This is a genomic window from Desulfurococcus sp. (assembly GCF_038881575.1).
Classification (GTDB): Archaea; Thermoproteota; Thermoprotei_A; order Sulfolobales; family Desulfurococcaceae; genus Desulfurococcus.
Map to the genome: position 1 here is coordinate 72,867 of NZ_JAVZPN010000005.1, position 55,749 is coordinate 128,615.

Consider the following 55,749-nt stretch of genomic DNA (forward strand, 5'->3'; position numbering starts at 1 on the left):
TAACACTCGACTTAGCTGTGAAAGAAGTTGCCAATGCTCTCTGGAGAAAGATCTTGAGTAATGAGGTTGGCTACGACACCGCGCAAGCGATAATCAGAGACCTCGCCGAGGAGAAAGCCATACCTCTTATAAGCCAGGACAAACTCCTTACCCAGGCCTTGACTCTAGCAGTAAACGAGAAGATCACCGTCTACGATGCGCTCTTCGTCATCGCCGCGAAAGAGCTGAAAACAGAGCTTGTGACAAGTGATAAGAAACAAGTGGAGGCAGCTGTGAGAAACGGCGTTAAAGCCATCCTTATATAGACTGCATTATTCCTAGTCTCAGTAAAACTGTACTTCAAAGCAGGAGTCATAGGCCTTATGGATTTTCGCATATCCCCGGATATGATACAAACTAACACGTGTGAAAGAGGATTATGGAGAGAATCTGCTGGGATACCTATCTCTTCTTTTTTCTTGCATACATCTCTATTTCCATGGCTTTAGACTCTACTGACTCGATGACCCTCGAAGGTCTAGAGAAGTACGCGTGAAAAGCTGATTCGATCCCCCAACCAGTCAGTGGCCATACAAACCATATTTGCTCTGGGCTGGTCCAAAGGTTAATGAATACTAAGAATAAATTAATGATGACGTAAGCGGCTAGATGATCAATAAAGTCTCTTCTAGCCTTCTTGACCTCAAGTTCTTTCCAAGCATCAAGGAACTCATTTAATGAGATTTCAGTGTTCACAATAATACACCTTGATCTAGTTATAATGCATAGAACACTATATAAACTCGAAGAGATCATTGAAATAACCACAGGGGCAATCGCCTCATGGAATATATTGTGGGATAAGCTGTGAAAGGATGAAAGACTGGTTGATGTAATTGTTCTCAAGCTATCAAAGCAGGTTGAATACGCTGATAATATCCCAGTAAGTGGGATAACCATAATAAAGGAGAACGAGAGCTACAAGATAGACTTGTCTAGAAGATATAATAACCTGTGGAAGAAACTAGTGTTATTTCAACCCCGTGCTTCTTCTATTTGTTTGAAATCATCCTCCAGCCTTAAAAGCAGGTTCAGCTGTAAGCTAATTGGGCTAGTATTTGAAGGATACTAGCTTACGTATTCGTATACCATATCCACTAGCTTGTTGAATTCCTCGGATCTCCTGTTTCTCGGCCTCGGGATATCTATGGTTACTATCCTGGCTATCCTGGCTGGTCTAGGTGTTAATATAACTATTCTATCGCTCATAGATACTGCTTCATCAACATTATGGGTCACCATGATTACAGCTCTTACAGTTGTCACTCCTGATAGCCACATATCCAGTACCTCTGACCTCAGGTTCTCGGCTGTTAAAGGATCCAGGTTTGAGAATGGTTCATCCATTAAGAGCATGTTTGGCTCTATAGCCAGCGCTCTCGCGAGATTCACCCTCTGCTTCATTCCACCGCTAAGTTCATGTGGGTAGAAGTCTTCGAAACCCGATAAGCCGACCAACCCCAGGTATCTCCTAGCCTTCTCACGGGCTTTTTCCCTAGGTACACCTTCCGCTCTCAATGGTAGTGCCACGTTATCCAGTACCGTTAGCCATGGTAAAAGCGTTGGAAACTGGAAGACGAAGCCTATTTTAAGGTTGCCGATATGGCTTTCTATGGTTCCTGAATCCGGTTTTTCAACACCGGCAATAATTCTTAGAAGAGTCGTTTTCCCGCATCCAGAAGGCCCCAATATTGATATGAATTCCTCATATATGTCCAGGCTTATATCATCTAATACCTTGGCGGCTCTCCCCTTTCCGCCGTAGCTCTTAGAGATATTTTTTATTGTTAATACAGGGCTCCCCATTCATGCCACCGTGAATCTTCTCGACACTTTCTTGAAAACCACTCCTCTCCAGAAAACTATATTTATAATCGCAATCACGATGGAAAACATAATAAGGGCTAGTGTTAGATGGGTGTAATCGTTCTCCGCTGCATAGATGTCTAGCAGCGATCCTATACCGCCTAGGTTTATAATACTCGTGCCTAGAGCCATATACTCGGCTACTATCGAGGAATTCCAGCAACCACCCCACGCGCTTAGAGCTCCGGAGGCTACTGAGGGTAGCATGGCTGGTATGAACAGTGTTCTCAGGAACAAGGAGCCTTTAATTCTGTACACCCTGGACAACTCTGTGAGCTCTTTACCAATGCTTGAAAGCCCGAAGATGAGTATATTGAAGTAACTGTACCATATTGTTCCCTGGAGAAAGACTATGAATGCTACAATATACTGTCCCATACTGCCCTTGAAAGCTATGTAGGATAAAATAGGCCACCATAATATAGCCGGTATAGATGCCAGTATTTCTCCGAGTAGTACAATCACTTGGTGCCCCAGTGATTTTTCCCCGTATACTATAGCGAGGTAGGATGCATATGCTAGGATAACAGTTATAACTACACTGATTAAAACCACAGTAGCAACCCTTGCCAGGGTTATAGTAGTGTTCGATATTAGCACCAGTACATCAGTGGTGGAAACCCTTATTAAATATCCCCCGTAGCTTATGACGGCTCTTGAGATGTTTACCATGGCTAATGCTACTAGAACAGCGAGGATCCCATAGGCGCTTCCACGGACTATTCTACCGGGTATAGCTAGTGATCTAACTAGGGTGACTAGTTTAGACTCGAACCATATACATGCCTCGGCGAGGCCGTCCCACGTTATTCTTGCAAGCGGCTTAAAGACCTCATCATATAATATTCCCACATCGACGAGCCTTATACCAGTGCTTTCAGACACCATCGGGTTCCAGATGAATATATATGTAGCTACTATAGATATTACGAGGATCAGTAACCCGATGACGAATCTTGCATAATCACCCATCGTGAATGATTTAATTATCTCGGAGCCTATTCCAATAACGCCTTTCCCCTCGCCGCCAACCATTACCTCGGCTGAAGTTATAAAGAACCATCCACCCGCCCATGATATCAGGCTATTTGCTCCAATGGATTTAATGCCTGCCTGCGAGTATATGGTAAAAAACCTCGTGGCTAAGCCGAGCCTATAGGTTTTCACGAGGTCGTCTATGGAGGGGTCGAGTGATTTGACAGAGGAGTATACGCCGAAAATAATGTTCCAGACCATGCCAGTTGTAAGCAGGAATACCACTGCAACCTCGACTCCAAGCATGCCTGGGAGTAATCTAGCAATATATAGGAGGGCCACTGGTAGAAAGCCGAGTATTGGCACGGATTGCAGAATATCTAGGATAGGCAGTAGCACGGCCTCTAAATACCTGTTCCTGGCCATGGAGACGCCCAGTACTAGAGCGGTGATAACGGAAACAATGTATGCTAAAAACATTCTCCCCATACTATATATTAACGCTATTATAAGATCCATCATAGGGGTCACGAAACCATATCCTGGTATTATCTCATAACGTGAAACCTTAAAAGCTTGAAATAATGTAAAGAATAACTCTAGATAGCCCTAATACCCTTGGTGATTCGTAAGGGTGTTGGATAATAATACAATGTTGATCCCGCCGGAAGTACTCCCCGATCATGTATTGGGGTTAGTAGAGACGGTATATACGCTGGGAGGAAAAATAGATCCCATGTATATTGGGGACGTGATAGGTGAGAACATAGAGGTATTACCGCACACAATAGACCTAGCTGAGGTGCTTGGATTAATAACATATAGAGACGGTATCGTAACATTAACGGAGACAGGTGAAAACATTGTTAAATCGAACACGAAGACCGTAGTAAAGAAGCTTAGGGAGCTAGCATCTAGACTACAACCATTGAAGGACATAGTAGAAATACTCAAGAGTAAGGGATATCTGGAAGTAGACGAATATAGGAATATAATAATGCAAAAATATCCGAACAACTATCACAAGGCCTATCAACACATACTTATATGGGGAGCCTTTCTAAGACTATTCAAAATGGATGAGAAGGACTCGAAAATAATACCAATAGACTTAAGAAGCCTGTGAGTCGTAGTGAGACATTAATAGGTCATTGCTCAGGCTGTCGCGAATTTAACTACTAGGTTTAAATGCTTTTGAATACTTCTATTTTTTTCTATCGGCGATGAGCCGTAATGCAGCGAAACATTTATCCATAGATGGAAGCACCCCGACTGCCCCGCGGATGACAGGTGTAAACCCGGAATAGATGCGGGGAACTAATGAACTACTCGGAAGGAAACCACGCTCCCTTCAGGGCGGAGAGGAGGTCAGCAGTGATACTGGGTATGGATGTTAAATTATTAAGGCGGTGCTTATGCATTCCCGTATTTTCTCCTTTGGGACTAGTTCTGGGCATCTCTCTATTGTGAAGGAGCATTCTCCGCTCAAGTACTCGTTCAGGGTGCATGGCTTAATCCTGCTTCTATTGTCTTGCAGGATGCACCGTGGGCCAGCGTACTTGAATAACAATGGTTCAACCCTGCTTACTTCGCTCAGCATCTTCCATGCTATAATGCGTATCTCCCACTGCGCCCTGGCACACGTCCTCAGCGGGATGAAGACCTCTAGGAGCTCCCTGGCGTTCATCGATACGAGTAGCCTAGTCTTCACGGCCTGCGGCAGCAGGTACCTTACGTCTTCGTAGGGTACGCCATTAGCGAGTGCTTCGTAGTACGACTTGACGCCCTCTAGGAGGAACCTGAGGAACTCTGCATCTTTGAGCTTCACCACGCTTGGTGGAACAATGAATGCCTCTGAGGCAATATCCAGCAGTTCTTCAAAGCTTGGATTAGTACTTAGGAATCTGCTTATAGCTTCAACGTATTCTCTGAAGCCGGCTTCCCGCGGGTTTCTGCCGGTGTGCTCGAATATCTTCACCACCATGTTTCTCAGGTATTTATCACTGTATCTCTGGGACAGCTGTGAGAATGAGGCATGTCTGTGCCTAACTAGTTGATGACTGCATACCCGGCTACATACCACTTCGAATATGAATATAGAGTGTTCTAGTGGGGAGCCATGACCCCGTTTAACTAGTTCTCTGATCCACTCCTCGGTTTTCGCATCATCCATACTCTCTGCAATCAAGGCGAAGTCTCTTGGTGATAGTGTGAGCTTCGAGGCGGATGCTATAATCCTACTTGCACCGGGTAGATGTGCAACGAGGATAGCTTGCGGCAGGTATTTCTCCATTACCTCGGCACCTCTTTGATAAAGGTCTTAAACCCGTGCCTTCTAAAAACACCTGCGACTCCTTCAAGCTCTACCTCGCTGGGCATACAGTACTTATCACACCACTCTATGCTACGGGGATTAGTGAGAGGCTTCGATAGGAGGGGGTTCACGATGACCACGGTATTCTCCACGTGTTTACTGAGGGTGGGCATGATGTATTCCAGCGTCTTCTCCAGCGTCTTGATCGTTAAGTCTTTGGCAACCGGTATCCTAAGCTCGAGGGGAATGTTTTCCTCAACTATGAGTCTCAGAGACTCCATGAACTGTTTAAACAATACATTCGACACGTTGCCGAGGCCGGATAGCTCGTCGAAAGGGGTCTTAAGGTCTGTTGCGACGTGGTCGACGACGCCTTGAGCCACCAGTTTCTTAAGAGGCATATAAAGAGTTAGATTACTGTTCAAGCTTGTCGCAATACCCATCCTCTTGGCCTCACCGAACAGCCATGATAAGCCCTCATACTGGAGTAGCGGCTCTCCCCCCGTGACGTGCAAGTAGTCTATGAAGCCCCTGCTCGCCGAGAGGTCGTTGAGGAGCCTGTCCACATCCAGCGGCCTACAAAACTGGGCGTCTCTGTCTGCAAGCCTCCAGTTGTGGCAGAAAGGGCATTTGAGGTTGCATCCGCAGAGCCAGACTGTGAAGGTTACGGAGCCGTGGACGTCGACTAGGCTGGTGTTCTTCCATCCGCCACCAATAAGTTTAACGGGCATGAGGAGACACCTGGAGAATAGCCAAAAAGAAACAGGAATTCGTGTTTTAGAATGCGTAGTGGTGGCGTGTCCAGAACTCTTTTCTCCTCTGGGGGTTCCAGTTCTTCAGCGGCCTGTAGTAGCCTATTATCCTGCTCCACACTTCAATATTTTCGCTACCACACTTCGGGCACTTGCTGTATAGCCCGGTGAAAGTCCTGTTGCAGGATGGGCAGTATGTTAATGCAGGGGTGAAGCTCCAGTAGACGATATCAGTATCCATGATTCTCTTAGCCAGCTTCGCCAGCGCCTCCGGCTCGGGCTCCTCGGCTAGGAATATGTGCATCATCACTCCTCCCGTGAAGTACTTCTGTACCCTAGCCTCGACCTCGATTCTATCGGGGAGCTCCATTTCAGAGGCATAGTATGGCGCTATACTGGTCGAGTAGACAGGATTATCGGGGTCCGGCAGGTACTCTGCCAGCTCAGGGTATAGCTTCACGTCTAGAGCCGCCATCTTAGGCGAGGCGGACTCAGCCGGCACCTCCTCCACGTTCCATGGGGTGCCCGACTCCTGCATCCATCTTCTAGCAGTATTAGTCGCGTGCTCGACCATCCTCCTCATTAACTCTGCTGCACGGAGCCAGTCGCCCCTATTTCCGTCTAGCCAGAGCTTCGGCTCCTGCATCAGTATAGCGGCTGCCTCAGGGAGCCCTATTAAACCTATGGTGTTAAAGTGTGACGAGGGGAATTCAGGCATGTACTCTGTGATCATATAGTAGAAATTCGGGTGCTCCCTCAATATCTTCACATACCTGGCTCTAAACCAGTCTACGGCTTCCCTAACCAACTTTAAGGCGTCATCGTATAGCTCCCAGAACCTGGACTCCTCGCCGGCGGCCTCGAGCGCGAGCCTCGGAAGATTGATGTCTACAACGTTCACGCTCCCGGTCACATCCGGCATCGCCCAGAGCCCGCCGAACCTCTGCCTCTCAACCTTGCTCCAGTACTCTTCCCTAGCTTCCTCAACATCTTTTTTAATCGAGCTCAGCGAGAACTTTGAGCCGCCGTTGAACGCGTAGAGGAGCTCGTTCTTCTGAATCGAAAGCCTGCAGCACATGGCATAGCTGGCGTCCGGGTCTACTACCCTGGTGTTGAGCCAGTAGAAGCTTCCGCGTTTTGCAGCCGTCTTGAATACCGCTTCATATATCTCTGGATCCTCCCAGAGTAGTTTAGATGTAGTCATTAGAGTGGGAATTGGGAACGTGAATGGTTGCCCTACGCTGTCCCCATTCATATAGTTCTCGAAGAGAGCTAAGAGAAAGATTTTAGCCTCCTTTTCATATGCCCCAAGGGGCTCGGTCTTCTTACCATCGTAGACGGCGTAGTCTCCTTCAAGGGCTTTCCTCGCTGCATCCATTATTATCGTGAAGTTCGTGAAGGGAGTTTGCAAACCTATCCTGGTTGGATAGTTTAAATTATAGAGTAGCCTCTGGATATTCTGCTTTACCCCCCGGTAGTCTAATCCATCGCTCCTTATGAATGGGCCCGCATACCATTCGACGCTTGAGAATGCCTGTGCCCCCGTGAAGTAGTGTTGGAGCGTGATCAGGTAGTTGGCCACGTGGTCTACGAATGTGTCGAAGTGTCTCGCTGGACGGGAGATGACTGTAGGGGTCTTCAAGCCTTTCTCAAGTAGCCTCGCCATACTATGCCCGGTGCAGTAGGGTATGTATATGCTCTGGGGTAGTTTGTGAACATATATTAATCCATCTCTATGGGCTTTAAGGATACGGCTTGGAAGCAAGCTTAGTATGTCGCGCTTCATGTATTCCTCGAGCAGGTAGCTGAAGAAGCTGCCTGGACCCATGTATTTATTAGCGTTCTCGTTTACGTCGAGACTGCTCCATTTAACAAACTCTATAAAGGGGTCTCTTATACCAGTATTAACCTCGCTTGTCTGCATGATGCATCTCCGATAAGGCTTCAAGTAGATATTAGGGAATACAAGGTATTTAAGCAGGGTTGAGTTGGTTGATGTAACCCACTGGTAGATAACGAAGTTATTGTCTCGACTATGATTAGTAGAACTATGTCTAAAATATGCCGAGTAATCTCTCAGCGCTAGCTATTATCCTTGATACCACGATCCATGTTGCAAGGGGCTCTCTATATATCGAGTAACACTTGGTTGCCTGTTTCACGGTGTCCTCCTCGAAGTCTCCGTGGGGGAATCCACCTATACCCATGGCGAATCCATTATCCAATGCCTCCCCTACTACATTGTCGAGGCTGCTCTGGGCGCAGGATTCACTTAAGAGTATTAGCCCCTTTGCCCCAATAGCCTTGATTAACGAGTCAAGCGGCATTGTCTTGATATAGAGCAATGGCTTCTCTGAGCCTGGTGGAACCCGTCCCTCCTTAAATAACTGCTCCATCAACCCGGTGAACCTATTATAGTTCCTCGGGATCCTTGTTGATGAATCAATGAAGATAGCGTGTCCCTGTATCGTGTGTATGTATATCTCCATTCTACCGGTTTTATTTAATGGGCTCTCCAACGCCTCTAACAGGCTTAAATGTATGATATCCGGTCTACCCCGCTTATGCTTCAATGGGAGCCTCCTCATGGCGTGGTAATGTATGCTTACATCTAGTATTATCTCATGGGGACTCTTCCCTCTCTTACCAGCGTTTTTAAGCACGGCTGGGTGTGATGTAATGCTTGGGGGTATGGTTTCTAATGCTGCTTCCACGAGTATTATCTTAAGCCTCCTCAGTCCAATCACCTTATTCTCTTCAATTTAATACCCGGGTGGAGTATAATTATATGACTCCACCACCCGGGGTCGGGTCCTTGAATAGGGAAAAATATATAAGGGAGATCGCCAGGGAACGGGTGATACTGCTCTACAAGTACTCGGTGAGTAGGGTCAGAGAAGGAGATTTCGGGTTGGCGAGGAGATATATTGAGATAATGCTTAAGATAGCTGGGAAAGCCAGGATTAAGCCGCCCAGGTACATTAGGAGAGGTTATTGCAGGCGGTGTCATATACCATTAATACCTGGTTTAACACTTAGTGTAAGAGTAAGGGGTAGTGGTAAGTCGTCCAGGCTGGTCTATAGGTGTCTACAATGTGGATGGGTGAGGAGATACATGATAAAGGCCTCAGGGAGAAGATCAAGCTGAGGATAGCCGGTAAAGTCGATGTGCAGTTAGGTAAGAATGGGGTAACCCAGGGATTCATTGAGGAGGTCAGGCTAAGGCTCCGGAAACACGGCGTGGTGAAGATAAGGGTGTTGAAATCCTATAGGAGGAGCGAGGGCTTCGATATCCATAGACTGGCTGAGGAGATAGCTGGGTTAACAGGCGGGAAGATATACGAGGTCAGGGGCTTCACTATCACGCTTATAAGGGGCGGGGAGGATGGTTAAAAGTATTTTAAAGCATGTAGACTTAGTGATTACAATAGGGTGATTGAGTAAATGGTTACAGCATTAGAGGTTCCAGCTGACAAGCTAATCGAGAAACTCGTAGAGTATTTGAAAGCGAACGTACCAGAGGTAAAGCCGCCTACATGGAGCATGTTTGTTAAAACCAGCTCGCATAAGGAGAAGCCGCCTACAAATCCGGAATGGTGGTATTACAGGGCGGCGAGCATACTGAGGAAGCTCTATAAAGCCGGTGAACCAGTGGGATTAACGGAGCTTAGAAGAGAGTATGGTGGAAGGAAGAACAGGGGTGTCCGCCCTGAGAGAACTGTGAGAGCTCCTGGCAACGCGATCAGGAAGATACTGCAGCAATTAGAGCAGGCACAGCTAGTGAGGAGGACAAGGAAGGGTAGGATTCTCACGCCTCAGGGGAAGTCACTGCTTGATAGGCTGAGCTTCGAGATACTCTCGGAGCTGAGTCGTGCTAATCCAGAGCTCTCAAAGTATCTTCCCCCGACAAGTCATTAGCTAGGAATATAATTGCCCTGGGGATGACTAGATGCCATCAGACACTGGGAGCGAATACGGTAGCGAGGGATATGATGAGGAGCTTGAGGCTATAAGGAGGAGGAAGCTTGCTGAGCTGCAGCGCCGTATGGAGGAGGAGAAGCAGAGGCGTCAAATGATAGATGCAGCGCTCAGAAAGATCCTTACGCCGGAGGCTAGGGAGAGACTTAATAATTTAAGACTTGTTAAACCAGAGCTCGCGGAATTGCTTGAACAACAGTTAATAGCGCTGGCTCAAAGCGGGCGTGTGAAGATACCTATAACAGATGAGTTTTTAAAGAGGCTTTTATCAGAAATATATGAGCAGACACATAGAGAACCGAGAATAGAATTCAAGAGGAAATAGGTGTTTAAATATGGCTAGATTCAAACACGTTGCCAGGAAGCTTAGGCTTGCAGCTGCTTTGAAGTCTAATAGGGCTATACCGATCTGGGTGTCGGCTAAGACCCGTCTAAGGGTTAGGAGGGGATTCAGCCTCAGGAACTGGAGAAGGAGTAAGCTTAAGAATATTTAGGGGTGGTTGAGCTATGAGTGAATCCGGGGGTACGGTTAAATCCGTGCATGTAATACCATTGAAGAGGGTATACTTTGGACGCCGCATGAACAGGGCTGATAGAGCTATTAGATTAGTGAGAAAATATGTTGCCAGGCACTTCAAGGATGCTGAAAAAATAATATTGGATCCAGAGTTAAATAAGTATATATGGTCGTATGGACGTGAGAAACCTCCTAGAAGAGTAGTTGTTGAAATAAGGTTCAATAAGGATGAGAAGGAGGCCAGGGTTTTTCTCAAGAGAGTTAAGTAGCTTGAATACTTAAAGAACTATTTAATCCTCTAGCTATAAATATATTTCTCAGTGTTTCAGGAAGGGTCGGTGGTTTTAATTGGAGATCACTAGGATGAGTTTCTTCGGCAACTCGAATATAGGGGTCTACGCGTATACAAATAGTAAGATACTGGTTCTCCCTCCTGGGATAGGCAGTAGTGATCAAAGGGAAATGATCGAGGTATTAAAGGTTAAGGGATTAATTGAGTCCAGGATAGCTGGCACAGTGCTGAACGGTGTCTTCATAGCTGGAAACGATAACGCGATCATTCTGCCGAGGATAATATTCGATGATGAATTGGAGTCTCTTAGAAAACAGGTTAGGGAGCAGGGTATAGATATCGTGTCCTACGTCTCGGGCTCGAGGTTCACTGCGCTCGGAAACCTACTAGTATGTAATAACAAGGGGTGTATTGCAAGCACGTTGTTTGAGAGAGATGTTGTAAGGGATTTGAGCAGTGTCCTCGGTGTGGAAATAGTTCAGTTGCCCTTATTAAATCTGGAAATACCGGGTAGCCTCCTCGTAGTAAATGACCAGGGCGGGGTGGTACACCCTGATGCCGGTGATGGGGATTTAAAAACCATAGAGGAAATCTTAAAGGTAAGGGTTGAAAGGGCAACCGTGAACGCTGGAATACCGTTTGTGAAGAGTGGTTTATTAGCCAATAACCACGGTATAATTGTAGGAGGCAATACAACGGGTCCCGAGATACTTAGGATTAGAAAGGGGTTTGGAGGTGGGGAGTAGTGGAGGTTAAAACATATAGGGTTACAGGCTACATGTTGATAAGCCATGATAGATACCCTACTTGGCAGAGGTTCACGAAGGATGTAAGAGGTATAAGCGAGAAAGAGGTGTTAGAGAAAGTATATTCTATACTGGGGAGTAACCATAAGGTGAAGAGGTATCATATAAGAATAGAGAGAATCGAGGAAATAGATCCAAGTGCCTCGAGGGATACATTCATAAGACAGGTAGCAAATGCTGAGAGGATTGTAAAGCCATGAGCTCTGGGAACGATGCTAAGGAAGTAAAGGAGGCTGGAAGGATTCAATTAGAGGAAATATTAGTGAGGTTTAACGAGTTAAGAGAGTATGCCAATATACTTGCCTCAACAATAAACACTTATCTAACACAACAGAGAGAGCTCCAGCTCGCCTTAGAGACCCTTAAGAACCTGCCTGAGGATGGCGGGGAAGGCTATATAATCCTCGATAGATTATCCTCAGCGATGATACCTGCAGTAATAAACAAGGAGTGGAGCAAGGGGATACTGGTACACTTAGGGCTGGGCTATTATTTGAAAGCAGATAAGGCTAAGGCGTTGGAGATTATTTCAAAGAGAAGCAGTAATATTGAGAGAGTACTAGGGGAATTACAGAAGAGGTATAGTGTTGTACTAGAGGAATTAAATAGGCTACAACAGTTATTATCCCGTGGGTACGGTGGATCTCAGAGCAAGGGTGGAGGATAAGGTAATTGTTCAAGAAGCTGAGGGAAGTATTCTCCAGGTTTATTGAGACAGCATCATCCCTCCTCTCATCAAGGGAGAAGCTGCTGGAGTCAATTGAAGAGCTTAAACTCAGCCTTGTAGCCAATGATGTGGCCTACGACGTCGCTGAGAACATAGCCTCGGAGTTAACGAGGCGTGTTGAGGAGGGGTTGATTAAGAGGAGAGAGGATCTCGTAAAGGCGTTAAGGGAGATACTGCTGAGCTACTTCACTGGGTTGAATAGCATTGACTTACTTAGCTTGGCTAGTGGTAGGAAGCCGTTGAAAATAGTCTTCCTAGGGGTTAACGGCGTGGGGAAGACAACCACTATAGCTAAAGTAGCTGTATACATGAGGGAGAACGGGTTTAAACCCCTAATGGTTGCGGCAGATACTTTCAGGGCTGGGGCTCAGGAACAGTTGAAGATACACTCGGAGAGAACGGGTATCCCTGTCTTCACTGGTAAATACGGCTCGGACCCGGCTGCCCTGGTCTATGACGCAATACAGTATGGATTGAACAGGGGCTTCGATGTCTTCCTGATTGATACAGCTGGGAGGATGCATGTTGACGTTGACTTGGTGAACGAGCTTAAGAAGATTGTAAGAGTTGCCAAGCCCGATGTGAAAATACTTGTCGTAGATGCTTTAACAGGTAACGATGCATTAGAGCAGGCCAGGTTCTTTAATGAGGCTGTAGGCGTTGACTGCGTAGTGGTTACGAAGGTCGACGCCTATGAAGAAGGAGGAGTGCCATTAAGCCTAGTCTACATCTTAAAGAAACCAGTGTTATTCATAGGGGTTGGACAGGACTATAAGGATTTAAAACCTTTTAACCCAATCGAATACGTTGAGAGGATTTTAACTGGTTTACAGTGAAACAGGGGTGTAATGACTTGGATTTACGTGAGCTAGTAGAGGCTTGGAGGAGGATTTTACTAATAGCTACGAAGCCCGAGTGGGATGAGTACTGGACCATATTAAAGATAAGTTTACTTGGGCTAGCCATAGTAGGCGGTATCTCATTCGCTATAAGAATGATATTTTACACGTTTCTCTACCCCTATACTGGGTGATTATCTTGAGTGAATCACAGGAGTCTGGTGGGGGTGCGGCGAAGATATATGCGGTGAAAACAACGCTGGGCAGAGAGCTGGATACCGCTTTAATTATAAGTATGAGGATCGATGAGATGCGGGCTAGGGGAGAGGAAACCAGTATTGGAAGTATCATAATACCTCCAAATGTAAGGGGCTACGTGTTCATCGAGGTTGAGAGGCTAGGCGAGCTCTACAAGGTCATCTCCGATATCAGGTATGTTAAAGCCGGTAGGCCGATTAAGGTGTCCTACGAGGAACTCGAGAAGCTTTTGAAGCCTAAACCAGTTATAGAGGAACTTAACGTGGGTGATGAAGTAGAGATCACGAGGGGCCCCTTCAGGGGTATGCGTGCCAGGATAGCGGGCATAGATAGAAATAAAAACATGCTTACAGTGAATATTTTAGAGGCCGCTTTCACAATACCTATTACAATACCGGGTGATTATGTTAAGAAGATAAGTAAGGGTGTGTAGGAATGGTGAAGAAAACCATAAGGGTAATGGTTGAGGGAGGGAAGGCTACACCAGGCCCACCCCTAGGGCCTACCCTATCCCCGTACAAGGTTAACATACCCCAGGTTGTGAAAGCGATTAATGATGCAACGAAGGATTTCGAGGGGTTATCGGTTCCGGTTGAGATAACAATAGACACTGACACCAAGGAGTTCGAGATAAGGGTTGGCATACCAACTACAACGGCTCTATTAATGAAGGAGGCTGGTGCAAAGCAGCCTACAGGTGACCCGGCTCACCAGAAGATAGGTAATATATCGTTTGAGCAGGCTGTTAAAGTTGCCATATTGAAGAGGGATTCGCTAACAGCTAAAACACTAAAGGCAGCTGTTAAAACAGTCTTAGGCACGGCTAGATCCATAGGTATAACTGTTGATGGAAAGGATCCGAAGGAGGTTCAGAAACTAGTTGATGAAGGTGTTTACGATGAAATCTTATCTAGGTATGAAGAAGAGTGGAGTAAGGGTGGTCAATGATGCCTGCGTATACTCGTGAATCACTAGTTAACGCCATAGAGAAGGCGCTAGTCCTTGGGAAAGGTAGGAGGTTTAAGCAGAGTGTTGAAATGATAGTAGTGCTAAGAGATATCGATGTGAAGGGTCAGGCTGGGAAAATAAGGGAGTTTATAACGCTGCCTAAGGGCAGGGGTAAAGAGTTAAGCGTATGTGTGGTGGGGGATGAAGAGCTGGCGGTTAAAGCAAGGGAGGCCGGTGCTAAAATAGTGTTAACGAGTCAGGATCTCCAGGGTTTAAGCAAGAAACAGGCGAAGAAAATAGCTGATCAATGCGACTGGGTCTTGGTTAGAACGGATTTGATGGCTTTAACAGGGCGTACTCTGGGCCCGGCCCTGGGCCCCAGGGGTAAGGCACCTATTCCGATACCTGCTTCAGCTAATATACCAGCCCTCATAAAGAGATACATGAATACCGTTGTTGCAAGGGTTAAGGATCAACCGCAGATAATGGTTCCGATAGGCGCTGAGGACATGGGTCCTGGGGATCTCGCTGAAAACGCATTGGCTATTTTATCGGTGATAGAGCAGAGGCTTCCATCAGGTGCTGGCAACATTGCTAAGCTTGTTTTTAAGACTACAATGGGTATGCCGGTAGAAGTGTACAGGTGATCAATATGTCCCTTACAGCTAGGAAGATACCTGAGTGGAAGATTAAGGTAGTGGAGGAACTCGTTGGCCTGATCAAGGGCAGTAAAGCTTTCGCTATAGCAGATATAACTGGTATTCCAGCCAACCATATTCAAATGCTGAGGAAGAAGCTGTATGGTAAAGCGGAGCTAAGGGTAGTCAAGCCGAGGTTGCTGGAGATCGCTTTAAAAAAGGCTGGCTTGAACCCGGAGCCGTTTAAAGAGCATCTCACTGGTCAAATACTAGTTGTATTCACTAATATGAACGCGTTCGAGCTTGCAATGCTGATGGACTCCCATGTAACTAAAACATACTTTAAGCCCGGTGAGAAAACAGATAGGGAGATAGTCATACCTGAGGGTAACACTGGTATACCTCCAGGCCCTATGTTAAGTGTATTTGGAAGGCTCAAGATACCAACCAAGGTCCAGGGGAATGTTGTCCATGTAGCTAAGGATACAGTGGTGGCTAAACCAGGCGATGTTGTCTCTGGTGATCTAGCTAGCCTACTCCAGAAACTTGGGTTGGCATTAAAAGAGATACGGCTTAGGCCTAAGATAGCTTATGAGGGTATTGTTATACCAGGCGATAAACTCATACTAAATCTAGACGAGTATAGAAGCAACATTATGGCGGCTCACCTCGACGCCTTAAAGATAGCTGTTGAAGTAGCACTGCCGGAGCCAGAGGTACTACCACTAGTTATATCAAGGGCTCACAGGCACGCCTTATCACTAGCTGTGGAGACAGGCTTTATAACACCTGAGACAGTTGAAATGGTATTCTTATCGGCTGTTGCTAAAGCCAACGCGTTGGCTGTTGAGGTAGCAAGGTATGCTCCAGAGCTGGGTATAGAGGTTAAACAGGCTCCAGCACCAGTTAAACAGGAAGGCGAGAAGAAGGAGAAGGGTGAGGAGGAGAAGAAGGAGGAGTCTAAGGAGCTTAGTGAGGAAGCCCTCTCAGAAGGTTTCTCAGCACTATTCGGCTGAGCCTTAATCACTTCATCACTGATTTTTAACCATGATTAGGCTTATGATTCTCTCATTTCTATAATGATATAGCATTATCCCCAGGTATTTGGACTCTTCGGGATCCTATGATGTTGAATCTAATGCTTGGCGAACCCATACCAGGGTGGTGTCATCTCAGGTATAGGGATGCACTTGGGGCGAAGATTTTTTGTTTCTAAATTCTTGCCTGGGAGGCATGGTGAAGCTTTAAAAGCTACTTTCTAGATTTAAATCCTGCAGTAATGCTTTGAACAAGTGGAGGTGCAGGGTATGGAGTATATATATGCGTCTTTATTGCTGTATAAGGCTGGAAAGGAGATAAGCGAGGAAAATGTGAAGAAGGTGCTTGAGGCAGCAGGTGTTGAAGTAGATGAAGTAAGGGTGAAGTCCCTGGTTGCAGCCATTAAAAACATTGATATAGCCAAGGTCCTTGAACAGGCTGCTGTAGCACCTGTGGCAGCCGCCCCGGTTCAAGCGGCTCCAGCGGCTGCACCCGCTGGTGAAGAGAAGAAGGGTGAGGAGGAGAAGAAGGAGGAGTCTAAGGAGCTTAGTGAGGAAGCCCTCTCAGAAGGTTTCTCAGCACTATTCGGCTGAAATAATAGTATTGTAGACGATGATAAAGATTTTTAGAGTTTTACGAAAACTTAATTTGCTTTCTTATCATTAGGTATCCTAAGTTAGAGAGGGGTTAGTTAAAACCATGTCTAAAAACATAAGCTTTGACTATCTCCGCAAGTACGGCTATGAGAAATACACTTGTAAGAGATGCGAGGAGGGTGTTTTATGGAGTAGGATTCCAAGGGATACTTGCCCGGATAGACCTTGTAGCAAGTATGAGTTCCTCTACAAGGAGTATAAAAGGGTGAGGCCCTTAAGCCTCCAGGAGGTAAGGGAGAAGTTTATAGGGTTCCTCAAGTCAAAGGGGCACGGCGTAGTGGATCCCTATCCAGTTCTAGCTAGGTGGAGAAATGACCTCTATTTAACCATAGCATCAATAGTTGTATTCCAGCCTGCTGTTACAGACGGCATTGTTGATCCCCCATATAATCCACTAGTTATAATCCAGCCGTCTATAAGGCTGAGCGATATAGATAACGTGGGGTTAACCTTTGGACGGCATTTAACCAGTTTTGAAATGGGTGGGATGCATGCTTTTAATAAACCGGGTAAATTCGTTTACTGGGTTGAGGGGATACTGGATAACACAATAGAGTTCTTTAATAAGGAGATAGGCATAGACCTCGACGACCTGGTGTTTAAGGAGGGATGGTGGGAGGGCGGGGGTAATGCTGGGCCCGCTCCAGAGGTATTGGTTGACGGCATGGAGTTGGCAACACTAGTACACATGATGTATAAGGTTGTTGACGGTAAATACGTGGAGAACCCTGTCTTAGTCGTCGACTGCGGGTATGGGATAGAGAGAATAGCGTGGTTCACCCAGAAGACGCCGACGGGCTTCCATGCAATATATGGTAGGCTGGTTAACGAGTACAAGGATGTACTCGGGGTCGAGGAGCCCAGCTACGATGTGTTGAAGAAAGCTGTTTACTTGTTGAGCGATAAGGAAATTGGAAGCATACATGAGTATGAGAGACTACTTCGTGAATTAGGGTTCGGAGACTACGTGGATGAATTCGTGAAGACAATATATTTATATAGCGCTCTAGACCATGCCAGGACAATAAGCCTTATGCTCTCGGATGGCGTGGTTCCATCGAATACCGGTGAGGGATACCTGGCCAGACTCGTGATCAGGCGCCTCCTCAGAAACCTCGCCAGGCTCGGCGTCGAACCCAGCAGGCTCACAGATGTGGTTCAGGAATTACTGGATCGCCAGGTAAAGTACTGGAAGAACGACTACATATATGGCAAGTTTGAGAAGCACAGGGACTATATACTGGACGTAGTAACCATGGAGGCCTCTAAGTTCATAGATGCCGTCAGTCGTGGAATAGACATCGTTGACAAGCTGCTTAAAAAGAAAAGAGAGCTCTTGCTGGAAGATCTCGTTACAATATATGATTCACATGGAATACCCCCTGAATTTGTTGCTGAAAGAGCCAGGGAGCATGGTGTAGAAGTAGAGATACCGGGTGACTTCTACTCTAGAATAGCTCAGAGACATTCCTCCCCAGGCGTGTTAGTGAAGGAGAAGGAGCACGAGTTCCCCGAGGACGTGGTTAAATGGGCCTCTGGATTCCCTGCTACATATAGGGTTTTCCATGAGAACCCGTATCTAACCAGTGTTGATGCTAAGGTGTTAGGGGTTAGGGGAAAATACCTTATCCTGGATAGAACGGTTATGTACCCGTGGGCCGGAGGCCAGGATCATGACACAGGTTTCATCGAGGTGGATGGAAGGAGATATGAGGTTGAATACGTTGGGAAAGTTGGCGATGTAATAATACATGTATTGAAGGAGCCCGTGGAGATCAATGAGAATACAATGGTTAGGGTCGTAATAGACTGGTATAGGAGATATAGGTTAATGAAACACCACACTGCAACACATATTATACTCGCAGCAGCAAGGTATATACTTGGCGACCATGTATGGCAGGCCGGTGCTGAGAAAACCATTGAGAAGGCTAGGCTAGATATAACACACCATAAGTCCCTCACACCAGAGGATGTGAGGAAGATAGAGGAGCTGGCTAACAGGATAATCGAGGACAGAGTGGATCTAAGGTTCCACTACACGGGTAAGTTTGAGGCCGAGAATAAGTACGGGTTGAAGATATACCAGGGTGGCGCAATATACTCTCCAATCCTCAGAATAGTTGAGATACCTGGCTGGGATGCGCAGGCCTGCTTCGGAACCCACGTGTTTAACACTAGTGAAGTAGGCGGTGTGAAAATAATTAATGCCGAGAGAATACAGGACGGAGTAATCAGGCTCGAATTCATAGCGTCAACAAGGCTGGTTGACGAAATACGCTTACTGGAGAGCGAGATCAAGGAAGCCCTATCAATCCTGGGCTCTAAGCAGGGGGATTTAGCTTCTACTGTGAAGAAGATTAAAAGGGAGTACGATAAGACGCTAGAGGTACTCGAGAAGTACAGGGGTATCCTGGAAAAGACTATTATATCGAAGGCCCTTGCCGAGAAGGCCAGCCTCTGTGGCGTTGATATAGTATACGTGGAGCCACCCTTTAGCGATGAGAAACTAGTTAAACAAGTACTTGAAGAACTTTCACTGAAGCACGGAGTACTCGCCATTATAGATACTGGTGAACTAATCGAAATAGCGGTTAAACCCGAGAAAGCGGTAGAGAAGAACATAGACTTAAGGAGAATAACAGAGGAGCTATCTGGGAAAGGCATTAAGGGAGGCGGCAAACCAGACCATGTAACACTGAGAAGAACCCGTGACGTTAAAAAGGAAGAGGTCATGGATGCATTAAAGAATACATTGTGTGGACAATAGCGTTCCACCGGAATAAAAACAGTTTTATTACTGTTTTATCAAAACCTCTACATGTATATTATTCCTGATAGGCTCCAATGCTGAGACAGGTGGATATTATTGTTAAGGATCATATCCATAGACCTCGGCACCACAAATATAAAGGGCGCGTTTATAGAATTCAGTGATTCATCCATGAATGTAAATATTGTTGAACAAGTGAATATTAAGCAGAGACATATTGAGGATAAGGCAGGAGGCATCTATGAACATGATCCCAGGTACATACTCAGCAATATAGAGAATATAATTAGACACCTGTCTTTTTCTCATGGAAAGCCGGATGCTGTAGTATTCTCCTCATATCTCTTCTCCGCTCTATTCATGACGAGCATGGGGGAGTATAAGTCAAACATCATTACCTGGGTCGATGAGAGATCCAAGGTTGTTCTATACGAGATAAGTAGATATGGGGCTGAGCTATATAGGAGGACGGGTTGTCCCCCTCTCCACATATATTCTCTTCCAAAGATCCTCTATTTTAAGAAAATGCATCCATCGATAATAAGTAATGACTGTTATATATTGGACTCTAAGTCCTTCCTCATGAATTATTTCGTTGGATATCCGGTTACAGATTATTCGACAGCTAGTGGAACTTATCAATTACTTAATATTCGTAAACTACGCTGGGATGATTTAGCGCTTGAAATAGCGGGCATTGATGAGAAACAGCTACCTATTTTAAGAGAAGGCGATTTCTCAGATTATATGAGAACAGGCATTGCATTGAAGACAGGTATCACAGAAAAGACGCCGGTTGTCCTGGGATTATATGATGGAGCGGCCATGATCTACGGTTTAACCGGTGGGAGAGATAGAATAGCAGTTGTAAATATAGGTACTAGCGGGATGATTAGAAGCATCTCGGATACCCCGGTTATTGATGAATCAGGGTATATGAGGTTTCAGACTTATTATTTCTACAGGAATACGTGGATACCAGGGGGAGGAATAAATAATGCTGGGATCGTTTTAAACTATATTGCTGACCTTCTAGGTATGAATATGGAAAACATAGTTAAGAACCTTGAAGAGTACAGTAGCGAAGTATATAGGGATGAAAAGATACTTGAGGATGCTCCCTACGTGATCCCCCTTCTATATGATGAGAGAATCCCGCATCTAAGTGGGATGGGTTTGAATATCATTGGGCTGAAGCCTACAGCCCGTTTAAGTAGTCTATTGGGCTCAATTATAGAAGGAATAGTTTTCCTTCTCTCACTATTCACAGAGTCTCTTGAAGAGAATAATATAGTGTTCAACGAGGTTAGGCTTGCTGGAAAGATAGCATCCATTTCATTAACGCCCCTAATGATCTCAAATATGTTTAGTAAACCAGTTAGATATACTGATATACCTGATGTTTCCCATATAGGTAATGCTTTAATAGTGTTAAGTAGCCTGAACTATGCATCTAGAAAGAATATCGAGGAGTTGATTGAGAACAATTATATGAAACATGGGGTCAATCCATCTCCGGGTCTCGCCACTATTCTAGGTAGGCGAAGAGCCTTTATGAAAGAGTTTGTGAAGAGGCTTCTTCCTGTTTAACCTCTCGGGTAATCTCTAATCTTGGTATTTTATCAATAAAACAGATTTTATTATCCACTAAAAACCTTTCACTAAAAATATTTCATAATGGTGGTATATTAATGCGAGTACATGGAATCATCACAGCATTATTAACACCATTAAACAAGGATCTAACTCTTTGTAACGAATGCTTAAAGAACCTCATAGAGTTCCAGGCAAGCAAAGGTGTTGCAGGAATATATTTAACCGGTACTGCCGGCGAAGGGATAATACTACCTGTTAAAACAAGAATTGAACTGTTTAAGAAGGCACTCGAGTATGCGCCATCAAACATATACCTACTACCACATATAGGTGCGGCATCTATTGATGTAGTGCTTGAATTAGCTAGGGAAGTAAAGGATCTCGGATACAAGGATGTAAGCTTGATATCGCCGATATTTCATAAGCCAACGAGAAAAGGGATGATCAGGTTCTTCGAAGAAGTCTCTTCGAGAACCGAGCTTAATATAGTGATATATAATAATAAGAATAGGCAGGGATATAATATTTCCCCAGATGATTTCCAGGCCATAGTGGATGCAGTTAGGTCAGTCATAGGGATCAAGGATACGAGTAAAGACGTGGATCAATTACTAGAATATGTTAAGAGATTCAGCCACAAGTACTTTATTGCTGGTGCCGGCGATGAGTTGATCTTATACACGTTCCTTATAGGTGCCCATGCACATATATGTGCCGTTTCAAACGTTATACCTGAAATCGTTGTAGAGCTCTATAAGACTGTGACAGGCGGAGATATCAAGAAGGCTGTCGAGCTACAGTACAAGATAAATGGTTTAAGGAAGCAAATAAGTAAAATACCAGTCGAGTCGCAGGAAGTTCTAAGGCAGCTGGCTTCATTAAGAGGGTTGAAGCCAGGTTATCCGCCGTTACAACTGGATTTCGACTACGATGAGAAAACAATAGGTGAATTGAAAGTAGCATTAAACAAAGTGCTAGGTGATATGAATGTCTAGGGTTAAAATAGCGATAGTAAACTCTAAATCATTTGGTGTATACACAAATGCTGTTGAGCGATTAAAGGAGGTAGGTGTCGTCGATAAAATAGAAGTGGGGAAAGACCTAAAAGGTAAACCACTAGCAGAGAAGCTCCAGGGATACCACATAATTATCGCTAGTGTTACACCTATCTATGACAGAGAGTTCTTCGAGCATAATAAGACGGTTGTACTAATAGTGAGACATGGCATCGGATATGATAATATAGATGTAGAGGCGGCGAGAGAACACGGCGTAATAGTTGCTAGGGTCCCCGGCTGGAGGGAAAGAGAAGCGGTTGCCGAACATACCATTGCATTAATGCTATCAGCACTGAGGTATGTCCCCCAATCATATATAGCTGTAAAGGAGGGTAAATGGAGTGAGCGAGCAAAATATGTGGGCAAGGAGATTAATCATTTAACAATAGGGATCATAGGGTTTGGAAACATAGGTTCCAGGGTTGCTGAGATACTATCCAAGGGGTTTGGTGCAAAAATAATGGTATATGATCCATACGTTCCACGCGAGAAAGTAGAGTATTATGGCTACCGTTATGCAGCCTCTCTAGAGGATGTAGCCAGGGAATGCGATATTGTGACGTTGCATACAGCATTAACAAATGAGACAAAATATATGTTAAATGAAAAATTTTTCGAGAAGGCTAAGAAAGGAATGATAATAGTTAACACGGCTAGAGGAGAATTAGTAGATACCAATGCATTGATCAAATATATTGAAAAAGGGATTGTTGCAGCGTATTCCGCAGATGTCGTGGAAGGTGAACCAATAGGGCATGATCATGTTTTACTAAGGTATCCCAACGTCATAATAACTCCTCATATAGCAGCATATACGTTTGAGGCGCTTGCAGGGATGGATGAAGCCGTGGTAGAGGCCGTTATGAATTATCTAGATAAGAAGCCTATTGATGGAATAGTAGTGTATCCACCTAGTCCGAGGAGTATTAGAGATTAGTTATAGCTGTCTTGGATATTATTGTCTTCAAGGATTTTTTTAACTAGTTTTTCAACGGCTTTCCTAACCATAATGCTGGTTGTAGGCTTAGCTAGACCTATTTCCAGTGAGAGGTCTTCTAGTGTTGTCCTACGCCTATGAGAGATGTAGCCTAGACTGAAGGCCTTAACCAGGATCTCCTTTTCTCTCTTTGTTAGTGCTGACAGAATATATGAGGATACATAGCCCCCAATATTTAGTCTTATACATTCACTGAGCGTTGTCTTCTTCGTGGTTATATTGTTTTTACCATAGTATGCTCCAAGGTTTTCAAGGTACTTATCGATATTCCTTTGGTCGCCGAAAACGCAGAATATTCGTCTTCCCTTTTCAATAATGTATGGAATTGATAGAAACACGTTGTAGCTTTCTATTAGATCGTAGAATTCACATCTCTCCTTCAACGCTACTATTACGCTCTCATTTTTCCCGAGCTGTTTTTCGATACTTATAATTTTAGATTTCTCTATATTGCTCATACCCCTAAATGACTTACCTGGATCAAGAGGTGAGGACGTATAGGCTATTGTTAAATAGATGTTATCGTTGGGATGCTTGTAGACGTAGAGGTTTAATTTACTCTCAATATTCCTGCTTATTTCTGCGAAGAAACTATTAGTCGAACCCTTCGTTGAAACACGTACACCAATTACTTTCACTTAGAACCCCTAAAACTATTAAATTGTATTGGGTTAATATAAGATTATATATGCTGGAACCAATAAAACAGGTTTTATTGTTTACTTAAACATGGGCATTGTAATATCCTGTAGTTTGAATATAATGTATCAGGGAGTGTGTCTAGCTATGAGAATCCTTGTCACTGGTGGAGGAGGCTTCATCGGTAGATTCTTAGTTAGTGATCTAGTGAAAAAAGGGTATGATGTCATCGTTGTAGACCGTGGGCCCTCCCCCTTCATAGAACATCAGAGGATAAAATATCATGTTGGAGACGTGACAAATGTTATTCAGATGAATAATATCATGGCTAAGTATAAACCCGAGGTAGTAATACACTTAGCCGCGTTGCTAGCCGATACATGTGAGGTAGAACCTCTTCAAGCAACAAAAGTAAACATAGAGGCTACACAAAACCTGATAGAGTTGAGCATAACTCATGGCATTAAGAGATTTGTATTCATGAGTTCAGCTTCAGTCTATCACCCTGATACACCCGAACCAGTAAGAGAGGAGGATGCAGGCAAACCCGTCTCATATTACGGAGTCACCAAGTATGCCGGGGAATTAATTGGGTCATGGTACTATAGAAAAGGATTGATAGACTTTAGGGCTCTCAGACCCACTGTGGTATTTGGGCCTGGAAGGTTCAGAGGTCCCTCGGCAGAGTACTCGAGTATGATTATTGAGAGAGCCCTCAATAATGAAAAAGTAATCGTGAAGAATCCCAACGATAAGGTGAACTATATATATGTAAGAGATGCTGTGAGTGCATTAATATTACTGGCTGAGGCGGAAAAAGTCAAGTATAGAGCCTATAATGCGGCTGGCTTTGTTAGCCGGGTAATAGAGTTCGTTGAAATGGTTAAAAAGTATATTCCAGCACTCCAATACGAGGTTCAACAACTCGAAGCAGTCAGATATGCAGCGGTAATCGATGACTCTAAAATCAGAGAGGAGCTAGGGTGGAGGCCGCAGTATACGTATGAAAAAGCTATTGAAGACTATATTGAAACAGTTAGGAAAGGCGAGGAATTATTTAGAGTATACTAAGGGGGTAGGATAATGTTGAGTCTCCATGGTAAAGTAGCGTTAGTAACTGGTGGAGCTAAAGGTATTGGTCGCGAGATATCCTTGGAGCTAGCTAATCACGGAGCAGATGTTGTTGTCTTCAATAGAGATCCCATTGAACTGGGAAATGTTTTAAAGGAGATACGTGAGAAGAATGTGAGGGCTATAGGGCTGGCTGTTGATGTAACTAGGTTTAAAGATGTTGAGAAAGCCGTGGGTGAAGTAATTAACTCCATGGGGAGAATAGATATATTAGTGAATAATGTAGGGGCATTCCCTAGGAAGCCGTTTCTCGAAATGAGTGAGGAAGACTGGTTTAACATGATCAATATTAATTTAACGAGTACTTTCTACGTTACCAGGGCTGTAGCGCCATATATGGTTAAACAGCGATATGGTAGAATAATAAATATATCATCAATAACAGGCTTATATCATGGTGTGCCAGGCCTAGTACACTACGGTGCTGCTAAAGCAGGCGTGGTAGGATTTACAAAGTGTTTAGCAGCTGAACTGGCCCCATACAATATAACAGTTAATGCCATAGCTCCAGGACCAATACTGACGCCTGGAGTGAAATCGATATGGACGCCTGAAGACATAAAGATACAGGAGTTCATAAACCCGTTGAAAAGATTTGGAATGCCTTCAGACGTGGCCAAGCTAACGGTCTTCCTAGCCAGTGATTATGCTGAATTCATTACTGGGCAGGTAATAATCGTTGATGGTGGCTTAACATTCGTTAATCCTAGGATAGTTGTAAAGGAAGCGTTAAAGAGCTTTAAAGAGTGAAGGGGATTAATAGCTCTAGATTCTTTTTTTACTTGTTCACATTTATTGGTTCTCTATAGATACCGGTTTAAAAATAATGTGCTTATATTTTCCTGGCTCTCTAATAATATATGGTTGTCTAGATTCTAGATAGTATATCTATTTAAAACATGTTTTATTTCGTGTATATAACGGTATTTATTCTAGATATTTTATCATGGGGATAAATGATGAGTAGGGCCACTAAAAGTATTTCGACGGCTATGGCTCTTATAATAGCTATAGTACTCGCGATCATAGGTGGAGTAGCTGGGTACTTCATGGGTTCTAGCACAGCTTCAACCGTAACAGTCACCGAAACAAAGACTGGAACTGGGGCAACAACCTCTTCATCACCACAGTATGTATTACATGTTGCGTGGATAACCGCTCCAAGCCCATATGATACTCACACATACTTCTTCTATAGGTTCAAAGAGAAGGTTGAGAGTAGAACCAATGGAAGGGTGCAGATAGTCCTGCATCCAGGTGGCGAGCTCGGTGATCAATCACAATACCTTGAGCTAATGAAGACAGGAGACCTATTTATGGCTACTATAGAGGTATCAAGGTTCTCATCTTACACCAATGCATTAAACTTCCTAAGCTATCCTGGTCTATTCAGAAGCACGGACGAGGCAATAGCTTTTGCCGAGTCCGAATGGCTATTAAACTATAGTAACCAAGTACTTAACCAGTATGGATGGATTGTTCTGGGTATAACTGTAGGAGGAGCTAGATACTTCTTATCAGTGCCGGAGAAGCCAATTACTTCTCTAGACAGCTTCAACGGGCTGAAACTACGTGTGATGGGCTCCCCCGTGTATGTCGAGGCTGCTCAAACACTGGGTGCTAATCCGCAGACACTCCCATACTCAGAATGTTACACGCTATTACAAACCAAAGCCATAGATGCGATGGAGAATGAGGTTGCAGCCATAATAGCTATGAGATTCTATGAGGTAGCCCCTAATATAGCGTTAATACCATGGGCTTATGCATGGCACTTTGTTGTAGCAAGCAAGAAAATACTTGACAACCTACCATCAGATATAAGGCAGATAATTATTGATGCCGCCAAGGAGACTTCAAGCGAGAAAAACGCATGGGGTCTATTTATCGAGCGTGTAACAGGGATACAGTTCCTTGTGAGCCATGGTGCGAGAATAATTCAAGTGGACACGAAGCCTATATTTGATAGACTCGAACAGGGATTCTTGAGTAAACACTTAAACGAGATCCCGGAAGGGGCTAGAGAATGGTTGCAGAAGTATAGAAGTTCAATAGGTTAGTTTTTAAAAATTATTTTTAAAGAACCCTTGTCTTGGAAAACAGTGCTTGACTCATTGATTATGAGGGTGAAGTCGGTATGAATCATAGTGGAATAAATATGTTTATAGCTAAGTTATTAAGGGTAATTGATAGGGTTCTAGTAGGTATTGAGGCAACTGTAATAATAGTCGCAGGAGTACTAATTACGGTTGCCTTATTCTATGGAGCTATCGTGAGATATGTCATGCATAGTTCCTTCCCACAGGAGGCAGAGCTCTCATGGTTGCTTTACACATGGCTAGTCTTTATAGGGAGTAGCTATGTTCTAAGTAAGGGTGATCATCCTACAGTAACAATCATCAGAGGTAGATTGGGAAAGATATATAATTTACTCATATACTTGATATGTATAGTGTATGTTTCAATAATACTGCGCCAGGCAATTCTTTACTCTGATATATTCATGCTTCAGAAAACAGCTACCATGGGGTTACCATTATACTATTTCTATGCTGCACTAATACTTGGGTTCGTTTTTATTGATATACGCTACATCATGAAGATAATCGATTTGTTTGTGAAGCAATAAGGGGGTGTCTTAAATGCTTGAACTCCTATCTTCAATAATATCTTCTCTACCAATATGGAGTATTGCAATATTGTTTATTATAGTTCTGCTTTTATTAATATTAATAGGGATACCTGTAACAATCTCTATTGGATTATCAAGCATAATATTCTTAATACTATATGGAAAGAGCCTGGCAAACGCTGTCACAGCAATGATGATACCTTTACAATCCTTCCCATTGCTAGGAGTGTATTTATTCGTATTAATGGGCACAGTTTTTGAGATGGCAGGACTAACAGAGGTAATTGTAGATGCGCTTGAACCACTAGTAGGAAAAATGAAAGGAGGGCTTGCTGTAGTTACCATACTCGGGTCTGCGTTCTTTGGGTTACTCACAGGTGCTGTGGCGGCTACAGCAGCAGCATTCTCTAGGATCATGGGGCCTGAAATGGAGAAAAGAGGGTATCCAAGAGAATATGTGGCAGCAGTATTAGCGGCATCAGCTCCTCTAGGGGCTTTCATACCCCCCAGCATCCCTGCAATAATTATAGCTACCTCCACCGGTACATCTGTTTTAACAATGTTCATGGTTGGAGGCGCGATAGGAATAATAGTTATGGTGGCACTGATCATATTGGTGTTGGTGACCTCGTATATAAAGGGATATGGTGGAGTAGAGAAGAGGTTCACCACACGTGAAGTATTCACTAGAGTGATAAAGGCTTTACCATTGTTGCTTGTACCGCTTTTAGTTCTTGCTGGCATATACCTGGGTGTATTCTCAGTGACGGAGGCAGGGGCTCTCGGAGCTCTTGGTGCCCTAATGGTTGCGGCTTGCTATAGGAGGTTGACAGTAAGGAAGGTAATTAATATTCTCCTAGAGTCGGGTAGATCTACGGCTGTAGTAATGTTGATGATATCGACGTCGTATATATTAAACTATACATGGTCCTTAACAGGGATAAATAACTCTATGCTCCAGTTCTTCATTAATATATCTAAAACATATAGCCCCTATGTATCATTAACTGTACTAGCTATAATACTAGCTATACTCGGAATGTTCTTCGACGTGATAGTATTGTCTATAGCATGGGGCGCAACAATGATGTCAGCATTTGCACCATATGGTATTAGCCCGTATCATATCGGAGCTATCTTCTTGTTTGGTGTCTTACTAGGAACAGCGACGCCACCGGTAGGCGCAGCTGTATTTGTTGTATCTGATTCCCTTAAAGTAAAAATCGAGGAAATATTCAAAGGCATAATACCATTCGTAATACTATATATGATACTATATATAATAGTGGTATTCGTACCAGAGGCCTCTCTATGGCTACCTAGACTGCTTGGATTAACAACCTAGACTTTTTTATAAGTCACATCATCAAGCCAACCCTACTCTAGGGAATCACGGAGCTTCACAATAGTAGACTAGGTTTTCAATTTAGATTAAAATATATAATTCCCTCTGCCAAGATAATGATTTATCGGCTGGGCCCGTCGCCTAGCCAGGATAGGGCGCCGGCCTTCTAAGCCGGAGGCCCGGGGTTCGAATCCCCGCGGGCCCGCTACACCTCCACAATCCCCTCCACGGTAAAGGTAATAGATGCCCTTGACCTTAGTTATCCTCCCTTCGAACGCGGGGTTCGGTCTGACGTAGATTTATGTTAATTGGTATCATCCCTCATCCTTGTTCCCCTGCATCCCACTCGGGTTCTCATCTGGCTTAGGGGTGTTCAGGGCGACCCCGCATCTCAAGTATCTAATGAATAGATTCATGCATGCTATTACATCTCTATCACCTACGAAACCACATCTCGGGTACCTTGATGGGGTTTTCCTTGGGTTTACATAGGTTGCTTCTAATTCTTTTTCAAGAGCCTTGCACTCTACTGTGAACTGTATTCTCCTGTAGAACCAGAGGGACAGCTTCTTATTGAAGCTTCTGCCCTTCTTAGCGTTCTCCCTAATCTCCTCTAGGTTCTCAAGCACAATTACTGAACCATATCTACAACTGAAAGCCTCGCCCCTTCAGGGCGGGGAGGAGGTCAGAGACGCAGTGGCAGACGTCCCGTTAGCGCTGATAGTCTGCTGGGCCGGCGACTGAACAGGTACGAAGACTGATACTTGCTGTGCAGGGTATATGGATGCCTGAACCGCGCTGTAAGTGAATACTGCTGGAAAGCCCGTGGAGAACAAGACGAGGGGTATGAGGAGGGCTGGGGGAGTTCTTGGCATTATAATTAGACTCAAAGACGAGGGAATTAAATATGAGTTCGCGGGATTCTCGCTGGTTAAATAGTATTTGGAGCTGGATATATAGGTGAATGCAGTGCTAGATTCGTGTTATACTGGCTGAGGTATGAAAGCTTTTACAGCATGCTGTGTTTTCATTTTCATTACATGATTTTAAATACTTGTATTATTCTTATGAGATTGTGAGATGCTTGAACCTGTTGATAGAGATGGGGTGTGGTTTCTATGAAGACGGCGTCTATAGCCACCGGGTTTCTAAGCCTTTTACTGGTTGCGGGTTTAATGATGTTGAGTGTGCCGATTGTTGATTTACTTAGTGGTGAACCGGTTTCCATGAGCTTCCTGTTCTTCTCTATGCTCTATATTAGTGTAGGCTTCTCCGGTGTCATGATTTTAACCAGGTTTAGTAGTGTTCGTGAAATGGGCTTCCTTGAGGCTTATATTGTTTCAACGGCCTCATGGCTCGTAATACCGTCTCTGGCTGCGTTGCCGTTAATGCGGGAAATCAATATATCGTTTATTGATGCATTGTTTGAAAGTATCTCAGGGTTTACAGGTACAGGATTCACTGTGTTGAATGATATAGATCACTTAAAGAAGAGCATTAATTGGTGGAGAGCTCTAATGCAGTGGAGTGGTGAGTTAGGCTTCGTTGTCTTTGCAATGGTGATCATACCTTTTTTCTGGAAATTCGGCTATACACTATATGGTTTAGAGAGGCCTGTAAGGGTAATGCGTACCCTTAGGAGTACTGCGAGAAGGATTATAGAGATATATATAGTATTCACATTGGCTGGCATAATCTTACTCTACTATTCCGGCGTAGATTTCTACGATGCCGTTGTTCATACGATGACGGGTATAGCCACGGGTGGAATGAGTAATTACTCGATGAATTATGAAGCAGTATATGATTATGCACCTTTCAGCATTATACCCCTGATATTTATTATGGTGATCGGTGGTATGAATTTCCTAGCTTTAAGCCAGCTACTAGACTTTAGATTCAAGGATGTGCTTAGAAGCGATGAGGTTAAATACTACTTTATTTCACTGTGCATACTCTCCCTACTAGCCACGCTCGTCTTCATGCTTCATAATACAGGTCTCGCATATTCAATTGTGCTCGGGTTCTTTAACACTGTTTCCGCGATGACTACAACAGGCTTCAATATCGGGAACATTGCCAGCTTCCCAAATGGGGTGAAAATCATCCTTGTAGTTGCAATGATTATAGGTGGTATGACGTTTTCAACGGCTGGAGGTATAAAAGTGTACAGGTTAATCGTCCTACTGAGGAAACTCAGCTCATATAGTGCGTCAACACTACTCCGTGAAAGGGTGAGCCTGCATGTGGTAATAGATGGCAAGACACTTGAAGAAGAGGAGGTCTCCGGGGCACTGCTCATAATACTACTACATCTAATTACCACATTCCTCATAGCATCAGTGACAAAGATAGTTTTACCGAGCAAGGACTTTCTCGATGCCGTATTCGAAGCGGCCTCAGCCACCGGTTGTGTTGGATTATCCACCGGCATAATCTCTTCTTCAACGCCTCTATTGGTTAAAATAGCATTAATGACTGGAATGTATCTAGGAAAAACCGAGTACTTACCATTGATCGTTCTAACTAGTTACCTAATACATAGAGACGTGATCAAAACATTCACTAGTTAAATAACTATTGATATCCCCCACTAACTAGGGAGCAGTGATAACATTAAACCCTCCGCTATGCGGGCCTCTCAGCACCCCTAATATTCAGGTTCTTACCCGGATTCTCTCTTCATCGGTGATATTTATTAATAAAATGAAACATATGGCTCATTGGTGTAAAAATGGAGTCATGGGTTATATATGCGTTGTTAGATGCTTTAGCGGCTGCACTGGCAACGATACTGGCTAAAATAGGCCTGCAAAACGTTGACTCGATAACTGCGACAGCACTTCGATCAATCGTAATGACTGTATTCGCTGTAAGCATAATGCTGTACTTCAGAGGTGTAGCCTACGTGGGAAGAATAACGAGCATGGAATACATCTTCATAATTCTAAGCGGTGTAGCAGGCGGCCTTTCATGGATATTCTACTTTCTCGCATTGCAAAAAGGTGATACATCTATTGTTGCAATGATCGATAGATCCAGTATATTATTCATAATACTGTTTTCACTTATACTGCTCCACGAAGAGCTTACATTGAAGAAGGCGATCTCGGTAGCCCTTATAGCTATCGCACTATATCTTTTAATAATATAGGAAAACGGTTGTGAAGCAGTCTAGGATAACTGGTTATTTACCTATCCCTCCATCTCCTTTCCGCCGGTATCTAATTCAGGTCCTTTCATCCATAGTTCCCGCATTCTGCGTTTCCTCACTGTGAACATCTCCCTTTCCACGTATTTATATACTGTTGCATGAGTTCTACCCTCAACCAGCATCTCTATAGCTGTACGGGCTATGTTAGCGGATTCGTAATCCCCTATTATAGCGACGTAGGGTTCGTACACGGATATATAGGTGCCTGTTGTCTCTTCAAGAACTCTTCTAGCCCTTCCATCCTCACCTATTACCCTACCGAGAACCCTCTTGACGTGGTTAGGCTTGTCTCCAACGTATTGTCTAACATCTATTACTAATAATACCTGGTCTTCATCGAGCAATCTAAAAGCCCTCTCGGGGCTGAACCCGTATGCTATGGCTCTAACGATATCTCTGGCCTTCATCAATTCTAGTGAAGTGGTCTCTGGGAAAGCAGGCTCAATTATGACGCCACCGGTCTCAGAGTCGACGGTTAGAATCGTACGTGTCTTAGCCTCTATCTCCTTCTTAACTCTCCCGTTATCGCCGATAATGACCCCTATCCTTTCCAAGGGGAGCTTCTCGTAGAGCCTGGTTACTCCAGGAATTAATCTTCCTTTTTCATCGTCCTGCATTCTTTGACAGCCTCCAGTATTTCCTCTAGACTATATGTACTTATACCTGTTTCCTCCCTGAAAAACCTGTTTATATTTTCGAGGTCCCTGATTAAGAATTCCTCGGAGTTTGGATGGGATAAGTCTACTGCTTGGCTAACATCTATTATAGCTATGTCGAGCCCTGGGGTTACAACTATATTATACTCTGAGAGATCACCGTGTACTAACCTGGCTTTACAATATGTTTTCATTACCTCATCTAATATAAGGTGGTAAACGTGTTCGAGTTCTTCAACTTCCAGCTCCTTGTAGGCTTCTATAAGGAGGGGATATCTATTTCCGTTCTCGCCAAGGAACTCCATTACTAAGACATTGTTCAGGAATGCCACGGGCCGGGGGACCTTTACCCCTGCTTCATAGAGTCTTTTCAGGTTTCTATATTCTTTCCTCGTCCAAACATATACAAGTGTCCTTGTATCCTTGATCTTGACATCTCTAAAGCGTGGATCTCCCATGATATACTTGTATATTCCCTTCTTGAACTCTGCCGTGCTAGTTAAATATATCTTCACGGCTAGGTATTCTCCATTATACCCTATCCCAAGATATACTCTTGCTTCTTTACCAGTGCTCACGACACCGTTTAGCTTCTTAATTATTTTCTTCCTCATCAACTCAATGATAGTCATGACTGTTGCTGTATCAAAGACCTCCTCAACTGTTTCAAAGAGGTCTTTGTCTTTTCTACGGGGTTCCTCCTTCTTCCTGAGTAATTTATCTATGTCGTCGCTCATATGAGTTCACTTAATGCGTCGATGAACTCCTTCGGCACTACCCCCTTCTCAACCAGTTTGTTTACCTCGTTCTTACCATACTTATATACTACTTCACCTTTTTCCGATGAAAAATCCCAGAGTCCCACCAGGATAATATCTCCCTCGGTTATCCATACCTTCCTCCTTAGTTTACCCGGTATCCTTATCTTTCTATCGACTCCATCGAGACACTTAGCTATGAGATAGTCTCCGCCTAGATGCCTTACTACACCACATATTATCGTTCCCTCATCAGGGTTGGGTAGTGGTATCTCTCCACCATGCTCTTCTCCCTGTTTTTGATGCTTCTTACTCAGACACCTCACCTCTCCTTCTTTACTACTAGTTCTCTTTCACCATCACTTAATATTATAACTTTATCACCCGGCTTTAACCCGTAATTAGCTGGGGTTAAGGGTGCCTCTCTCAACTCCCCTGTTTCCTCGTTTAGGAGATATATTGTTGACTTGTCTACGGCTATTACAGTAAATACTCGTTCACCTATATAGATCCCACCGGGTTTTTCGAGCACTCCCTCCCAGTATTCTGAGAGACGAGCTTCTATTTCCTCTCCTGTCTCCAGGATGAGGATTCTAATGACACCGTTTTCAACTTGTTTAACAATACCTAGTTTACCCCTGTATCTCACTATGTCGTCCTCCCTGATCACAGGTATCCTCACCGATATCGTCACCACTCCGCTCCATTTACCCTCTTGGAAATCGTATTTCGTTGACTTAAACGACTCCGAGGTCTTAGCCCCATATTTCTTCACCAATATGTTAACATATTTCCTCGGGGACACTGTATCTTCGAATTTTATGTCTAAACCCTCCCGTAACTCCATTACTTCGATAATACTTTCACCTATTTCAAGATCACGTAGTAACTCCATGAGCTCGTGCTGTAGCCCTTCTATGTTTTCTAGTGGTTCAAACCTCACCTGCACGAGTACTTTATGGGAACCAGTTGTTCTCCTCATGCATTTATCGCAGGTTCTATATCTAAGCTTTGTAACTACTACCTGGTTTACCTTGGCAACGTGTCTTTCATCAATTTCCAGAGTGAATACCGCTTTAACACCATATTCACTAGCGTTGATCTTGTATATGTCGGAAACCACGTCAACCTCGATTACACTTATATTCTCATATAGGAATCTATGGAGATCTGCCAGTAGCTCCCTCCTTACAACCTCCCTGATGTCTAGGGAGGGATGCCATGCTCCCTTAAAATACCATGAGCTGCATTTAGGGCATATTGTCAGTTCTACATGGGGGGTTTCCTTGAAGACTCCATGGTATTTTAAGTAGCAGTTTATGCATAAACCATTGATTAAATCCTCCTGCTTGAATTCCCTCCCGCATTTAACGCAGAAACGAGTATTACTCAAAACATTATACCCCTATTAAATCCTCGTGAAAAGAGCTATAGGTATACCCTTTATTCTTAAAACTGCTTCAGGATGGATTAACCCCATCTCTAATGCAGCCTGGATTATTTGCTCCCCCACTATATTACCGATGGTTGCTGTAGCAAGTATTTTAACAGCTTCCTCGGGATCTAATAGTTCTCCTTTATAGAAGTAGGGGTCAACGTAGAAGTTAGCCTTAATGTTCTCGTCTACTAGGTGTAGTCCCAGAACGTTTTCATCGCATGCCGCAATGATTACCTCTCCATCGACAACTTGTTTCTTAACATATGTCTTAACCCTTTCCTTCTCTCGGTTCTCCATGATTACACCTTAAAATGCTGGAAGAGTTGTCTCAGCACCGCAGGCATCGCATCTAAGCACGAATACCTTTCCCTTCTTAGTTAACCTTGTATGTACTGAACCACATGTGCTGCACTTAACATACCTATCTACAAACCTTACTAGTAGCTGGTTGATTGCCTGTGGATTAAACTTACCCTTCAACTCTAGTTGGCCGGCTTCATTGATGGAGCCTGGCACATTCAACTCCTTCATGAAGTACCTCTTTAATAACTCTTCATCCCTATTAAGCACGCTGGCTACATGCCTGAAATTTTGCACAACTGTTTTACTCCCGACGACGAGTACGTCGGCACGGGGCATCTCAAATACTTCGCCGCTTCCACGCTTGCCCCCAAGCTTCTCAAAGGCTCTTTCAACTAGTTTCTCATATCCTGGTAGGCTTTGCCTACTCAATTTCCACACCTATGCTCCATGGATGATATAATAGGGTTATATATATGTTATGAAAAAGCGGATATCGAGCATCTTTACACCGGGGATGACTGGAAACGGGTGCTGATATGAGGGTGTATATTGAGACCTATGGATGTGCCCTGAATAAGAGCGATGAAGCATTGATGGTGGAGAGTATTCTACGCGAGGGACACGTATTAGTTAACAGTATCGAAGATGCTGACACTCTTATAATCAATACATGTATTGTGAGATTGGATACAGAATACCACATGATTAAAAGGATAAGGGAGCTGTACGAAGTAGCTAGTAGAACAGGTAAAAAGCTGGTTGTAGCCGGGTGCATGGCCAAGGCCGAACCCTACACCGTGTTAAAGATAGCGCCTGAGGCCAGCCTTGTTTCACCCCAGAATTCCGCCTTGATCACGGAAGTCTTGAAGACGCGGGGTAAGGTTATATTAATTGATGGATTAAGGGAAAGAGATAGAATAGGAATCCATGTAGAAGATAGGATCGCCCCGATACCAATACAGGAGGGGTGTCTAAGCAATTGCAGCTTTTGTATAACAAAGCATGCTAGACGCGTCCTTGTCAGCCATAGTATCGATGCTGTTGTAAAAGCAGTGGAGAGAGCAGTTAGAAACGGGGCTGTGGAGATACAGTTGACGGGTATGGATCTAGGTACATACGGCTTGGACCTCTATAAGACGCGGAAGCTCCCGGAACTGGTTAAGGAGGTGAGTAGAAGAGTCAGCGGTGAATACATGGTTAGAATAGGTATGATAAACCCGGAGCACTTACGCTACATCCTTGATGATTTAATAGATGCTATCAATGAATCCAGCAGGATATATAGGTTCCTCCATATACCTCTACAATCAGGGAGCAATAAAGTACTTAGTGTAATGCGCCGCAACTATAGCGTGGAGGAGTATATCGAAATAGTTAATGAGGTTAAATCAAGGATACCTGGTGTAAGTATCGCAACCGATATCATCGTTGGACACCCCATGGAGGATGATGAGGACTTCAACGAGACCCTCAAAGTTATAAGGGAACTAGAGTTTGAGAGGGTTCACTTGGCAGGTTATAGTATAAGACCGCTGACTTATTCAGCGTCACTACCCCAGCTACCGACCAGGGTTAAGAAGGAAAGGGTTCTAAGGGCCCTTCAGGTCATAGAGGAGGTTGGCTTGAAAATACGTTTAAAATACATTGGAAAAGAAGTGGAATGCTTCACCACGGAGCATTCGAATACATGGATTTGCAGGCTTGAAAACTATATCCCGGTAGTGGTAACAGGTAAGGGCGGTGGCCTTGTTCTAGATTATGGTAGATGGATCAGGGTACTCGTAGACGATGCCACATTTTTCGATCTAAGGGGGAGATTCCTGGAGAGTAAGTAGTACCCTGCAAGACTGGGAAGGGAGACGCTCTACTCTTTTAAAGCGGTTGATCGCTCACTACGTTGATACTGCTGGCTTTACCATCAAGGGTCTTGGAGAGCGCTGAAACCAGTTCAATCATGGCTTTTCTTACATCTTCATCCCTTATAGTTGCTTGAACAGGATAGAGTGTTATAAGGTATTCTAAGCGGCTGTTTGATGCTTTAGCTAGAACTATCTTCTTCACATCCTTGAAACCTGGGTGTCTGTACTCCTCTAGCTTCTCTGTGATCTGCCTATCTAGCTCGCTTAAATAGTCCATACTGTTGCCCTCACCGGGTAAATCAACAACTACTCTGAGGGTTAACTGTGGAGGCAACGGCTTGAAGATGGCCCGTATCAATTGTATGTTTGGTATATAATGCTCGACTCCATGTATATCCTGGACAACAGTATTTCTCGACGTTATCTTCAATATTTTACCGGTTAATGGTTTCTGGAAGCCCGGCATCAATATCTCATAGTACCTATTCTTCAATGGTAACTCCATTTGAAGTATTATCATTGATATATATGAGATCAACGGGTGTATGAAGAGCACTAAGGCTACTAGACCTAGAAGCCCGAAGATTGTAAGTATTCCCCAGTATTGGGGAATAAACAGCATGACAGCTGTACTAATCAATATTACCACTAGTACTATATCGATGATCCTTATTGAAATATCCCGTACATTACCTGAAATACTTCCACGTTCGGAAAGCGAGTTCAGCAATCGTGAAGTAATTATCCTTATCAATATTATCGTCAACAATATAATAATGAATAAACTAATGCTTGCAGTATTTATTCCGATGCCCTCGGTACCGGGATTCATCGTGTCTCCCGTAATCTATTTATTGAATTCCTTAGTATTATATATCATTATGGAGAAGTATATAGAGTTCCCTATGTAATAAGGGGCATTCACAAGTTAATTATAGAGAAGCTGGAAGAACGCGGTGTACCATATGTACTAGTTAATCCTAGAGGAACCTCTTCTACGTGCCCTGTTTGCGGCTTTAAACTCGTTCCTATGAGGGGCTATGCCCAGAGGAACGGGTGGAAGCCTAGATGGGTAAAATGCTCCAAGTGTGGTTTTAAACACGAGAGAGATGTCATAGGAGCCATGAACCTAGTTAAGAAACACCTCCTAGATGTGGGGAGGGTGCCGTTTGCCGTTCACCCAAGAGTGGTTGTTTAAGGTAGTTTATGGCTATTTAAGGTAGCCACCCTCGGGTTCATCACGGTCTCCGACCACCCCCTCACCGCCCTTCTAGAGCGGCTCTCGGAAATAGGCGGTCACCGATAATAAGCTTGTAGCCTCAAGGCTTACACAGCCCTGAAAGGACTGAAACAACCATGAACGACCCTAAACACTATTTCTGCCCCTGCGTGGAGTGGCTTGTAGCCACAGTGAAGCACAGGATCGAGGCACAACCCGTCCTAGCGAGACCTACGATGACCTAGGGCGGGAAACAGATCCATGACCGTTCTCTTATTAGTGGCTATGATGAGTTTTCGGGGAGTATGAGATGTGATGAAGCGGTTACTCGCTGAGCCAGCTAGCCTTTAATCTTCCTAATTACCTCTTCATTTCTTGCCAGTATAAAGAGGAGGTTTCCAGGCTTCAATATATCCGAGGGCTCTGGGATCTTGAGTTTCAAGCCATCAAATAGTAATATTATCTTTCCATCTTCTCCTAAATCTATGCTTCCGATAGTGCCTCCAGCAACAGGGTCAGCCTCGCTTATCGAGACCATTAGCATTTTATCCTCCCCTACGCTCCCGATAACTTTTCCACTCGAGATCGATGAGATTATCTGGGCTATTATATTAGCCACTACAACAGGTTGCACTATTGGTATACCTAGTCCAAGACTGGAAACTAATTCAGCGATCTTGGAGTCAGTGAACCTTCCAATCCTAATAGGGATATCGAATGTCTTAGCTATTGCAAGCACCATTAAATTCACTTCATCACTGTTTGTCAGGGCTAGTATGGCTGTGATATCCTTCATATTTATCTCGTTATAGATCCCAATATCTGTAGCGTCTCCTTCTAGAACCAGTATATCACCGATTTTCTCAAAAATGCTTCTTCTCCTCGGGTCTTTGTCGACAACGATTACTTCTTCAGCCTCCTCATGGATATTGAAGAGGGTGAGGAGGTGTTCGGCTACCTTACCTCCCCCAATGATAAGTATCCTTGGCCTAGCCATAGGTTATCCTCCTTGTTCCGGCTTCATCGAGATTACCTTCCAAATGAATATATCGCTATTTCATCTTATATATGGATCACTTGTTTAGAAGAGGATTGATTATTGGATGCGGTTTAAGGTTGTTTAGACAAATCGAATCTAAGACAATCTATTCACATATTCAACCTCGACTTGACTCACTCCTTGTACCTGGCTTATAAGGTTCTCAAGCGTCTCAGTACCGCCCTCTGTTTGCTCAGGCATTATTATTGCCAGTCTCAAAGCCTTCAACCCGAATGCTATTGGCTCTTCATCCCACATCTTTAACTCGTATCCCTCAGGGAGCGCATTGGCTATTCTCTTCCTTAATTCGTCCAGCGGTGTCTCAACGTCTTCGGGTAGTACTCTAACTATTACCAGCACCTGGGCCATCGATAACCACCTCATGGACCCCTGAATCCACAGTTTGGACAAGTATATTCGACTACTAGTTTTCTACATTTCTTGCATCTCTTAATTAATACTTTTCCACAGTTTGGACAGTAGAATTCTACACCATACTCGCCTGGCTCCATTAACCTATGGCAGCTATCACATATAGGTGGAGAGGCTGCCTCCTCTATTCTTATCCCTGGCTCACCCTGCTTAAGCATGTACTGTGACATTTAAACCACCTTTTAAGCGAGACATCCCTATTGATTATGGTTAATGGGATTAAAAATATTAGTCCCTTATTTCACAATTAGAGCCCACGCTATACCTGATGAGGCGGGGGCTTAACATATGAAACAGGTTATAGTGGTTAGAAGCGACCTGGAGATGAGCAAGGGTAAGATAGCCGCCCAGGTCGCCCATGCATCAGTTATAGCTGCGTTCGAAGCCTATTATAACCATAGAGAGTGGTTTAATGAGTGGTGGAATAGCGGGCAGAAGAAGATAGTTGTTAAGGTAAGAGGGGAGGAGGAGTTGGTGAAGATATATATGGAGGCGATATCCAATGGGCTACCTGCCTCAATAGTGAGGGACGCTGGGTTGACAGAGCTTCCCCCAGGCACAATAACGGCTGTAGCTATAGGTCCTGCACCCGATGATAGGGTTGACAAGCTAACAGGCGGCTTAAAGCTTCTGTAATGAAATTATTTAAAAGAGGTACCCTATAATGGATTCAGATACCGTGAGGATATACCCGCATCCGTTGGACTATGTGTCAGGGTCGAAATATTCTTTAACAAGCCTCTCAGTGAATCACGAATACAGAATAACGCCTTCAAGCTTCATAGTCCGTGAAGTCATTGATGAAGGATACCTGGTTAAAAGAGTGGATCTCCATGGTAGGGAAGGATACATTGTTGTAAGAGTTGTAAAAAAGGGTCTTGATACCTTCGAAGCCCTAAGAATACTCTCGAGGAAGCTGGGTATCCCGGTTGGGAATATATATTTCCATGGATTAAAGGATAAGAATGCAACTACCACTTCATACTTCTACATTAAGAGACTGCTTGTGGATGAGAAGATTTTCCCTATACAGGGAGACAAAGTGGTTTTCGAAATAGCCGGGTACACAAGGTTTAAGCCGGGCAGGGAAGTATTCAAGGGTAATGAGTTCGAAGTACTTATCCAAGGCCTTGATGAGCATCAGCAAGAAGTCATGAAAAAGATCCTCGAGCTGATCAGTAAGCATGGGCTCCCGGCCTACTATGGATACCAGAGATTCGGTGTAAAGAGGTATAATACGCATTTACTAGGTAAATACGTTGTGAAAAAACGTGAGGACTGTTTCTCAAGAATCCTCCTTGATACAGTGTATCCTGGGGAGGATTTGGAAGCCATAGTAAAAAGGATAAGGAGGGATTTCACCAGCTTCTACTATGAGGGTAGGTATGTTAGGACTGGATACAACGGCTTAGGGTTAAAGAATGTTCTCAAGGCTCTTAACGAGATAGTTATTGATGCATACGCCGGATACCTGTATAACTTATTACTCAACAAGATAATTGAGGAAAGAGGATTCGTGGACCTCAATAAAGCATACCCTATGCCCGGTTGTATTGAAGGCGTTGAATTATATAGTAGTATATTCAGTGAGGAGGGTCTCACGCTAGAGGAGGCGAGGAGTCTTCCCTGCTACTATAGGAGGGGGTTGTTCAAGCCGTTGAATACGCGGATGTCCTGTACCGGTGACGTATGTAGATTAGTGTTTATGCTGGAACCTGGGTTATATGCCACGGTTGTACTGAGGGAGTTATTTAAGGAGAAGTTGGTCTTAAACTAGGTTTATTCAAAAATTATTCGGGTTTCAACACCGAGCAGGCTTGATAATAGTTTCTCATATTCCTCCTTGTTTCTCCCTATTATTCTTCTATCTCTCCTCGATACTCTAACATTGAGCATTTCACTGCCGCTTGGTAGCCATACCTGGTTTACACCTATCAGTGATGCGGGAGCAATTAGCTGTTCTATTAATCGCTTGACGTCGCCTGTCTCAATAACTACTTTAACCCTGTCCCCTAGCTTCTGCGAGAGCGCTCTCTCCAGCTCACTTATTTCGCCGGGTTCAAAGCCGTTTCTAAGCATTACTATTACCTGGTTACTGATCCTAAAGGAACGGACATATTCTCCTTTCTTAAGAAACTTTAACTCCTCCTCTAGATCCATGAGTATCCTCATCACCGGTATTTCATCTTCGCTGACAGTACCTGACTCCACCTTCCTCTGACAGCTGGCACAGAGCACGCCGCTCTTCACACATATCCTGTCGAGTGGGTACTTCAAGCCTCATCATCACCATTTCACTGCTCTGCCTTTATAAAAAATAATGGTTCAACTCTTTTAAATATGGTTCTAACAATGAGAGAATCGTTAATGGGAACGCGTGATATCCCTGTGTGAAAAAGATTTAAACGCCTTCACCCAATAACTTAGTATTGATGACTTGTAGTGGGCCCGTAGCTCAGCCAGGCAGAGCGGCGGACGCCTCTGGCGGCCGATGCTCCAGATCACTATGGGTCAGAGCGACCGTTTGGGATGACTGAGGTCTGGAGGGAGTGACCCGTAGGTCAGGGGTTCGAATCCCCTCGGGCCCACTACGTTTCACCCTGTAGGAAGAATTATGATGCACATGGATCAGTATAGGTGAGTACTTCGTGGAGAAACCTAGGCTCTTTATTTCAAGGGAGTTGTTTCCCGAGGTAATAGAGGAGTTGGAGAAATTTTATGAGGTAGAAGTATGGGATAAGTATCATGGCCCATCATATGAATACCTTGTAGAGAAGTTGAGAAGCGTGGATGCCTATGTATCTATGGTGACGGATAGGATTGATTGCGGGCTCCTACAGGTGGCTAGGAGGCTTAGAATAATCGCTCAGTATGGTGTTGGACTAGATAACATAGATGTCGTCTGCGCTACCAGGCTTGGTATATATGTAACTAACACGCCTAACGTGCTTGCAGAGTCTGTGGCTGAGTTGACATGGTCGTTGATACTTGCTGTCTCAAGGAGGATTGTAGAGGCTGACCACTTTGTTAGATGGGGTGAATGGTATAGGACACGTACAAGTGTCCATCCATTAATGATGCTTGGCACCGAGTTGAAAGGTAAGATGCTGGGTATCATAGGGCTTGGAAGCGTGGGAAGGAGGGTTGCTGAGATAGGTAAGGCGTTTGGGATGAGGGTTATTTATTATAGTAGAAGTAGGAAGCCTGATGTAGAGTCCTCGCTGGGAATAGAGTACAGGTCCTTCGACGATGTTGTTTCCGAGGCTGATGTATTAACAATACATGTCTCTTTAACTTCTGAAACACGTCACCTGATTAATGAAGATGTATTGAGGAGGATGAAGAAGAATGCTATATTAATAAATACTTCCAGAGGCCCAGTAGTGGATACAGATGCGCTTGTAAAGGCTTTAAGAGAAGGATGGATAGCTGGGGCAGGACTAGACGTCTTTGAAAACGAGCCGTTGCAACCGAATCATCCCTTGACGGCATTTAAGAACGTTGTACTCCTACCCCACCTTGGAAGCGCGACTCATGAGGCAAGGCTAGCTATGGCAAGGCTTGTTGCCGAGAACTTGATCGCGTTCTACAAGGGGCAAGTACCACCCACTCTCGTGAATAGTGAGGTAGTGAAGCATAGGAGGCCTGGGTTTGACTAGGTTGATACAAGATATCCGGGGACACATTATAACAATCATTATAACAATATTTTTTAATGGTTGATTCATGTTTTTATATATAGTGGTCTATTGGTGTATCATCGTGCCTGGTGTTAGGCTGGAGAATGTGGTTAAAAGATATGGTAAGATTATCGCTGTAAATAATGTCTCCCTTGTGATCAAAGACGGTGAGTTCTTCACTATTTTGGGGCCTTCAGGGTGCGGTAAATCAACGACGCTGAGACTCATAGCTGGCCTTGAATTCCCTGATGAGGGAAAAATATACATCGGGGATAAGGATGTCACGATGACGCATCCGAAGGATAGAGATGTAGCAATGGTTTTCCAGAACTATGCTTTATATCCCCATATGACGGTTTTCGAGAACATAGCTTTCCCACTAGAGGTGAGGAGGAAAGAGCTTGGGTTAACAAGGGAAGATATTAGTAAAATGGTTGTTGAAATAGCCAGATTCCTCAGCATAGATCATTTACTCGATAGAAGACCAGGCCAGTTATCAGGAGGCCAGCAACAAAGGGTTGCACTAGCCAGAGCACTGGTGAGAAAGCCCAAGGTCTGGTTACTTGACGAGCCTTTAAGTAATCTAGATGCCAAGTTAAGACTCTTGATGAGGGCTGAGCTGAAGAAGCTTCAGAAAACACTGGGTATAACCACTGTATATGTTACACATGACCAGGTTGAGGCTATGACTATGTCTGACAGGATAGCGGTGATGGAGGGTGGCAGGGTTAGACAGGTTGGTACGCCTGATGAGCTCTACTACAGGCCCGCTAATATATTTGTAGCAGGATTCATTGGCACGCCACCCATAAACCTGGTAAAAGGCTTATTCAGGGTTATTAACGAGGAGATCAAGGCTGTAAAAGGAATCGGGATAATAGAACCAGTTAAGACGAGGTATCTCCTAGAATTACTCGGTATAAGGGTACCCATAGACCCGACAATAGGTGAGAGGATAGAATCTAAGGGTGTATCCGAGATAGTACTTGGTATACGTCCACAGTACGTTGAAATAGTTGAAGATAGTGCTGATAAATCCCTAGGTGATATAAGTGGCGAGGTCTTAGTGGTGGAGCCAACTGGTACAGAGAATATCGTGACTATTAAGATAGGAGAGGAGCTGATGAGGGCTGTGGCACCGGCAAGGATGAAGATACAGATGGGTTCAGCCGTAACGCTTAAGCTAGATTGGAGTAAAGCATTATTATTTGACTCGAGAACAGAGGACCTTATAGCATAAGGAAGTAATGGGAATGGGCCCGCGGGGACTTGAACCCCGGGCCTCCGCCGTGTCAGGGCGGCGTCCTAACCAAGCTAGACGACGGGCCCTCTTTTGATGACTCATAATATGGTAGACTAATAAATTTTATTATGGTGAAGCGTCTAGGTAATTATTGTGTAGGGGCGTGTGGCTTTTTATAATCAGTGGTGGATTAGATGTCGCTTAACATGCACGAGGTAGCTCGTACAAAGCTGTTAACCGGTCCCTCAAAGATACTTGTCTTAATGTATATGGGTGCTAAACGTAAAGTAGACTTCATTAAGGCTGGGTTAGGGGCTAGTACAATATACTATAACATGCTTTTCCTGGTCGAGGCAGGCCTGGTTGTTAAGAAGAATGGGGAGTATGTTTTAACTGAGAAAGGGGTGATGCTTGCAAAGGCTCTGTTAGAATGCTTGTTGAAAGCTAAGGATATACTGGGAGGTCTCTAGTTTTCGGTTAAACTACATAGAGGGTAGGCTTAAAGAGCTTTGAGAACATATCAAAGAGTTAAGAAGCCGACGCCCTCTAATCCAGTGGATTTTCCTCGAGAACTCGGTATTAGAAAGCTTTTTTACGGGTTTAAGAGAGTTAGTTCTACTAGGTGTTTTACCAGCTCTTTAACCATGGGAGAATTACTATATGGTGAAGCATATTGGTGAGAATAGTTTTAAAGGTCCTAGATGCTGATCGCCGGGATTATGGTAAGGGAATCGCCAGGCTCGACCCTGAGGTAATGGAGAAGTATGGTATAATGGATGGAGACCTATTACTCATCGAGGGTGATATGGAGGCTGCTGCGCTAGCTGGAAGCGGGAATATCCAGGATAAGGGTAAAGGCGTTATAAGGCTTGATCCATTGCTAAGACATAACGCTAGAGTTGAAATAGGGGATACAGTGGTAGTTGAGAAAGTAGAGCGTAGATACGCTAAAGTAGTAAAACTAGCGCCCACAAACTACCATGCCTCGATCGAGGGTTATGTTTTAGAGAGTATAAGGAGTAAGTTGATAGGATATCCCCTCATGGAGGACAATGAGATACATGTTGTGATAGCTGATATGCCGATACCTTTCAAAGTAATCTCTATCAAGCCAAGAGGACCTGCACTAGTCTCTGATGAGACAGAGATATACGTCTTCGAAGAACCAGTAGGCGAGTTCCCTCGCGTCACCTTTGAGGATATAGGTGGGCTTGGAAACATAATAGATAAGATTAGAGAGATGATAGAGATACCATTGAAGTACAGAAAGGTATTCAGAAAACTTGGTATAGAGCCGCCTAAGGGGATATTGCTCTATGGTCCACCGGGCACAGGTAAGACGCTGCTGGCTAAGGCGTTAGCTAACGAGGTTAACGCATACTTTGTAACCATTAATGGACCGGAGATAATGAGTAAGTACTATGGTGAATCCGAGCAGCGATTACGCGAGATATTCAAGCTGGCTAAAAAGAAGTCGAGGAAGAACCCGGCTATAATATTCATTGATGAAATAGATGCGATAGCGCCTAAGAGAGATGAAGTAGTCGGAGAAGTAGAGAGGAGAGTGGTAGCTCAGCTCCTCGCATTAATGGATGGGTTGGAGAGCAGGGGGAATGTAATAGTTATAGCGGCCACAAACAGGCCTAACGCGTTAGATCCAGCTCTCAGAAGGCCTGGAAGATTTGACAGGGAGATCGAGATACCAATGCCGGATAAAAAAGGTAGGCTCGAGATACTTCAGATACATACGCGGAGGCTCCGGGAACTCGGTATTCTCTCGGGTGATGTGGATCTAAATAAACTGGCCGAGATAACCCATGGATACACTGGTGCCGATCTAGCGGCGTTGGTTAAGGAGGCAGTGCTCCATGCGATTAGAAGGCAGATACCACTTGATCAACCCAGTGAATGGCCATTGCCCGATGACCTACTTACATCTATTAAAATCACCTTTGAGGACTTCCTCTTTGCCTATAGGAGCATTGTACCAAGCGGCCTCCGTGAAATACATGTTGAAGTACCGGATGTCAGGTGGAGTGATATCGGGGGGCTTGAGGAGGTTAAGAGGTCTCTTAGAGAAAACGTTGAACTGCCATTGAGATACCCGGAAATATATGAGAGATACGGGATAAAGCCTCCAAGGGGCGTTTTATTATATGGGCCTCCTGGATGCGGTAAAACCTTGCTTGCAAAGGCTGTTGCAACCGAGAGCGGGGCGAACTTCATAGCTGTCAAGGGCCCGGAGATAATGAGTAAATGGGTTGGAGAATCTGAGAGAGCTATTAGAGAGATATTTAGGAAGGCCAGGCTCTATGCTCCAGTGGTAATATTCTTCGATGAGATAGATGCGATAGCGTCCCTGAGGGGTATTGAAACGGATTCGGGCGCCTCAGAAAGGGTGGTTACACAGTTAATAACCGAGATGGATGGTATACAGAAACTCGAAAACGTCGTCGTATTAGCGGCAACCAATAGGCCGGATCTTCTGGATCCAGCTTTACTGAGGCCTGGGAGATTCGATAAACTAATATATGTTCCACCTCCAGACTTCAATGCTAGGCTGGAAATACTTAGAATACATACTAGAAGCATACCTTTAAGCAGAGATGTCGACCTAGTTGAGCTGGCCAGAATTACGGAGGGCTATAGTGGAGCCGATTTAGAAGCGGTTGTAAGGGAGGCAGTCATGTTAGCGTTGAGGGAGTCTCCATTTATAGAGATGGTTGAGAGGAAGCATTTCATAAATGCTCTAGAGTTGGTGAAGCCAAGTATAAATGATGCAATAATAAAATTCTATATAGAGTGGGGTAACAGAGCAAGGCAAACGCTTCCAAGGCATGGTATTAAACCCAGTATATACACGTAGAATAATGAAAATATTCGGGTGATTTATGGTATGACCAGATATAATCCAGGATACTGGAGGATAACACCGCTCTTTAGAGCTATATTGGAGGTGCTGGTGTCTAAACCTGAAGGAATAACCGAAAGCGATCTCGACGAGGCATTAAAGAAGAAATATGGATTAGTCTTTGGTAAGTCAGAGCTGTATCATACATTAATGAGGCTTGAGTTAGCTGGATTAATACAGGTTGAACCAGTTGGAAAGGAGTTTTTCGTGAAACTGTCTCCCAGATTCAACGAGTATATAAGGTGATCTCTTCGAGTTAAATATTTAACACCATATATATTGATCAGTATAATGGTGTAGATATGGGAGTAGACTTAAAAGACATTATACCAAGCGAGGCGAGAACGGTTATCGAGGATCTCAGAAACCTACATGGCAAGGTTATAGTGATAGATGGCTATAACGCATTATACCAGTTCCTAGCTGCGATCAGGCAGCCAGATGGGACTCCTCTAATGGATAACAGCGGGAGAATCACGAGTCATTTAAGCGGTTTATTCTATAGAACCATAAATATCGTTGAGGCAGGGATAAAACCAGTCTACGTGTTTGATGGCAAACCCCCTGAATTAAAGGCGAGGGAAATAGAGAGGAGGAAAGCCGTTAAAGAGGAGGCAGCGAAGAAGTATGAGGAAGCTGTTCAATCCGGAGACATTGAGCTCGCGAGGAGATATGCGATGATGTCGGCTAAGCTGACAGAGGAAATGGTGAGGGATGCTAAATCACTACTAGATGCAATGGGTATTCCATGGGTTCAGGCACCAGCGGAGGGTGAGGCTCAGGCAGCCTATATTGTTAAGAAGGGGGATGCCTATGCATCCGCCTCGCAGGATTACGATAGCTTGCTATTCGGCTCCCCTAAGCTCATTAGAAACCTGACTATAAGTGGCAGGAGAAAGCTACCGAGAAAAAACGAGTATGTTGAAGTAAAGCCGGAGCTCATAGAGCTCGACAAACTCCTTGTCCAGCTAGGTATAACCCTCGAGAACCTCATCGATATAGGTATACTCCTGGGGACAGATTACAATCCAGATGGTTTCGAGGGCATAGGCCCAAAGAAGGCTTTACAACTAGTTAAGGCATATGGAGGAATCGAGAAGATACCGAAACCTCTTTTGAAGTCACCGATAGAAGTAGATGTTGTAGCAATAAAGAAATACTTCCTTCAACCACAGGTAACAGACAACTACAGGATTGAATGGCATACCCCCGATCCCGATGCAGTGAAAAGAATATTGGTGAATGAGCATGATTTCAATATAGAGAGAGTTAGTACAGCGCTTGAGAGATACGTGAAGGCCTTTAAAGAAAATATACAGGGGGAGCAGAAAGGCCTCTCTAAATGGTTCAGTAAGCCGAAGTAGTTAGGTTTCCAGGATGCCCACAGGAACCATTTCCTGCCTACGGTTTCTTTAGGTCTCCGTGGACTGGTTCACCACGGCTTCCAAGGCGCTCCTCCCACCGGCTTCTTCACTCTGGAAGCCACTGCAGAGGCCAGTGGTCTCGGAGACACCCGATGAATACTATATGTAACCAGGTTTATTAGTTAAAGGACTAAACCCCGAAGAAATATACACTAACCTGCAAATCAAAAACAGTATACAACCCTGTTTCCTCAATGCTTCAATATGTTGAATCAATATGCCATCCATACTTACCAATTAACGGTACGAACACGCACTCTATTCCATACCTCTTAATTATCGAACCTCCACGCTTCTCTACTATGAGGAGCCGTTGTAGATGCGCATCGCCTACAGGTATGACTAATCTTCCCCCTTCAGCTAACTGCTCTATTAATGGGTCCGGTACATGGGGGGCGGCGGCTGTGACTATTATTTTATCGAATGGTGCTTTCTCAGGTAGCCCAAGTGTTCCATCGCCCACTATCACTGTAACATCACTGCTATAACCAGCTTCCTCAAGGCGTTTTCTAGCATACTCGGCTAGCTCCGGGATCCTTTCTATAGTGTATACATGTCCTTTTTTCTTCTCGCCACTTCTTGCAACTATCTCTGCCAGTACAGCTGCCTGATAACCTGAACCGGTTCCCACCTCGAGGACCCTATCGCCTGGGACAGGGTCCAGCTCCTCCGTCATTATGGCTACCATGTGTATCGCGCTTATGGTCTGACCGAAACCTATTGGGAGAGGTGTATCAGCATAGGCATACTCCCTTAGATGCGGAGGTAGAAAGAGCTCCCTGGGGACTTTGAGGAGGGCTTTTACGACTTTCTCGCTTCTCAAATAGCCTAGTGAGTATAGTTCTTCAATAACGAGTCGCTTTTGTTCTTCTAGATTGGGCAAACCGTAACCCCTATTTAATTTTCATGTTAAAATATTCTTAATAGCGGGGTTTAAGCATAATGGTTGAAGCAGAGATTGTGTATGCCAGGGGGCATCCCAGGATTAAGGCTACCCATGCCACAACCCTTGAGATCAGTAGGGAGGAGTATTTAACTGAGAGAGGGGATTGTATAATAGGTATAGGGGCTGATAGATCCCCCAGGGATTTCTCCAGATTGTTTAAAGAGGCTTTAAGAAGGGATGACTCTATCCTGCTCGCGGTAATCAGGGCTGGAGGTCTTGTAGACATTGTTCTAGCACAGGGTAGTAGTGGACTCATAGTGGATAGCCCAGTTAAGCTGATTATAAGGAGAAGCAGCTTCATTGAGCCAGCTACAATAGGTATTAAAGCCAATAAGGCGGCGAGGGATATAGATAGAAGAATCATCCAGATACTCCGGGATCCTGGCACAGTACTAGAGTTAAGGCTATACGTCCTTGGGCTTGACGAGGTCGAATCTATATATGCCGGCTCTAGGGGCATATTCCAAGACTAATCTAGAGCCTTGAATACTCCAGCCCGGGAGCTTCGACCCCAGCTCGATTACTGATGCTTCACGATCGTATGTAAGTATGTAGAGGTGTAGTATTCCACCCGGCTTCAAAACAGCATCATATACCCTGGTGAATTCAAGGCTCCATCTCGGTAGGTTGGCGATCACTCTATCGGCTTTACCATGTATATCCAGGTAATTTATTATCTCCCCTGCATCTAGATTCAATGGTATAATGCCACCCCTCAACCTCCTATGGTTCAATAATATGTTCTCGCAGAGAAGTCTATATGCCTCTGGATTGAGGTCATTCGCTATAATCCTCGCTGCTTTAAGGGATGATATATGTATGGGGAATCCTCCAATACCTGTGAAGAGATCCACGACTAGCTCTCCGTTTCTAACCATTAACGCTATTCTATGATGCTCCTCCCCAAGCCTTGGGTTATAGTATACTTTACCTAGGGAAACCTTGAATAGGAGCCCATACTCCTTTACTACTATAGTATCAATGTGCTCGCCCCATAGGAGTCTTAGCTTAGGTATCCTATATTTGTCCACCGTTTCCTCTTTAACATATATGGCTCTAATATTTGGGTGTATGCTTCTCAGCTCCTTGACTACTTCATCCCCACCCATAAAGTCCAGCACGTTTTCTCTGATAATGGCTACATTCCCTATGAGATCATATGACGGTACTCGTGGGACATGTTTTCTCCGGCTTGGCGGCGGATTACACTGTATGATGTAGTATCGAGTATTACTGAGCAACTCGTTCAAGCCTTCCAGTGTTTTCACAGGTATTATAACATTGTCATTGGCTCTAGTTATAAGATAATCTGTGTCAACCAGGTCCTTCTCCCTGAGCCTCCTGATCACTAGTTCAGCTAGGTGTTTATCAATACTTATACAGAGGACACTGGTTCCCGGCTTCATCTCATCGATCAGGGCCTCCTACTTATTTCTAAAATATGTATTCAAGGCGATGTTTAAATTTCTCCATACATCATACATTTAGACTAGCGGGAAATACAGAATCCCATGGATTGATAAGTAATGTACCCTGTTTCATCGGTTCACATAGTCTATAAGCCGACCCGAGAGTGTATTGAGATAGCTAGGAAGTATAGCAGTGTTTTCAGGGAGAAAGGTGTAAGTGTCGAGATCTCAACCGTCGACGATGTAAGCCCTAGGTCCATCCTTAACAAGGATATTGTTGTAAGCATTGGTGGTGATGGAACAATGTTGAGGATATCTATGATGCTTCAAGATGAGAAGAGTGTTCCATTGATACTGCCTCATCCATGTGGTAGGAGGAATAACTTCTATGAGGAATCCATGCCAGAGATACCTGTAGTGGTTGAACGGGTATTCAAGGGAGACTTCGTTATACATGTATATCCAAGGGGCAGGCTCTGCATAAAGGGCGGGTGTATCGACTTCCTGAATGAAGTGGCAGTAGTGAACAAGGATATGGGTAGAGTCGTGGGGTTCAGGGTCTTAGTTGTATCGCCTGGTATACATTCCACATATGAGTTTGAAGGAGATGGATTAATTGTGAGCACGGTGCCAGGTTCAGCGGGGTATAATTTATCTGCTGGTGGACCATTGATCACCGGGGATTCCGAGGAGTTGATTATAACTCATTTAAACCCTATGCAGCTGGGTATGCCTCCAATAATCGTACCAGCTTATGCCAGTATCATAGAGGCCTCTTCAAGAGGCTATACCATACTCTATGTCGATGGAGAGAAATTAAAGCTACTTGATAAAGGGGAAACCGTTAGAATCACAGGCAGTATAAGCTATCTTAAATTAATCAGGTTCAGCACGGTGCATGAACGGATAAGAACAGTGTTGAGTAGGAGGAGAATTGTCTACTAGCATAATACACGTGGTTCTAGATACGGGTGGATTACTGGCTAAATACTATAGACTTTTACCACGACATATATTCAAAACCTATACTACTGAGTCAGCTGTCAACGAGGTTATCGATAGTGAAAACAGAAACGCGTTAACTGATGCCATTGAAACCGGCTTAATCGAGGTGCTTAAACCAGGGGGCTCATTTTATCTAAGGACTGTAGAGGAGGCTAGAAGAATAGGTGAGATAACCAGGCTTTCGAAAACCGATCTCGAGGTAGCAGCCCTAGCCCTGATGCTTAGTGAGCGGGGTAAAGTAGTTGTTGTGACTGATGACTACAGCCTCCAGAACCTCTTACTACATCTTGGGATACCATTTAAGCCCTTAAAAACCAATGGTATTAAAACTAGCAGGGAGTACAGCGAGTACTGCCCTACATGTGGATACATCCCGGCTCATCCAGGGGAAATAAATTGCCCCATATGTGGGACTCCACTGGTTAGGAGGATGAGGAAGGCTTCCTAAGCACAGCTATAAAGTGACCTGGCATATCCATGTTTAATGGAGTATACCTGTATCCAATCACGCCTTTATATGTTGTCTTATCAGTATAAGGCGGGTTGTCAGGTAACTCCACGCATTCTAATCCGAGTTCCTCGACAGCATAGAGTATGTTTTCCTCGTTCTCCTCAAGAGTGAGGGTGCACGTTGAATAAACTATATATCCCCCGGGTTTCACTATCAACGCGGCTGTTTTGAGAAACTGTCTCTGATAGATGGATAGATTCCCCACATCCTTGTAGCTCCTGTTCTCGAGTAGCCTTGGTCTAACGCCTAGATTACTGCATGGTGGGTCTATAAGGACTTTATCGGCCTTACCCAGTAAACTGAAGTCGTAGTGGATGTATCGGGAGTCATGTGGAATAGCGATCACGTTTAAGTCTAGACCAAGGTGGCTGAGAGTATTCTTTAACTCGGCGATCTTACCCGGGCTTCTATCAATAGCTATGATCCTCGCACCCCCTTTGGTCAACTGTACTATATGGCTTGTCTTGCCACCTGGCGATGCATTCATGTCCACTATTAGTTCACCTGGCCTGGGATCAAGGACTCTAGTGGTAACAATGCTTGGATAGCCCTGGGGATATAATAATCCCTGCTTATAGATATCCAGCTCACTTATCCTTGGTGCTTTAAAAGGAGATGAGGTGTTGCGTGCTACAAGCCCCTGGTTCATTTTATGGAGGTTTCTTGATGACGTAACAGCCTCTAGGCATGCGAGAGGCGTGCCCTGCCTGGTCACGGCTAGTAATTTATCGCCTTCACTGAAGACGCTTGATTTAACCACTCCAGGACGATAGAGGTTGGCGCCTAATATTAATGAGCTGGCTGTCTTGTCGTCGACCACAATATATTTATCCGCGTCGCACTCCAATGGAAACGGGCCCTTGACAGCTGTGTAAACGGCTTCTTCAATATATTCATCCATGTATGCTTCAACCCCTCTCTCCCGTAATAGCTCAACTAGTCTATGAGGCGTGGTCTTCACAGTGTTAACCCTTAAGTACATTCTCATAGGGGGAGTCTTCAACTTCTCTACAAGGACGTCGACAATACTTCCATAGGGTTTAACCAGTAAACTCCTCACCCTTCACGACACCTATTACAGTCCATCCCTGTATCCTAGTTAGTGGATCTAATATATAGTCAAACTTATTAGAGATTAGCTATATACTTACAAAAAGGTGAGGAAAATGGTTGCAACAAGAATATCTGATAAGGAGCTCGACGAGGCATTGATGGAGAAGCAGGAGAAGAAGCCTACAGACGAGAAGCAGAGATGGGTTAATAGGATATTAAGAAGTGCTAGGCAGTATCATAAGATATGCCCCTACTACGATAAAAGAACAAAGATGTGCTTCCTACTCATGGGTACTAAGTGTGAGAGGGATGGAAAATTCGATGTATGCCCAGTCTTCAAGTCATTCCTCGAGAAGAAATACGATGAATACAAGTCGAAGAACATGCCGCTACCACTAGATTTCGCCGACGTGGTTGCATCACCGTTTTAAAGGTGCGGTGCAATGAGTGCCAGGAGGTATTACATTGAGAACCCGGAGAAAATAATGATGGAGTATGATCCCCAGGGCGACATATTATACATAGATTTCGCTGGTAGCGAGCAAGAGGCTGATGAAGAAATACTGAGTGAAGACGGTGATGTAGCCTTCAGGATTAGGGAAGGTAGGATACTTTCAATAATGGTTATGAATTTCAGTAGGAAGGCAGGGTTTTACCCCTCATAGCTGAAGGTTTTCTACGTGAATCCTCTTTCAAGGATCCTGATCATAGTCTTTCTAGGTGGAAGAACCTTGAGGACATCTTCAACTAATTCATCGGTCGATGGATTTACAATATCTATTAATACAGTGTCTTTAAAGACCTCAACCATGATAACAGTACTGTCACCACAATAGTAGAGTTCAAGTCCCTGAGATAACTCAGTGTTTCTACAGCCTATCTCGCTTAATTTACCCCTTAGTTCCCCAATGATGCCTATTCCCCCGTTCACATCGATTGCATAGTGCTTTATCACTTAGGCTCACCTAGTGAAGAATTCCCCTATTACTTCATCTATGGTTTCAAGGCTTGTAACAACTACTTTAACACCAGTTTCTTCAACTAGTTCTTTATCCTCGCTACTTATTTCTCTAGTAAATAACAACCATGTATCGTATTCCTCGACTAATTCCTCGAGTGCCTCAATCCCTGTGTTTCTAATAGACTTTTCGGGCTTATTCTCCTCGATATTGTAGAGTACTACTTCACTAGCCGACTTGAAACCCGAGATCCTGTCATCCCTCATAGTGAACAACACGTATCTCACTTAAACCACCCTCTGCTAAAGAATATTAAAGTATTTTATAAACTAGTAAGTTATAGCCTGCTACCTTGAATCATTGTGCAGGGTTAGAGTTTAAGTTAAAGATTGTTTTGAGAATCTCTTCTAGTTGATATGGTGGGGGACTTGATCAGGTTTAATCATGAGAGAGCCTGCTTCATAGGTAGGAGAATAAGTATGCTTAAACACGTTATTGAGATATTAAGACGTGCCGACCCTCAGTTTAAAGCTGTTGAGTCCCTGATCAGCTCGCGAGGTGTAAACGAGGCATCAATATTAATCATAGCTAATAGTTTAATCAGTTACCAGCTAAGTGTGAAGGGTGAGGAGTATTGGACCATGTTCTCCCGCTACTTCAGTGATAAAGGCAGGAGGGTGAGCTTAAACGAGTTCACTAGTTTCATGGGTTTAAGTGGGAACACTAGGCTCCTGGATCAAAAGAAGCAGAGGCTTGCCAGGTTCCTCTCATCCAGTATTATGAGAGAGCTTTTGGACAATGGATTAAAATACTGCATGGATCTCTTGGAGCTAAATAGGCAATTATCCAGTCTCTACGGTGGTGACTACTCTAAAA

The 55,749-nt window shown here is 44.2% G+C and carries 71 protein-coding genes and 3 tRNA genes (2 of these 74 running past the window's edge); 48 read left to right on the forward strand and 26 right to left on the reverse strand.

Annotation, left to right across the window (positions count from 1 at the left end):
- A protein-coding gene (locus QXV08_RS06085) for a type II toxin-antitoxin system VapC family toxin (protein ID WP_342785951.1) crosses the window boundary here: on the forward strand, positions 1-305 show its 3' portion. The gene continues 91 nt to the left of window position 1, outside the view; the window shows 305 of its 396 coding nt (coding positions 92-396); its start codon lies beyond the left edge, outside the window; the stop codon is at positions 303-305.
- A 136-nt stretch (positions 306-441) separates the two neighbouring features.
- Here the strand turns inward: QXV08_RS06085 and QXV08_RS06090 are convergent, their stop codons facing one another.
- The 3 genes from QXV08_RS06090 to QXV08_RS06100 all read right to left on the reverse strand — a co-directional run bounded on the left by QXV08_RS06090 (position 442) and on the right by QXV08_RS06100 (position 3,402).
- On the reverse strand, positions 442-735 hold the full coding sequence (locus QXV08_RS06090) for a 2TM domain-containing protein (protein ID WP_342785949.1): 294 nt from the start codon (positions 733-735) through the stop codon (positions 442-444).
- Between the two features lie 372 nt (positions 736-1,107).
- Complete coding sequence (locus QXV08_RS06095; RefSeq protein ID WP_342785947.1) at positions 1,108-1,845, reverse strand: ABC transporter ATP-binding protein; 738 nt, start codon at positions 1,843-1,845, stop codon at positions 1,108-1,110.
- Positions 1,846-3,402, reverse strand: coding sequence for an ABC transporter permease subunit (locus QXV08_RS06100; protein ID WP_342785945.1), 1,557 nt, complete (start codon positions 3,400-3,402; stop codon positions 1,846-1,848).
- A gap of 115 nt (positions 3,403-3,517) precedes the next feature.
- On the opposite strand from QXV08_RS06100, the gene QXV08_RS06105 reads away from it, so the two are divergent.
- A complete protein-coding gene (locus QXV08_RS06105) occupies positions 3,518-4,006 on the forward strand; it encodes an AAA-associated domain-containing protein (protein ID WP_342788113.1) in 489 nt (162 codons plus the stop codon).
- Positions 4,007-4,273: 267 nt separating this feature from the next.
- Here QXV08_RS06105 and thyX read toward each other — a convergent pair whose 3' ends face one another.
- From thyX to QXV08_RS06125, 4 genes are all read right to left on the reverse strand, one after another.
- Entirely contained in the window at positions 4,274-5,173 is a 900-nt protein-coding gene (thyX, locus tag QXV08_RS06110) for an FAD-dependent thymidylate synthase (RefSeq protein WP_342785941.1), read from the reverse strand.
- Complete coding sequence (locus QXV08_RS06115) at positions 5,173-5,925, reverse strand: anaerobic ribonucleoside-triphosphate reductase activating protein (protein WP_342785939.1); 753 nt, start codon at positions 5,923-5,925, stop codon at positions 5,173-5,175. Before QXV08_RS06115 ends, thyX begins: the two co-directional genes overlap by 1 nt.
- A 46-nt stretch (positions 5,926-5,971) precedes the next feature.
- Positions 5,972-7,870 carry an anaerobic ribonucleoside triphosphate reductase gene (locus tag QXV08_RS06120; protein WP_342785937.1) on the reverse strand — a complete coding sequence of 633 codons (1,899 nt, stop codon included), beginning with the start codon at positions 7,868-7,870 and terminating at the stop codon, positions 5,972-5,974.
- 130 nt (positions 7,871-8,000) lie between these two features.
- Positions 8,001-8,693, reverse strand: a complete 693-nt coding sequence (locus QXV08_RS06125) for a 16S rRNA methyltransferase (protein WP_342785935.1) — start codon at positions 8,691-8,693, stop codon at positions 8,001-8,003.
- A gap of 68 nt (positions 8,694-8,761) precedes the next feature.
- On the opposite strand from QXV08_RS06125, the gene QXV08_RS06130 reads away from it, so the two are divergent.
- The 20 genes from QXV08_RS06130 (at position 8,762) to QXV08_RS06225 (ending at position 23,007) form a co-directional block, all read left to right on the forward strand.
- Positions 8,762-9,094 (forward strand): ribonuclease P, encoded by a 333-nt coding sequence (locus QXV08_RS06130; RefSeq protein WP_342785933.1) that lies wholly within the window; start codon positions 8,762-8,764, stop codon positions 9,092-9,094.
- Positions 9,040-9,339 carry a YhbY family RNA-binding protein gene (locus tag QXV08_RS06135; RefSeq protein WP_342785931.1) on the forward strand — a complete coding sequence of 100 codons (300 nt, stop codon included), beginning with the start codon at positions 9,040-9,042 and terminating at the stop codon, positions 9,337-9,339. The genes QXV08_RS06130 and QXV08_RS06135 overlap by 55 nt, the downstream gene beginning before the upstream one ends.
- Before the next feature lie 51 nt (positions 9,340-9,390).
- Positions 9,391-9,864, forward strand: coding sequence for a 30S ribosomal protein S19e (locus QXV08_RS06140; RefSeq protein ID WP_014767993.1), 474 nt, complete (start codon positions 9,391-9,393; stop codon positions 9,862-9,864).
- A 31-nt stretch (positions 9,865-9,895) separates the two neighbouring features.
- Complete coding sequence (locus tag QXV08_RS06145) at positions 9,896-10,249, forward strand: DNA-binding protein (protein ID WP_342785928.1); 354 nt, start codon at positions 9,896-9,898, stop codon at positions 10,247-10,249.
- 10 nt (positions 10,250-10,259) lie between these two features.
- The gene (locus QXV08_RS06150) at positions 10,260-10,418 is read left to right on the forward strand and encodes a 50S ribosomal protein L39e (RefSeq protein ID WP_012608779.1); all 159 of its coding nucleotides are present in this window, start codon (positions 10,260-10,262) and stop codon (positions 10,416-10,418) included.
- Between the two features lie 13 nt (positions 10,419-10,431).
- The gene (locus QXV08_RS06155) at positions 10,432-10,710 is read left to right on the forward strand and encodes a 50S ribosomal protein L31e (RefSeq protein WP_342785924.1); all 279 of its coding nucleotides are present in this window, start codon (positions 10,432-10,434) and stop codon (positions 10,708-10,710) included.
- A gap of 79 nt (positions 10,711-10,789) precedes the next feature.
- Positions 10,790-11,479, forward strand: coding sequence for a translation initiation factor IF-6 (locus tag QXV08_RS06160; protein WP_342785922.1), 690 nt, complete (start codon positions 10,790-10,792; stop codon positions 11,477-11,479).
- Positions 11,479-11,739 (forward strand): 50S ribosomal protein L18Ae, encoded by a 261-nt coding sequence (gene rpl18a / locus QXV08_RS06165; RefSeq protein WP_342785920.1) that lies wholly within the window; start codon positions 11,479-11,481, stop codon positions 11,737-11,739. Before QXV08_RS06160 ends, rpl18a begins: the two co-directional genes overlap by 1 nt.
- The gene (locus QXV08_RS06170) at positions 11,736-12,206 is read left to right on the forward strand and encodes a prefoldin domain-containing protein (protein ID WP_342785918.1); all 471 of its coding nucleotides are present in this window, start codon (positions 11,736-11,738) and stop codon (positions 12,204-12,206) included. The genes rpl18a and QXV08_RS06170 overlap by 4 nt, the downstream gene beginning before the upstream one ends.
- A gap of 5 nt (positions 12,207-12,211) precedes the next feature.
- Positions 12,212-13,102 carry a signal recognition particle-docking protein FtsY gene (ftsY, locus tag QXV08_RS06175; protein ID WP_342785916.1) on the forward strand — a complete coding sequence of 297 codons (891 nt, stop codon included), beginning with the start codon at positions 12,212-12,214 and terminating at the stop codon, positions 13,100-13,102.
- Between the two features lie 17 nt (positions 13,103-13,119).
- Entirely contained in the window at positions 13,120-13,299 is a 180-nt protein-coding gene (locus QXV08_RS06180) for a protein translocase SEC61 complex subunit gamma (protein WP_014767986.1), read from the forward strand.
- 5 nt (positions 13,300-13,304) lie between these two features.
- Positions 13,305-13,796, forward strand: a complete 492-nt coding sequence (locus QXV08_RS06185) for a transcription elongation factor Spt5 (RefSeq protein ID WP_342785913.1) — start codon at positions 13,305-13,307, stop codon at positions 13,794-13,796.
- 2 nt (positions 13,797-13,798) lie between these two features.
- Entirely contained in the window at positions 13,799-14,311 is a 513-nt protein-coding gene (locus QXV08_RS06190; protein ID WP_342785911.1) for a 50S ribosomal protein L11, read from the forward strand.
- The gene (locus QXV08_RS06195; RefSeq protein WP_342785909.1) at positions 14,311-14,958 is read left to right on the forward strand and encodes a 50S ribosomal protein L1; all 648 of its coding nucleotides are present in this window, start codon (positions 14,311-14,313) and stop codon (positions 14,956-14,958) included. Before QXV08_RS06190 ends, QXV08_RS06195 begins: the two co-directional genes overlap by 1 nt.
- A gap of 5 nt (positions 14,959-14,963) precedes the next feature.
- On the forward strand, positions 14,964-15,965 hold the full coding sequence (locus tag QXV08_RS06200) for a 50S ribosomal protein L10 (RefSeq protein WP_342785907.1): 1,002 nt from the start codon (positions 14,964-14,966) through the stop codon (positions 15,963-15,965).
- A 291-nt stretch (positions 15,966-16,256) separates the two neighbouring features.
- Positions 16,257-16,580: a 50S ribosomal protein P1 gene (gene rpl12p, locus QXV08_RS06205; protein ID WP_342785905.1), complete on the forward strand. Its 324-nt coding sequence runs from the start codon at positions 16,257-16,259 to the stop codon at positions 16,578-16,580.
- Positions 16,581-16,686: 106 nt separating this feature from the next.
- Positions 16,687-19,413, forward strand: a complete 2,727-nt coding sequence (gene alaS, locus QXV08_RS06210) for an alanine--tRNA ligase (protein WP_342785903.1) — start codon at positions 16,687-16,689, stop codon at positions 19,411-19,413.
- Positions 19,414-19,512: 99 nt separating this feature from the next.
- Positions 19,513-21,006, forward strand: coding sequence for a gluconokinase (locus QXV08_RS06215; RefSeq protein ID WP_342785901.1), 1,494 nt, complete (start codon positions 19,513-19,515; stop codon positions 21,004-21,006).
- Positions 21,007-21,107: 101 nt separating this feature from the next.
- Positions 21,108-22,007, forward strand: coding sequence for a dihydrodipicolinate synthase family protein (locus tag QXV08_RS06220; RefSeq protein ID WP_342785899.1), 900 nt, complete (start codon positions 21,108-21,110; stop codon positions 22,005-22,007).
- Positions 22,000-23,007 (forward strand): D-isomer specific 2-hydroxyacid dehydrogenase family protein, encoded by a 1,008-nt coding sequence (locus QXV08_RS06225; RefSeq protein WP_342785897.1) that lies wholly within the window; start codon positions 22,000-22,002, stop codon positions 23,005-23,007. The genes QXV08_RS06220 and QXV08_RS06225 overlap by 8 nt, the downstream gene beginning before the upstream one ends.
- On the opposite strand, the gene QXV08_RS06230 is transcribed toward QXV08_RS06225, so the two are convergent.
- Positions 23,004-23,705, reverse strand: a complete 702-nt coding sequence (locus QXV08_RS06230) for a helix-turn-helix domain-containing protein (protein ID WP_342785895.1) — start codon at positions 23,703-23,705, stop codon at positions 23,004-23,006. The two genes, QXV08_RS06225 and QXV08_RS06230, sit on opposite strands and share 4 nt — an antisense overlap.
- A gap of 148 nt (positions 23,706-23,853) precedes the next feature.
- Here QXV08_RS06230 and QXV08_RS06235 point away from each other — a divergent pair, with 148 nt between their 5' ends.
- The 6 genes from QXV08_RS06235 to QXV08_RS06260 all read left to right on the forward strand — a co-directional run bounded on the left by QXV08_RS06235 (position 23,854) and on the right by QXV08_RS06260 (position 29,019).
- Positions 23,854-24,777 carry an NAD(P)-dependent oxidoreductase gene (locus QXV08_RS06235; protein WP_342785893.1) on the forward strand — a complete coding sequence of 308 codons (924 nt, stop codon included), beginning with the start codon at positions 23,854-23,856 and terminating at the stop codon, positions 24,775-24,777.
- A gap of 12 nt (positions 24,778-24,789) precedes the next feature.
- Entirely contained in the window at positions 24,790-25,587 is a 798-nt protein-coding gene (locus QXV08_RS06240) for an SDR family NAD(P)-dependent oxidoreductase (RefSeq protein ID WP_342785891.1), read from the forward strand.
- Positions 25,588-25,796: 209 nt separating this feature from the next.
- Positions 25,797-26,897 (forward strand): TRAP transporter substrate-binding protein, encoded by a 1,101-nt coding sequence (locus QXV08_RS06245; RefSeq protein ID WP_342785889.1) that lies wholly within the window; start codon positions 25,797-25,799, stop codon positions 26,895-26,897.
- A gap of 77 nt (positions 26,898-26,974) precedes the next feature.
- The gene (locus tag QXV08_RS06250; protein WP_342785887.1) at positions 26,975-27,466 is read left to right on the forward strand and encodes a TRAP transporter small permease; all 492 of its coding nucleotides are present in this window, start codon (positions 26,975-26,977) and stop codon (positions 27,464-27,466) included.
- A 13-nt stretch (positions 27,467-27,479) separates the two neighbouring features.
- Positions 27,480-28,814, forward strand: a complete 1,335-nt coding sequence (locus QXV08_RS06255; protein ID WP_342788111.1) for a TRAP transporter large permease subunit — start codon at positions 27,480-27,482, stop codon at positions 28,812-28,814.
- A 130-nt stretch (positions 28,815-28,944) separates the two neighbouring features.
- Positions 28,945-29,019, forward strand: a tRNA-Arg gene (locus QXV08_RS06260).
- Between the two features lie 109 nt (positions 29,020-29,128).
- On the opposite strand, the gene QXV08_RS06265 is transcribed toward QXV08_RS06260, so the two are convergent.
- Entirely contained in the window at positions 29,129-29,443 is a 315-nt protein-coding gene (locus QXV08_RS06265; RefSeq protein ID WP_342785883.1) for an IS200/IS605 family accessory protein TnpB-related protein, read from the reverse strand.
- Positions 29,444-29,618: 175 nt separating this feature from the next.
- Between QXV08_RS06265 and QXV08_RS06270 the strand changes: the two genes are divergently transcribed.
- The 3 genes from QXV08_RS06270 (at position 29,619) to QXV08_RS06280 (ending at position 31,968) form a co-directional block, all read left to right on the forward strand.
- Positions 29,619-29,753: a hypothetical protein gene (locus tag QXV08_RS06270; RefSeq protein WP_342785881.1), complete on the forward strand. Its 135-nt coding sequence runs from the start codon at positions 29,619-29,621 to the stop codon at positions 29,751-29,753.
- 179 nt (positions 29,754-29,932) lie between these two features.
- Positions 29,933-31,387 carry a potassium transporter TrkG gene (locus QXV08_RS06275; RefSeq protein ID WP_342785879.1) on the forward strand — a complete coding sequence of 485 codons (1,455 nt, stop codon included), beginning with the start codon at positions 29,933-29,935 and terminating at the stop codon, positions 31,385-31,387.
- A 161-nt stretch (positions 31,388-31,548) separates the two neighbouring features.
- Positions 31,549-31,968, forward strand: a complete 420-nt coding sequence (locus QXV08_RS06280) for an EamA family transporter (RefSeq protein WP_342785877.1) — start codon at positions 31,549-31,551, stop codon at positions 31,966-31,968.
- Between the two features lie 41 nt (positions 31,969-32,009).
- Here QXV08_RS06280 and QXV08_RS06285 read toward each other — a convergent pair whose 3' ends face one another.
- From QXV08_RS06285 to QXV08_RS06310, 6 genes are read right to left on the reverse strand one after another with little or no spacing between them, the layout of a single operon-like run.
- A complete protein-coding gene (locus tag QXV08_RS06285) occupies positions 32,010-32,645 on the reverse strand; it encodes a KH domain-containing protein (protein ID WP_342785875.1) in 636 nt (211 codons plus the stop codon).
- On the reverse strand, positions 32,618-33,421 hold the full coding sequence (locus QXV08_RS06290; protein WP_342785873.1) for a serine protein kinase RIO: 804 nt from the start codon (positions 33,419-33,421) through the stop codon (positions 32,618-32,620). The genes QXV08_RS06285 and QXV08_RS06290 overlap by 28 nt, the downstream gene beginning before the upstream one ends.
- Positions 33,418-33,768, reverse strand: coding sequence for a translation initiation factor aIF-1A (locus QXV08_RS06295; RefSeq protein WP_342785871.1), 351 nt, complete (start codon positions 33,766-33,768; stop codon positions 33,418-33,420). Before QXV08_RS06295 ends, QXV08_RS06290 begins: the two co-directional genes overlap by 4 nt.
- Positions 33,765-34,835, reverse strand: a complete 1,071-nt coding sequence (locus tag QXV08_RS06300) for a 60S ribosomal export protein NMD3 (RefSeq protein WP_342785869.1) — start codon at positions 34,833-34,835, stop codon at positions 33,765-33,767. The genes QXV08_RS06295 and QXV08_RS06300 overlap by 4 nt, the downstream gene beginning before the upstream one ends.
- Before the next feature lie 15 nt (positions 34,836-34,850).
- On the reverse strand, positions 34,851-35,177 hold the full coding sequence (locus QXV08_RS06305) for a DUF424 family protein (protein ID WP_342785866.1): 327 nt from the start codon (positions 35,175-35,177) through the stop codon (positions 34,851-34,853).
- A 9-nt stretch (positions 35,178-35,186) separates the two neighbouring features.
- Complete coding sequence (locus QXV08_RS06310; protein ID WP_342785864.1) at positions 35,187-35,612, reverse strand: translation initiation factor IF-2 subunit beta; 426 nt, start codon at positions 35,610-35,612, stop codon at positions 35,187-35,189.
- 107 nt (positions 35,613-35,719) lie between these two features.
- On the opposite strand from QXV08_RS06310, the gene QXV08_RS06315 reads away from it, so the two are divergent.
- Positions 35,720-37,018 (forward strand): tRNA (N(6)-L-threonylcarbamoyladenosine(37)-C(2))-methylthiotransferase, encoded by a 1,299-nt coding sequence (locus QXV08_RS06315; protein WP_342785862.1) that lies wholly within the window; start codon positions 35,720-35,722, stop codon positions 37,016-37,018.
- Between the two features lie 37 nt (positions 37,019-37,055).
- Here the strand turns inward: QXV08_RS06315 and QXV08_RS06320 are convergent, their stop codons facing one another.
- A complete protein-coding gene (locus QXV08_RS06320) occupies positions 37,056-37,874 on the reverse strand; it encodes a hypothetical protein (protein WP_342785860.1) in 819 nt (272 codons plus the stop codon).
- A 99-nt stretch (positions 37,875-37,973) separates the two neighbouring features.
- Here QXV08_RS06320 and QXV08_RS06325 point away from each other — a divergent pair, with 99 nt between their 5' ends.
- Positions 37,974-38,240: a transposase gene (locus tag QXV08_RS06325; RefSeq protein WP_342788409.1), complete on the forward strand. Its 267-nt coding sequence runs from the start codon at positions 37,974-37,976 to the stop codon at positions 38,238-38,240.
- Positions 38,241-38,601: 361 nt separating this feature from the next.
- Here QXV08_RS06325 and QXV08_RS06330 read toward each other — a convergent pair whose 3' ends face one another.
- The 3 genes from QXV08_RS06330 to QXV08_RS06340 all read right to left on the reverse strand — a co-directional run bounded on the left by QXV08_RS06330 (position 38,602) and on the right by QXV08_RS06340 (position 39,902).
- A complete protein-coding gene (locus tag QXV08_RS06330; protein ID WP_342785858.1) occupies positions 38,602-39,258 on the reverse strand; it encodes an NAD-binding protein in 657 nt (218 codons plus the stop codon).
- A 138-nt stretch (positions 39,259-39,396) separates the two neighbouring features.
- Complete coding sequence (locus QXV08_RS06335; protein ID WP_342785856.1) at positions 39,397-39,669, reverse strand: elongation factor 1-beta; 273 nt, start codon at positions 39,667-39,669, stop codon at positions 39,397-39,399.
- Positions 39,670-39,680: 11 nt separating this feature from the next.
- On the reverse strand, positions 39,681-39,902 hold the full coding sequence (locus QXV08_RS06340; protein WP_404991003.1) for a zinc finger domain-containing protein: 222 nt from the start codon (positions 39,900-39,902) through the stop codon (positions 39,681-39,683).
- 118 nt (positions 39,903-40,020) lie between these two features.
- Here QXV08_RS06340 and pth2 point away from each other — a divergent pair, with 118 nt between their 5' ends.
- Together pth2 and truD are read left to right on the forward strand one after the other, a co-directional pair.
- Positions 40,021-40,368: a peptidyl-tRNA hydrolase Pth2 gene (gene pth2, locus QXV08_RS06345; protein ID WP_012608743.1), complete on the forward strand. Its 348-nt coding sequence runs from the start codon at positions 40,021-40,023 to the stop codon at positions 40,366-40,368.
- Between the two features lie 28 nt (positions 40,369-40,396).
- The gene (truD, locus tag QXV08_RS06350) at positions 40,397-41,509 is read left to right on the forward strand and encodes a tRNA pseudouridine(13) synthase TruD (protein ID WP_342785852.1); all 1,113 of its coding nucleotides are present in this window, start codon (positions 40,397-40,399) and stop codon (positions 41,507-41,509) included.
- A gap of 2 nt (positions 41,510-41,511) precedes the next feature.
- On the opposite strand, the gene QXV08_RS06355 is transcribed toward truD, so the two are convergent.
- Positions 41,512-42,009 carry a transcription elongation factor gene (locus tag QXV08_RS06355; protein ID WP_342785850.1) on the reverse strand — a complete coding sequence of 166 codons (498 nt, stop codon included), beginning with the start codon at positions 42,007-42,009 and terminating at the stop codon, positions 41,512-41,514.
- A 167-nt stretch (positions 42,010-42,176) separates the two neighbouring features.
- On the opposite strand from QXV08_RS06355, the gene QXV08_RS06360 reads away from it, so the two are divergent.
- The 3 genes from QXV08_RS06360 (at position 42,177) to QXV08_RS06370 (ending at position 44,652) form a co-directional block, all read left to right on the forward strand.
- Positions 42,177-42,320, forward strand: a tRNA-Trp gene (locus QXV08_RS06360).
- A 60-nt stretch (positions 42,321-42,380) separates the two neighbouring features.
- Entirely contained in the window at positions 42,381-43,391 is a 1,011-nt protein-coding gene (gene gyaR, locus QXV08_RS06365; RefSeq protein WP_342785848.1) for a glyoxylate reductase, read from the forward strand.
- 103 nt (positions 43,392-43,494) lie between these two features.
- Complete coding sequence (locus QXV08_RS06370) at positions 43,495-44,652, forward strand: ABC transporter ATP-binding protein (RefSeq protein ID WP_342785846.1); 1,158 nt, start codon at positions 43,495-43,497, stop codon at positions 44,650-44,652.
- 14 nt (positions 44,653-44,666) lie between these two features.
- Here the strand turns inward: QXV08_RS06370 and QXV08_RS06375 are convergent.
- Positions 44,667-44,741, reverse strand: a tRNA-Val gene (locus tag QXV08_RS06375).
- Positions 44,742-44,849: 108 nt separating this feature from the next.
- Here QXV08_RS06375 and QXV08_RS06380 point away from each other — a divergent pair.
- The 4 genes from QXV08_RS06380 to fen all read left to right on the forward strand — a co-directional run bounded on the left by QXV08_RS06380 (position 44,850) and on the right by fen (position 48,930).
- On the forward strand, positions 44,850-45,125 hold the full coding sequence (locus QXV08_RS06380) for a transcriptional regulator (RefSeq protein ID WP_342785844.1): 276 nt from the start codon (positions 44,850-44,852) through the stop codon (positions 45,123-45,125).
- A 203-nt stretch (positions 45,126-45,328) separates the two neighbouring features.
- Positions 45,329-47,521, forward strand: coding sequence for a CDC48 family AAA ATPase (locus tag QXV08_RS06385; protein ID WP_342785842.1), 2,193 nt, complete (start codon positions 45,329-45,331; stop codon positions 47,519-47,521).
- A 30-nt stretch (positions 47,522-47,551) separates the two neighbouring features.
- Entirely contained in the window at positions 47,552-47,812 is a 261-nt protein-coding gene (locus QXV08_RS06390; protein ID WP_342785840.1) for an ArsR family transcriptional regulator, read from the forward strand.
- 56 nt (positions 47,813-47,868) lie between these two features.
- Positions 47,869-48,930, forward strand: coding sequence for a flap endonuclease-1 (fen, locus tag QXV08_RS06395; RefSeq protein ID WP_342785838.1), 1,062 nt, complete (start codon positions 47,869-47,871; stop codon positions 48,928-48,930).
- A 259-nt stretch (positions 48,931-49,189) separates the two neighbouring features.
- Here fen and QXV08_RS06400 read toward each other — a convergent pair whose 3' ends face one another.
- Entirely contained in the window at positions 49,190-49,873 is a 684-nt protein-coding gene (locus QXV08_RS06400) for a protein-L-isoaspartate O-methyltransferase (RefSeq protein WP_342785836.1), read from the reverse strand.
- Between the two features lie 59 nt (positions 49,874-49,932).
- On the opposite strand from QXV08_RS06400, the gene QXV08_RS06405 reads away from it, so the two are divergent.
- Positions 49,933-50,409 (forward strand): DUF371 domain-containing protein, encoded by a 477-nt coding sequence (locus QXV08_RS06405; protein WP_342785834.1) that lies wholly within the window; start codon positions 49,933-49,935, stop codon positions 50,407-50,409.
- Here QXV08_RS06405 and QXV08_RS06410 read toward each other — a convergent pair.
- Positions 50,341-51,342 (reverse strand): 50S ribosomal protein L11 methyltransferase, encoded by a 1,002-nt coding sequence (locus QXV08_RS06410; protein WP_342785832.1) that lies wholly within the window; start codon positions 51,340-51,342, stop codon positions 50,341-50,343. The two genes, QXV08_RS06405 and QXV08_RS06410, sit on opposite strands and share 69 nt — an antisense overlap.
- Before the next feature lie 120 nt (positions 51,343-51,462).
- Here QXV08_RS06410 and QXV08_RS06415 point away from each other — a divergent pair, with 120 nt between their 5' ends.
- Both QXV08_RS06415 and QXV08_RS06420 read left to right on the forward strand, forming a co-directional pair.
- The gene (locus tag QXV08_RS06415; protein WP_342785830.1) at positions 51,463-52,290 is read left to right on the forward strand and encodes an NAD(+)/NADH kinase; all 828 of its coding nucleotides are present in this window, start codon (positions 51,463-51,465) and stop codon (positions 52,288-52,290) included.
- Positions 52,280-52,798 carry an NOB1 family endonuclease gene (locus tag QXV08_RS06420; RefSeq protein WP_342785828.1) on the forward strand — a complete coding sequence of 173 codons (519 nt, stop codon included), beginning with the start codon at positions 52,280-52,282 and terminating at the stop codon, positions 52,796-52,798. Before QXV08_RS06415 ends, QXV08_RS06420 begins: the two co-directional genes overlap by 11 nt.
- Here the strand turns inward: QXV08_RS06420 and QXV08_RS06425 are convergent.
- Positions 52,773-53,921: an RsmB/NOP family class I SAM-dependent RNA methyltransferase gene (locus QXV08_RS06425; protein WP_342785826.1), complete on the reverse strand. Its 1,149-nt coding sequence runs from the start codon at positions 53,919-53,921 to the stop codon at positions 52,773-52,775. The two genes, QXV08_RS06420 and QXV08_RS06425, sit on opposite strands and share 26 nt — an antisense overlap.
- A gap of 106 nt (positions 53,922-54,027) precedes the next feature.
- Here QXV08_RS06425 and QXV08_RS06430 point away from each other — a divergent pair, with 106 nt between their 5' ends.
- Together QXV08_RS06430 and QXV08_RS06435 are read left to right on the forward strand one after the other, a co-directional pair.
- On the forward strand, positions 54,028-54,345 hold the full coding sequence (locus QXV08_RS06430; RefSeq protein ID WP_342785824.1) for a hypothetical protein: 318 nt from the start codon (positions 54,028-54,030) through the stop codon (positions 54,343-54,345).
- 12 nt (positions 54,346-54,357) lie between these two features.
- Positions 54,358-54,579, forward strand: coding sequence for a DUF2283 domain-containing protein (locus QXV08_RS06435; RefSeq protein ID WP_342785822.1), 222 nt, complete (start codon positions 54,358-54,360; stop codon positions 54,577-54,579).
- A gap of 11 nt (positions 54,580-54,590) precedes the next feature.
- On the opposite strand, the gene QXV08_RS06440 is transcribed toward QXV08_RS06435, so the two are convergent.
- Both QXV08_RS06440 and QXV08_RS06445 read right to left on the reverse strand, forming a co-directional pair.
- A complete protein-coding gene (locus QXV08_RS06440; RefSeq protein WP_342785820.1) occupies positions 54,591-54,869 on the reverse strand; it encodes a hypothetical protein in 279 nt (92 codons plus the stop codon).
- A gap of 6 nt (positions 54,870-54,875) precedes the next feature.
- Positions 54,876-55,160 (reverse strand): dinitrogenase iron-molybdenum cofactor biosynthesis protein, encoded by a 285-nt coding sequence (locus QXV08_RS06445; RefSeq protein WP_342785818.1) that lies wholly within the window; start codon positions 55,158-55,160, stop codon positions 54,876-54,878.
- A 132-nt stretch (positions 55,161-55,292) separates the two neighbouring features.
- Between QXV08_RS06445 and QXV08_RS06450 the strand changes: the two genes are divergently transcribed.
- Positions 55,293-55,749, forward strand: partial view of an N-glycosylase/DNA lyase gene (locus QXV08_RS06450; protein WP_342785816.1) — the 5' portion only. 392 nt of this gene lie beyond the right edge of the window; 457 of the gene's 849 nt are visible here — the first part of the coding sequence; it begins with the start codon at positions 55,293-55,295; its stop codon lies off the right edge, out of view.

Coding starts and splice junctions, on each gene's coding strand:
- QXV08_RS06170 (WP_342785918.1), top strand. CDS start 11,736: ATGAGCTCTGGGAACGATGCTAAGGAAGTAAAGGAGGCTGGAAGGATT.
- QXV08_RS06380 (WP_342785844.1), top strand. CDS start 44,850: ATGTCGCTTAACATGCACGAGGTAGCTCGTACAAAGCTGTTAACCGGT.
- QXV08_RS06285 (WP_342785875.1), bottom strand. CDS start 32,645: ATGCAGGACGATGAAAAAGGAAGATTAATTCCTGGAGTAACCAGGCTC.
- truD (WP_342785852.1), top strand. CDS start 40,397: ATGGATTCAGATACCGTGAGGATATACCCGCATCCGTTGGACTATGTG.
- QXV08_RS06195 (WP_342785909.1), top strand. CDS start 14,311: ATGCCTGCGTATACTCGTGAATCACTAGTTAACGCCATAGAGAAGGCG.
- QXV08_RS06095 (WP_342785947.1), bottom strand. CDS start 1,845: ATGGGGAGCCCTGTATTAACAATAAAAAATATCTCTAAGAGCTACGGC.
- QXV08_RS06150 (WP_012608779.1), top strand. CDS start 10,260: ATGGCTAGATTCAAACACGTTGCCAGGAAGCTTAGGCTTGCAGCTGCT.
- QXV08_RS06335 (WP_342785856.1), bottom strand. CDS start 39,669: ATGGCCCAGGTGCTGGTAATAGTTAGAGTACTACCCGAAGACGTTGAG.
- QXV08_RS06275 (WP_342785879.1), top strand. CDS start 29,933: ATGAAGACGGCGTCTATAGCCACCGGGTTTCTAAGCCTTTTACTGGTT.
- fen (WP_342785838.1), top strand. CDS start 47,869: ATGGGAGTAGACTTAAAAGACATTATACCAAGCGAGGCGAGAACGGTT.
- QXV08_RS06410 (WP_342785832.1), bottom strand. CDS start 51,342: ATGAAGCCGGGAACCAGTGTCCTCTGTATAAGTATTGATAAACACCTA.
- alaS (WP_342785903.1), top strand. CDS start 16,687: ATGTCTAAAAACATAAGCTTTGACTATCTCCGCAAGTACGGCTATGAG.
- QXV08_RS06190 (WP_342785911.1), top strand. CDS start 13,799: ATGGTGAAGAAAACCATAAGGGTAATGGTTGAGGGAGGGAAGGCTACA.
- QXV08_RS06315 (WP_342785862.1), top strand. CDS start 35,720: ATGAGGGTGTATATTGAGACCTATGGATGTGCCCTGAATAAGAGCGAT.
- QXV08_RS06135 (WP_342785931.1), top strand. CDS start 9,040: ATGTGGATGGGTGAGGAGATACATGATAAAGGCCTCAGGGAGAAGATC.
- QXV08_RS06280 (WP_342785877.1), top strand. CDS start 31,549: ATGGAGTCATGGGTTATATATGCGTTGTTAGATGCTTTAGCGGCTGCA.
- QXV08_RS06250 (WP_342785887.1), top strand. CDS start 26,975: ATGAATCATAGTGGAATAAATATGTTTATAGCTAAGTTATTAAGGGTA.
- QXV08_RS06245 (WP_342785889.1), top strand. CDS start 25,797: ATGAGTAGGGCCACTAAAAGTATTTCGACGGCTATGGCTCTTATAATA.
- QXV08_RS06330 (WP_342785858.1), bottom strand. CDS start 39,258: ATGGCTAGGCCAAGGATACTTATCATTGGGGGAGGTAAGGTAGCCGAA.
- rpl12p (WP_342785905.1), top strand. CDS start 16,257: ATGGAGTATATATATGCGTCTTTATTGCTGTATAAGGCTGGAAAGGAG.
- QXV08_RS06140 (WP_014767993.1), top strand. CDS start 9,391: ATGGTTACAGCATTAGAGGTTCCAGCTGACAAGCTAATCGAGAAACTC.
- QXV08_RS06100 (WP_342785945.1), bottom strand. CDS start 3,402: ATGATGGATCTTATAATAGCGTTAATATATAGTATGGGGAGAATGTTT.
- QXV08_RS06155 (WP_342785924.1), top strand. CDS start 10,432: ATGAGTGAATCCGGGGGTACGGTTAAATCCGTGCATGTAATACCATTG.
- QXV08_RS06430 (WP_342785824.1), top strand. CDS start 54,028: ATGGTTGCAACAAGAATATCTGATAAGGAGCTCGACGAGGCATTGATG.
- QXV08_RS06340 (WP_404991003.1), bottom strand. CDS start 39,902: ATGTCACAGTACATGCTTAAGCAGGGTGAGCCAGGGATAAGAATAGAG.
- QXV08_RS06235 (WP_342785893.1), top strand. CDS start 23,854: ATGAGAATCCTTGTCACTGGTGGAGGAGGCTTCATCGGTAGATTCTTA.
- QXV08_RS06435 (WP_342785822.1), top strand. CDS start 54,358: ATGAGTGCCAGGAGGTATTACATTGAGAACCCGGAGAAAATAATGATG.
- QXV08_RS06240 (WP_342785891.1), top strand. CDS start 24,790: ATGTTGAGTCTCCATGGTAAAGTAGCGTTAGTAACTGGTGGAGCTAAA.
- QXV08_RS06415 (WP_342785830.1), top strand. CDS start 51,463: ATGTACCCTGTTTCATCGGTTCACATAGTCTATAAGCCGACCCGAGAG.
- QXV08_RS06255 (WP_342788111.1), top strand. CDS start 27,480: ATGCTTGAACTCCTATCTTCAATAATATCTTCTCTACCAATATGGAGT.
- QXV08_RS06120 (WP_342785937.1), bottom strand. CDS start 7,870: ATGCAGACAAGCGAGGTTAATACTGGTATAAGAGACCCCTTTATAGAG.
- QXV08_RS06405 (WP_342785834.1), top strand. CDS start 49,933: ATGGTTGAAGCAGAGATTGTGTATGCCAGGGGGCATCCCAGGATTAAG.
- QXV08_RS06115 (WP_342785939.1), bottom strand. CDS start 5,925: ATGCCCGTTAAACTTATTGGTGGCGGATGGAAGAACACCAGCCTAGTC.
- QXV08_RS06390 (WP_342785840.1), top strand. CDS start 47,552: ATGACCAGATATAATCCAGGATACTGGAGGATAACACCGCTCTTTAGA.
- QXV08_RS06290 (WP_342785873.1), bottom strand. CDS start 33,421: ATGAGCGACGACATAGATAAATTACTCAGGAAGAAGGAGGAACCCCGT.
- QXV08_RS06220 (WP_342785899.1), top strand. CDS start 21,108: ATGCGAGTACATGGAATCATCACAGCATTATTAACACCATTAAACAAG.
- QXV08_RS06145 (WP_342785928.1), top strand. CDS start 9,896: ATGCCATCAGACACTGGGAGCGAATACGGTAGCGAGGGATATGATGAG.
- pth2 (WP_012608743.1), top strand. CDS start 40,021: ATGAAACAGGTTATAGTGGTTAGAAGCGACCTGGAGATGAGCAAGGGT.
- QXV08_RS06225 (WP_342785897.1), top strand. CDS start 22,000: ATGTCTAGGGTTAAAATAGCGATAGTAAACTCTAAATCATTTGGTGTA.
- QXV08_RS06200 (WP_342785907.1), top strand. CDS start 14,964: ATGTCCCTTACAGCTAGGAAGATACCTGAGTGGAAGATTAAGGTAGTG.
- thyX (WP_342785941.1), bottom strand. CDS start 5,173: ATGGAGAAATACCTGCCGCAAGCTATCCTCGTTGCACATCTACCCGGT.
- QXV08_RS06305 (WP_342785866.1), bottom strand. CDS start 35,177: ATGGAGAACCGAGAGAAGGAAAGGGTTAAGACATATGTTAAGAAACAA.
- QXV08_RS06320 (WP_342785860.1), bottom strand. CDS start 37,874: ATGAATCCCGGTACCGAGGGCATCGGAATAAATACTGCAAGCATTAGT.